Raw genomic sequence first — 51,221 nt, 5'->3', positions numbered from 1 at the left:
GAAGCCTGTTGGATTGCCCGGCGCATTGCACAAAACATGGATTTTGATTGTCAGTCTGCCTTTTGATCGCCCGGTGCATTCCGTTTTTTTGCCCCAGCGCTATGCTGATGAGCGCGGACAATTGCGGAATCAATCATAGCGTATTCGTTATCGGCATCTTCGATCATTGATCATCTCGCAGAGTGTAGCGTCTTTTCATATTTGCAACCGGTATTCCATATACTCAGGAGCCTCTTGATCAGAGGCTCCTGAGTCGATATCAATCGATACGATATTTTTATTTTCATTAAACTATAATAATTAGCCTTTAAAATAACACCCTTCGATCGACCGGTTTGCTATTCATGGGAAGAAGAGTACCTGCTTCAGTTATCAGTTATCCATCCAAAAGTTTACGTCACAACCGCAAGCGCTATCTGAAAGAGCGAGTAATAGAGCTGTTGTTGTTTCTGGCCGCTTTTCTTTCGGTTTTTATTACGTTTGCGATTATTTATCTGCTGATCTCGGAATCCCTGGTATTCTTTGAGCATGTTTCTCTGTGGGATTTCTTGACCGACACGCAATGGACACCGCTGTTTGACGATGCGCATTACGGAATCCTTCCTCTTGTTTCCGGAACAGTAGTCAGTTCGCTGGTTGCGCTTGCCATAGCACTTCCTTTTGGCACGTTCATTGCTATCTATCTTTCAGAATTTGCCCCCTTTGCCGTAAGAGAAATTGCCAAGCCATTTCTTGAATTGCTTGGCGGCATACCAACCGTCGTTTACGGATATTTCGCATTGCTGTTTGTTACTCCGCTGTTACAAACGATCTTTCCGAGTCTGCCTGGTTTCAGCCTTTTGTCCGCGGGGCTGGTGATGGGAATCATGATTATTCCCTACGTCAGTTCAATGACAGAAGATGCCATGCGTTCTGTGCCCATGCATTTACGGGAAGGTTCATACGCCATCGGTGCCACGCGCTTCCAGACGGCTGTCAAGGTGGTGATGCCTGCTTCTTTATCCGGTATCGCCGCTGCCTATATTCTTGGTATTTCCCGTGCAGTCGGCGAAACCATGGTAGTTGCGATTGCAGCAGGCATGCAGCCCAATCTGGTATGGAATCCCATGGAACCTGCTGCCACTATTACCACCTACATCGTACAGGTCAGTCTGGGTGATCTGCCACATGGCAGTACGGGGTATCAGACGATTTTTGCTGCAGGATTGACGCTGTTTTTATTGACATTGATTTTCAATATCTTGGGACATCTGCTGCGCAAACGATTCCGGGAAGTTTATTGATGTTTATGACTTCTCACGTTCTATGATTTAAGGAACTCCTGAAAAACGTTAGCGAGGCAGTCAGTTCAAGGCATAAATCGGTGAATAAGCGGAGTTTATATGCGATAAAGAGCACTTTGAGCCGATTTTTAACGCAATAAATAGCAAGCAGATCGTTTTGCAGGGGTTCCTTAATGCTGACACCGCATGCAAATTAATCTAATTCATCGATACTCATGAACAACACAGATAATATTAATGAAATTCGTACCATTATCGCCCGCCACAAACGCTGGGATCTACTGGCGCTGACAGCGGGCGTTATTGCTCTGATGATTGCTGTTCTGACATTTATTGCGCTGTTTGGGAACATGATGGTGGATGGAATGCCGCGTTTGACCTGGGAGTTTTTTACCTCTTTCCCATCCCGCAAGCCAGAATCTGCCGGAATTCTTTCTGCGTGGGTCGGCACTACACTGGTCATGCTGGTGACAGCGGCAGCGGCTGTTCCCCTTGGAGTGGCGGCCGGTATTTATCTTGAGGAATATGCCCCCAAAAACTTCATTACTGAAATCATCGAAATCAATGTCACCAATTTGGCAGGCGTACCTTCTATCATTTATGGCCTGCTGGCATTGGGGCTGTTCGTTTATCAGCTCGGGCTTGGGCAAAGTATCCTTACAGCTGGATTGACGCTTGCGCTGCTGATCCTGCCGATTGTGATTGTGGCAACTCGCGAGGCAATCCGATCTATCCCTCTTACCATACGTGAAAGCGCTTTTGCTCTGGGCGCAACCAAATGGCAAACGGTAGCGGATCATGTGCTGCCTTATTCTGCCGCGGGTATTCTGACCGGTATCATTATCGGACTGGCGCGAGCGATTGGGGAGACTGCGCCAATCATCACGATTGGCGCACTGACATTCATCGCCTTCCTACCTCCATCTCCTATTCAGGATCAATTTCCGTTCCTATCCTTTGAATGGCTGATGGAGCCTTTTACAGTCATGCCGATCCAGATGTTCAACTGGATATCGAGACCTCAGGAAGCTTTTCAGCATAACGCTGCTGCAGCCGGCCTGGTGCTTGTTATCATGACATTGCTGATGAATGGACTGGCTATCTATTTGCGCTATTATCTGCGTAAAAAAATAAAGTGGTAAACTCAAACGCATGCAAATATTTAAACCTGCCAGTACTGCCTCTCCAACTGTTCAAAAGGCAGCAGTTAATCAACTGAACTTCTATTACGGAGCATATCAGGCACTTAAAAATATCAATATGGTGGTGCATGAAAAACAGGTAACTGCCTTGATAGGACCGTCAGGTTGCGGTAAATCAACTTTCTTGCGGTGTTTTAACCGCATGCATGATCTTTATCCGCACAACCATTACGAAGGTGAGATTCTCCTTTACCCGGATAATGAAAATATTCTCTCACCCGAGATTGATCCGATTGAAGTCAGAATGCGGATCAGCATGGTGTTTCAGAAACCCAATCCCTTTCCTAAATCAATTTTTGAGAACGTGGCCTATGGCCTCAGGATAAGAGGTGTCAAACGTCGCTCGATTCTGGAAGAGAGGGTGGAAAATGCGCTACGTAATGCCGCATTGTGGGAGGAAGTCAAAGATCGGCTGGAAGATCTCGCATTCAATCTTTCAGGGGGGCAGCAACAACGGTTATGTATCGCTCGTGCACTGGCGACCGATCCGGAGATTCTTTTGTTTGATGAACCTACTTCCGCACTGGATCCAATCGCAACTGCCAGTATCGAGGAATTGATTTCGGATATCAGAAATAAAGTTACGATCCTGATTGTGACCCACAACATGCAGCAGGCAGCCAGGGTTTCAGACTACACTGCCTACATGTATATGGGAGAGTTGATCGAATTCGGAGCTACTGATAATATTTTCATCAAGCCCAAAAATAAGCAGACGGAAGATTACATAACCGGCCGGTTTGGCTAGGGAACCTCTGGAAAACGAAATAGCAATGTAGATGGTTTTTCAGAGGTTCTTAGGGTAACCCGGCTTCAGGCATTTTTCTGTAACCAGTCAGCAACTACCGGAGCAAAATATGTCAGGATCGCGTCAGCCCCGGCGCGCTTGCACGCCAGCAATGCTTCGGTAACACAGGCTTTTTCATCCAGCCATCCGTTCATGGCAGCCGCTTTCAGCATGGCATACTCACCGCTCACCTGATAAACAAAAGTGGGCACCCCCAACTCATCCTTTACTCTGCGTACGATGTCAAGATAAGGCATGCCAGGTTTGACCATGATCATGTCCGCACCTTCCTGAATATCCAGTCCTGCTTCCCAGATTGCTTCATCCGAATTGGCCGGATCCATTTGATAGGTGTATTTATTACCCGCTCCCAGCGTGGCTGCCGAACCGACTGCATCCCGGAACGGACCATAAAAACTGGAAGCATATTTGGCTGAGTAGGCCAGTATCCGTGTGTGAATGAAGCGATCACGATCCAGTATCGATCGAATGGCGGCAACCCGGCCATCCATCATGTCAGAAGGCGCTACAACATCCGCTCCGGCCTGGGCGTGCGTTAACGCCTGCCGCTCTAGCACGTTGACAGTTTCATCATTCAACACATAGCCGTTTGCGTCGATCAGGCCATCCTGACCGTGGCTGGTATAGGGATCAAGGGCCACATCGGTGATCACTCCCAGCTCGGGAAAATGTTTTTTCAGCGCCCGGATGGTACGAGGCACCAGGCCATCAGGATTGTAGGCCTCATCAGCAGTCAGGCTTTTCAGAGACACATCGATAACCGGAAAAATTGCCAGCGCAGGAATTCCCAAATGCAGGCATTTTTCTGCCTGGAACAAAAGGAGATCAATACTCTGGCGGACAATACCGGGCATGGAAGCAACCTGTTCTTCACGTTTGTTGCCATCCAGTACAAATACCGGGTAGATCAGATCATCCACCCGTAAGTGATTTTCCCGAACCAGGCGGCGGGAAAAATCATCCCGGCGGTTACGGCGCATTCTTTTTTGTGGAAACTGGCTGAAAAATGTCATGTTTATGTCTGAAAATAAAAAAATTGATGTGTTACGGAACTAAGTCCAATGAGTCCATCTCTTATGAACAGGTAATTGTAATGATTGCCTCTCGCCTTCCCTCCCTGAGGCGAGGCCTTACAAGCAAGGCGATTCTCCCCGGCTCAATCCCCTTTAGCCGGGGTTTTTTTTTGACTGTCGCTTTCGCAGTTATCCAACTGTTGTGCTTCGACATCCCCCTCATCAAACCAGTTTTGCAATAGTCGGGAGACTTCTTCTGTTCCTTCAGCGGTTGAGCTGGAAAAAATTTGTGCTGTGCAGCCGGGGTAATCGGTAGATAAAAACTGTTTGACTTCATCCAGAGTGATGAGTGCTTTGCTCCGACTTAACTTGTCAGCTTTGGTCAACAGCACATGAACCGGCTTTCCTGTTTGTGCGAACCATTCCAGCATCTGCAGATCCAGCTTTGTCAGCGGGTGGCGTATATCCATGATGAGTATCATACCGTACAGCGCCGGACGAGTTTGCAGATAGGTACTCAGCAAGTGTACCCAGTGCTGACGAATGGCCAGAGGCACTTGCGCATACCCGTATCCTGGAAGATCAACCATGAAACGCTTTTCTCCGATCTGGAAAAAATTGATGTGCTGCGTCCGGCCGGGTGTCTTACTGGTAAAAGCAAACCGTCCTCTGCCTACCAGCGTATTGATCGCGCTGGATTTTCCCGCATTTGAACGCCCGGCAAAAGCAATTTCAACACCAGTCGCCTGCGGCAAATCTTGGAGGTGGTTAACTGTTGTGTAAAATTCAGCGTGCCTGAAAAGCGGATGTACCATGGTGCATCGTCCTGATGTTTATTTTTTGTTGTAACCGGGGTGATCTGATTTGGCAATAATAACCAGCCCTTCCAGCACCAGGTTATCGATAATTTGATGAGGGGCATGAATATGCTGATCCAGCAGTGCTGCACCACCACCGGTTACGATGATTTCCACAGGGGCTTGTTTTTCCGAATAGCGCGCAAGTAGGCAGCCCATCCGCTCCAGAGCGCCGGTCAGCGCCTGGATCATTCCGCTGTACAACGCATTTTCAGTATTGGTCGGAAAATCCTGAAAACGGCCGGAAACGGAAGTCGTTAGTGCCCCGACACGGCCGGCCAGTGCTTTCTTCATGAGATCCGGACCGGGTACAATAATGCCCCCCAGAAATTCACCTGTGGAGGACAGTGCATCGACTGTCATGGCAGTGCCTGCATCCACAACCAGGCACATCCGTTGCATCCTGTGCCAGGCGGCAATCAATGCCATCCAGCGATCGCTGCCTAACTGCTCCGGTTTGGCATAACGACTGGTTATACCACATTGACTGGCACTTGCCATGATCCACTGTGGTTGTATGCGCCACGGCTTTAATAATGCTGTCAAATCGCTTGCGGCTCGTGATCCTGCCACATTGGAAATCAATACCGATGCAGGTACCGGCAATGTCTCCCAGGCTTGTTGCAGCATCATGCGTTCACCTTGTAATATGTTGCCACATGCCAGCCACTGCGTGCCGTCGTGTAGCCCCCACTTAATGGCGGTATTACCGGAATCAATTGCCAGCAGAAAAAAGGATGCATTCAATCAGAAGACCTCCGCTGTCAGAATGGGGGCAGTCCGCGCAGGGATACTTCTCCACTTCTTAATTGCACGATACCCGCCGGGGTATTGACTTGCAAGGCACCATCGGGTGCGATGCCGATTGCAATTCCGTTCTGAACGCTTCCATCCGGAAAACTGATCTGCACCGCCTGATCCTGATAAGCATGGTAGCGTTCCCATTCCGTTACGAAAGGTTCAAAGCCATGTTGTTCAAATGTATCGAGCATTTCAGCCAGCTCTTTCAGTACAACAGCCAGCAGCTGATTTCTATCCGGCACGTGCCCTGCAGCGCTGGCGATATCGGTTACATTTTGATTAATCCGGGTTTTCGTGGCGTTACAGAGTTTCAGATTCAGGCCGATACCGATAATCACGGTGCCCGGGCTCAATATATCGCCATGCAGCTCGATCAGTACACCTGCCAGCTTGTTATGGCCGGATAGCACGTCATTCGGCCACTTCAGGGCAATATCACGAATACCGAATGATGTCAGTGCACGGACAATTGCTACGCCTGTTGCCAGGCTCAAACCGGAAAGCGCATTGACAGCACATTGTGACGGCCACAGAACTGAAAAAGTCAGACTATCTCCTAATCCTGACGACCATGAACGTCCACGACGCCCACGTCCTTGTGTCTGCAATTCTGCAGCCAGAACTTGCTTGATTTTGTGAGCGGACGTTTGATCGATTGCGCGCTGTAACAGCAATGAATTGGTCGATTCGACTATGTCGGCAATCTCTATTTGCATAGAATTTGCGCTTTCAGCCAGGTGAAAGCGTATTTGCCTGCTATCCAGCCATTGCACCGGATTCAGCCACTGGTACCCACGCCCGGGGATTTTGTGGATTGTCAGGCCATAATTTTCCAGATCCTGGAGTGCGTTGGAAATACTCGCACGCGAAACATTCAGTGCCTGCCCCAATGCTGTACCGGAATGGAAATTACCATCACTCAATCTTCTCAGAATGGTAAATGTCAGTGGCTTCATGGCAGATTCTGAACTGCTTTCGCGAATATTTTCGATTGATCCCATGCGGGTAATCTTGCTGCAAGAATAACTGTCATCTGCATGCCATAACAAAAAAGCGGATTACTCCGCTCCTTGTCCAAAGGGTGTCCCTGATTCCATTTCCGAATCAAAAATGACACGAAAGTGAGCCGCAGACAGTATAAATAATACGGCAAGGCAAGCCGACAAAGTCAGTCTTGATTTAGAAATGGAATCAGAGACACCCGTGTACTTTGGTAATGTTTATTCAGTCTAATGCTCGAATGCGCGCAAATGCTCAATCGCTTCTTCTACATGCCTGGTAGCGACATCAACATGACCTTCTTCACCATGCTTGATGCCATCTTCCAGATGTTTGATTCCATGAACGATATGCTCTGTACTGCCTCCCTCGGCTGCATTGGCAGCTTGTTTGGCATGTTCCAGGCTTTCCCTGGCATGTTCAAGCAATTCCTTGACATGACCTTCCTTGCCCTGGACCACAGCTTCATCTGCGTGCTTCAGTGCTTCATCAACATGAACAGTACGTGAATCTGCATATACCTGCATGCTCATGAACAGCATCGTGGCAAAAACTGCGATTAGACTTGTCAGAGTTCTTTTCATAATGGCTTCTCCTCTTATACTGGTTTGCTCAAGATGTATGAATTTCCTGTAACAGCGTTGAGAATCAGCGGGGAATAAACCAGGCAGTGCTACAGATCGAACCCCGTCACACCCGATGCAAGATTCATACAATTATTTTTATACCACAGACCATTCATTGTTGACAGATAGCATTCCATTCTGGCAGTCAAATCCCGCGCAATAATTCATTGATCCCGGTTTTGGAGCGTGTCTTGGCATCCACCTGTTTCACAATCACAGCACAGTACAGGCTGTAGCGGCCGTTATCGGCCGGCAGGCTTCCGGAAACCACCACGGATCCCGGAGGGATTCGGCCATAAGTGATTTCTTCGGTTTCACGATTGTAAATCCTGGTGCTCTGACCAATGTATACACCCATTGAAATGACTGAATTTTCTCCAACGATGACGCCCTCGACAATTTCAGAACGAGCGCCGATAAAGCAGTTATCCTCGATAATGGTGGGGCTGGCCTGTACCGGTTCCAAGACCCCCCCGATACCAACGCCACCGGACAGGTGAACATTTTTACCAACTTGTGCGCAGGAACCCACTGTTGCCCAGGTATCTACCATGGTGCCTTCATCAACATATGCACCGATATTGACATAGGATGGCATCAGTACTACGTTGCTCGCGATAAACGCTCCCTTGCGAACAGCAGCTGGCGGAACCACGCGAAATCCGCCATCGCGAAAGTCGCGCGAGCTGTAATCAGAAAATTTGGATGGAATCTTGTCAAAATAGTTGGAAAACCCACCCTTGATAAAGTAATTATCTTCCATGCGGAAAGACAGCAGAACGGCCTTTTTTACCCATTGACGGGTTATCCATTCACCATTCACTTTTTCGGCCACCCGCAGCTTGCCGGTATCCAGCATATTGATAACCTGGGCGACCGATTCCTTGAGATTGGCCTCAACATTGCGAGGGGTGATTTCGGCGCGTCTTTCGAAAGCATGCTCGATGACAGCTTGTAATTGTTCCATGTGACTCCTAGCTAAATAAAAAATAATCAGATCAGAATTTTCCGGCAATGTCCCTGATTCGTTCCATGGCTTCCATGCATTCTGCCACCGGCGCAACCAGTGCGATCCGCACGAAATTCTCACCAGGATCAATCCCGTGCGCCTCTCGCGCCAGATAACTGCCAGGCAGCACGGTAACACTCCCTTCCTGATACAAACGTCTGGAAAATTCGATGCCGCCCACAGGCGCTCTCAGCCATAAATAAAACCCGGCATCCGGCATGCTGACGGGCAGCGTGTCTCCCAGTATACGCATGGCACCCGCAAATTTTTCACGGTACAGTTTCCGGTTTTCAACTACGTGTTGTTCGTCGTTCCACGCAGCGGTACTGGCAGCCTGCACCGCCGGATTCATGGCACTGCCATGATAGGTGCGGTAAAGCAGAAATTTTTTGAGAATGCTTGCATCTCCGGCTACGAAACCGGAACGCATGCCTGGTACGTTGGACCGCTTGGATAGACTGCTGAATATAACCAGACGGGGAAATCCATGGCGTCCAAGTTTTTCAGCTGCCTCCAGCGCACCCAGAGGAGGGTGGTTTTCATCGAAGTAAATTTCTGAATAGCATTCATCGGCTGCAATCACAAATCCATAGCGATCAGACAAATCAAACAGATGCCGCCATTCATCCAGCGTTAATACCTTGCCGGTCGGATTGTTGGGTGAGCAGAGGTAAATCAGCTGGGTACGTTTCCATACTGAATCAGGTAATTGAGTGGTATCTAACGAGAAAGCATTTTCTGCAAGCTGATTCAGGAAATGAGGCTTCGCACCAGCCAGCAATGCAGCTCCCTCGTAGATCTGATAAAAAGGATTCTGGCAAACTACCACAGGTTGAGCAGCCTGCCGCGCTTCGGTATCAATAACTGCCTGGGAAAACGCAAACAGCGCCTCCCGGCTGCCATTCACCGGAATCACTTCAGTATCCGGATGAATAGCGGTCAGGTGATAGCGCTGTATCAGCCAGTTTGCGATACTGGTTCGCAGCCGATCGGTTCCGAGCACAGTGGGATAATGTGCCAGCCCTTCAAGATTGTTTACCAGTTCCTGCCTGATAAATGCGGGTGTGCTATGCCTTGGCTCACCAATATGTAAACCAATCGGAGTCAGTGAGAGATCACATGGCACGAGATCTTCGAAGAGTCTGGCAAGTTTTTGAAACGGGTATAGCTGAAGATTTTCCAGTGAGGGGTTCATACTTTTCAGGATTGTCCACGTATGCGGTGCTTGTGGATCAGATATCAGGGAGAGGCAGTAAAATGTCAGGCCTCAATTATAAAGGGCCCCGGTAACGTTGACCAAACAAAAAATCACTGTCGGTAACCGGTTTGCAATTGGGTGGAGTGGTTTGATATCTCTGTCGTCTGCTGAAACCGGCTGGTATTCTGCTCCTGTTCTACCTGACGCCGCTGTGGATTACCTGTTTAATGAAAAACAAATGGTGTAATGTGCGATGCGTCACCATTATGGGGTTATTTATCGCATCAAGCATCACCTTTTGCCCTCCAGTTTAGCCTTGGCTTCATCGGCTTCTGTACTGATCCGCTCAATCTCTTCCCGGAATTTTGTCTGCTGATCATTCGCCGTTTTGGCGATCAGTGCATTGTCTGTATTTGCTTCGTCAACCAGGCAGGAATTGTATTGCTGGGTGCGTTTCTGCCATTCATTGATTGCTTCGGTGCTGCGGTTATAGTCTTCCACGCTGGCAACACCAACCACCGGTGCGACAGGCTGCTCACCGCATCCTGCTGGTGACCAGATACCATTGACAAGCGTACCTGCGTTACTTGAAGCATGGAACAGTATCAGCATAGTAAGGAAAAAGGTGGATTGTTTCATTGCCTGGCTCCTGTGAAATAAATTAACGATACAAAAATTCCCTGGGGGACTTCTGAAGAAAACGTGAACGAGGTAGTCAGTTCAGGGCAAAATCCGTTTGATCAATTGCAGATCATTCAAAATAATCTATTTTCAAGAAGATTTTTGCGCCCACAGTACCGAAAATGGTGTAATCCTCCGTGAGAAAGCACGAAATCCTTTGTGTCCCGGAGAAAATATTCTGCTACGAGGGGATGAATTTCTGCGATGGATAGAAGTGCCATTTATTGACGACGCACATGGCTGGCACCAGAAACAGCGTCACTGATCAGCATAGTTTGCAGTTGCTCCAAAGTTTACTGGTCTTTCTGTGGAGGAAACGCAGCATGACGCGGATTTCAGTTTGCCAAGCTACATCAAAATGGTGACATTGTACACGCCAGCATAGGTCGCCAGCATGTGCTTCAGGTGCTCACTGGCAGCATTCTGCAGCGTGGTATCCGATCTGCGTTCACTATTCATTCGATTGTCTTGGTTGTCTTGGTCGGATCATCGGTGGTCTGTACGGGAGATGCGATAGACCCCTGCATGAGGTAACAGCGATGAAAACGACATCCCGTCACACAAATACATTTCCATCATGCAGGTGCACGATTTCCGTGGTTGAACGCTGTTCATTTGGCTGGACTAATTGAACGCAGCGTCTTAAACTTCCTGTGAAGTCTGCAATTCTGTATCAACCACATTAAAAGGAAGCGGCAATGTCACTGATTAATACCGTTATCAAACCATTCAAGGCAACTGCATATCACAATGGCGATTTTATCGAAGTATCTGACAAAACATTAAAGGGCAAGTGGTCGGTTATTGTTTTCTATCCAGCTGACTTTACTTTTGTATGCCCGACCGAGCTGGAAGATCTGGCGGACAACTATACTGAATTCCAGAAAGCCGGGGTTGAAGTTTACGCTGTTTCTACGGATACGCATTTCACACACAAAGCATGGCATGACAGCTCCAGTGTCGTTCGTAAAGTTCAATACCCGATGGTGGGTGATCCAACCCGGGAGCTGGCACGTAACTTTGATGTACTTATTGAGGAAGAAGGGCTGGCTTTGCGCGGAAGTTTTGTTATTAACCCTGAAGGCCAGATCAAGGCATTTGAAGTTCAGGACAATAGTATTGGCCGTAATGCGGCTGAACTGCTGCGTAAAGCCAAGGCTGCACAATATGTATCTACGCACTCAGGTGAAGTTTGCCCTGCCAAATGGACAGAAGGTGCTTCTACATTGAAGCCATCAATAGATCTGGTTGGCAAAATCTAATCCTTCATTGTTATGTTGCTATCCGCTGGTAAAAATACCTCCTGCGGGAGGTATCCCGGCGCATCGATAATCAGCACTTTCATCGTAATTGGCAGCTGCCGATTTTGTTTTTTCTACCGTCTGCTGTGCATCGAAAACTGAATAAACCGGTAAATATTATACTGCCTCTGGTTTTGGCCTTAGGTGTTACTGCCTGCATCAACCAAAGCAAGTTTTTTGATACGCTTGATCACAAAAAGGATTGGGATACCATTCAATCCAGTTTGCCCGCTTATCCGCAACCAGAAAATTTGCTGGAATTCGATGCCGGTCCTACTGCAAGATTACGTTATTTCATCGATGCTGAATCAATCAGTGTCGATGAGAAACGTGTAATCCGCTACAGTATGGTGGCCCAATCCGAACAAGGCGCAAGCAATGTCTCGTACGAAGGGATACGCTGCAAAACACGTGAGCGAAAACGCTATGCAACCGGTAACAACGAAACCCACAGCTGGGTGCGCGCTGGTGTCTCTGAATGGCAGCCGCTTGAAAGGGTTACGCAATTACAGGCACAGCGGGAATTGGCAAAATTTTATTTCTGTCCGCGTGGGTTGGTCGTAGGTTCTCCCGCAGAAGCCGTACGTGCATTAAAAGCTGGTATACACCCCATGGTGAATCGTTAAGTTATTTATCGCTTGATTGCCTGATCTGGTTATCGCTATCAGATTTCTCCCCTGATATTGTCTGTAAAATGGACAGCAATTCCATTGGTAGCGGAAAAACAATCGTGGAGCTTTTTTCTCCTGCTATTTCTGTCAGCGTTTGCAGATAACGCAATTGCAGGGCTTGAGGCTGATGCGCCAGAATTTGTGAGGCTTCGAGCAGATGGTGCGATGCCTGCAGTTCTCCTTCTGCATGGATAATCTTGGCGCGGCGCTCACGTTCTGCTTCGGCTTGTCTGGCAATGGCCCGGATCATGGATTCGTTAAGATCGACGTGCTTGATCTCAACATTGGATACCTTGATGCCCCACGTTTCAGTCTGTTCGTCCAGAATCAATTGAATGTCTGTATTGAGCTTTTCCCGGCTGGCCAGCAGATCATCCAGTTCATGCTGGCCCAGTACGGAGCGCAACGTTGTTTGTGCCAACTGGCTGGTGGCCATGTTGTAGTCTTCAACCTGAATAATGGCTTTTTGCGGATCAACCACGCGAAAGTACAGTACTGCACTGACTTTTACTGAAACGTTGTCGCGTGAGATGACATCCTGGCTGGGGACATCCATTACAATCGTGCGCAGATCTACCCGCACCATGGTTTGTACAGCAGGAATCACAATAATCAGGCCCGGTCCCTTGACCCGCCAGAAACGTCCCAGCATGAATACAACACCGCGCTCGTATTCTTTCAATACTTTGAGTGCGCTGGCCAGAAATAAAATGGAAAATATCAGGACTGGCGTAATAACAGATACGATATCCGTATGCATATTAATTCTCCGGTGTGTTTTGGTTGTAATTCCATTTCTAAATCGAGACTGACTTTGTCGGTCTCACCTTGCCGTATTATTTATACTGTCTGCGGCTCACCTTCGTGTCATTTTTGATTTGTAAATGGAATAAGATCAGCCTGACAAGCTTCCACCTCAAGCGTCAATCCGTGTATGGCTGTTACGCGGACCTGCTGTCCGGGTTGCAGTGGGGTGCTGGATCGGGCGCGCCATAATTCACCATGAATCCGGACCCAGCCTTCCTGATTGAAGCCTTCCAGTACTTTACCCGTGCTGTGAATAAGTTCTTCGCGGCCTGTAACGATCGGCCTTTTTCTGGATTTGAGCGCCATACCGAGTACTACCATGCAGAATGCGGCCGATATCAGTGCCAACATGATAATTAATGGTATCGAAATACCGTACCCCGGTATTTCCGTATCAATCAGCATAATCGATCCGATGACAAAAGCCACCACACCGCCAATACCCAGCACTCCCACGCCTGGTATCAGTGCTTCTGCCAGCATAAAGGCGATGCCAAGCAGAATCAGCGCCAGTCCGGCGTAGTTGATCGGCAGCACCTGAAAGGCAAACAGAGCCAGCAGCAGGCTGATGGCTCCGATTACCCCCGGCACGATTGTTCCGGGATTTGCAAATTCGAGAATCAAACCATAAAAACCAACCAGCATCAGGATATAAGCGATATTGGGATCGGTAATCACTGCCAGCAGGCGGGTGCGCCAGTCCTGCTCAATATGTTCCAGTGTCAGCGATCGGGTGGACAGCTTGACTTTTTGTCCGGCCAGATCAACCACGCGCCCGTCTATCCTGATCAGCAAATCACTCAGATCGTCTGCTATCAGATCAATTACATTTTTATCCAGTGCTTCTGCAGATGTCAGACTGACTCCTTCTCGTACCGCCTGTTCTGCCCAGTCCGCATTGCGCCCGCGCATCCGGGCCAATCCACGAATATAAGCAGCCGCATCATTAATGGCTTTCGTCGTCATGGCATCTTGTGTATCAGTCTGGCTGATGCCTTCATTCCCTGGTTTATGGCCTGGTATTCTGGGTTCCTGCGACAGGACACTCATCTTTACGGGTGTGGCGGCTCCCAGGTTGGTTGCAGGTGCCATTGCTGCGATATGGCTGGCATAAAGAATATAGGTGCCGGCACTGGCGGCGCGTGCGCCACCAGGCGCTACAAAGCTGACTACCGGTACCGGGGAGGCAATGATTTCCTGAATGATTTTACGCATTGATACATCCAATCCCCCTGGGGTATCAATTTGAAGGATAACGATTCGTGCCCGGCGTTCAGCTGCCCGGGATAGTCCGCGATGAATGTAATCGTACATGGCTGGGCTGATGGCCCCATTAACATCCAGCCAGACAGCAATGTTGCCAGCCGTTCCATGCGTAGTATTGGGAGACTGTGCAGACAGCACGCCGGCCCATAGAAAAATAGCCAGCAGCAAGCCGTATTGTGCCCGGTAAAATCCTGCGGATTTACTGGCACGCGTATGCATGTTCTTATTCCGGCAGCCAGTGTTGCCGAACGAAATCGCGGTTCAGGGCAAGCCATTGCAGCGCGATGATAGCGCTGGCAGAATTGATCCGGCCGGTATTCAACAGCTTCAATGCATCATTTAGAGGCATAACATGCACTTTGATGTCCTCATCTTCCTCATCATTGCCATGAATACTGCCCATATCGATTGTTTTGATATCAACCTGGCCGCAGAATAAGGTGATTTGCTCGGTGGTGCCACCAGGACTGACCAGGTAATCATACAGCGGGATCAGGTTGTTGATCTGGCAGCCTGCTTCCTCTAGGGATTCTCTTGCAGCGACTTGTTCAGGTGTTTCATTGACTTCGATCACGCCTGCCACAATCTCCAGCAGCCAGGGGCCACGGGCTGCAGACATCGCGCCAGCGCGAAACTGTTCGATCAGCACGATTTCATCCGTTTGCGGATCATAGGGCAATACTGCCGCTGCATGACCCCGTTCAAACAATTCGCGTGTAATTGGACGCCCCCATTCTCCATTGAATTTGCGGTGGCGCAAGCGGTATCGTTCCATGCGGAAAAACCCCTGAAAACAGATGGTTTTTTCCTGTATTTCAAACTCCATTGTTTTTTGGATATTCGGCATGTTCTGAATTGTCCGCAGATGTGTGATTCGGGTCTGGCGAGTATCAGTATCGGACATGCGATATAGTTTATGTACGCATGTCCGATATCGTCATGAATGTTTCAGATCAGATGTTTGTTGAATGCCGGAGAGTAACCAGGCTGAGTCGGATGCGGCCAGATCTTTTTCAACGTGCCAGATTTCATCAAACGGTTCCGGATGTGCATCGGCGGTTTCTCGCAACTCACCTGTAAACCGGACGCTGGCAATGGCATGCTCACCCTGAGTGGTTATATCCAGCAAAGCTGCATCGATATAGGTTACATCGGTCTGCTGCGTACTATTCCCGCGTTCAGCAATTTGTTTGCTGATTTCTGCAAACAGTTCAGGCGTTGTAAATGCACGGATTTCTTCCAGATCCCCGGAATCATGGGCCAACTGCAGCGTAATGAACGAGCCTTTGGCGTGTTTGAGAAAGGAATCCACATCGAAACCGGCTGGAATGTCAGGAGCATCGGCATTCACTTGACCGCCATACCCGGGAGCAGTTCCTCCAGGAGCGGTTGCAGTCTGGCGGGGAAATGGCATGCCTCCCATATTTCGGCTGGCGCCTGCACTGGAATACTGCATGGGTTGCGCTCCTGAAGATCTGCGCATCATACGCATGACGAAGAATATGGCAGCTGCTATGCCCACCAGCACCAGAATATCCATCATATTGATTCCGTCAAAGGCTCCGCCCATAAGCAATGATGCCAGCAATCCACCGGCGGCCAATCCGGCCAGTGGTCCCAGCCATTTACTCGCTCCCGATGCGGCAGGAGCAGCAGGTGATGCATTCTGTCCCGATTGCTGAGTTTTATTGGGCGCAGTTTGTTGCTGTTGTCGGTTAAGATTGAGTGACTGACGTTGTTTCCCGAGACTGCTGCCTCCTCCCATACGCCGGGCTTCGACATCCAGCGCTGTCAGGCTAAAGGCAAACAAGGCCAGGGCCATAAGTGTTAATATCCGCATTATGCTTATCTCCATGAATCAAAAATGTAATTTGAGGGTTGAGTATAGCACCATCCCTTATCGCACTGGACTACCGGTCGGGCGGAAAAGTTCATGATTGCAAGCATGACAGGCTATGCAGCAGTTTCTGAAGAAGTTCCGCAAGGATCACTCGCTTTGGAGCTGCGTTCAGTCAATAATCGCTATCTTGATCTGCAATTCAAACTCCCTGATGAGCTTCGTGCACTGGAACCGGAAATGCGTGATTTCCTGGGAGCTGGAATAACACGTGGAAAGGTGGATTGTCGCCTGACTTTCTCAGCCTATTCAGGCAGTTTTCGCCAACAACGGCTTAATTATGACCTGTTGAATGATTTGCGGGGAATGAGTCGTGACGTCAAATCTGTTTTCCCTGACGCAGATGATCTGTCAGTTGCTGAAATCCTGCGTTGGCCTGGGATACTTGATAGCGACCGGATTTCAATCGATGAATTACATGCTCCCTGCATGGCACTGCTGCAGACTGCCTTACAGGCGCTGGTTTCTGCCCGAAAACGTGAAGGAGAAAAACTGCAGAATTTGCTGCTGGAGCGCGTGCAACGATTACGCCAGCTGGTACAGGATTTGTTACCTGATCTTCCTGCTATTCTGGCTGGTTTTCGGGAGAGATTGCTGAGTTGTTTGAAGGCGGCCGGTCTCGATGAAAAGGACGAACGCATTCGTCAGGAATTCACTCTGTTTGCCAACAGGATCGATGTGGATGAAGAGTTATCCCGTTTGCAGGGGCATTTGAATGAATTCGAGCATATCGTGCTGACAGGGGGAGTGGTTGGCAAACGACTCGATTTTCTGACCCAGGAGCTTAACCGGGAAGCAAATACGCTGGCATCCAAATCGGTCGTCAGAGAAATCACACGGATATCGGTGGAAATGAAAGTTCTGATCGAGCAGTTGCGAGAGCAGATTCAGAATGTGGAGTGATTCAAGTGAAAGCCCTGAATAAATGGTGCAGAACGGTGATCAGGGTGGAAATCAAAGGCAGTTTGTTTATCTGTCATCTACCAGTGAGCTAAATGTTCCGATCAAGGTGAGCAACCAGATCAGAAGCGCAAACCAGCACCAGTAAAAGGCCATGGATTCAAGCAGATGGTAGCCACTTATTCCCGCCAGAGAAAAGGTGCATGCGGTATACATTCCAGCCGGAAATACTCTGCCCCATGCCTCGATATCATAAGCACGATACTGTCCCTTGCACGCTAATCTTGTCCATGGAAAGATTTTTATCCAGGCAGCGGTTGAATCCAGTCCGCAGGTAAGTTTCCGTATATCCATGATCAACAGATAAGCGATCCATAAAGTACCCCATGCCCATGCGAAAAAACTTATGTCTGACGTTGCCCGTCCCAGAGCGTCATAGAGTGAGCGGGGCAGGTGAGCAAGGAGCTCTGAACCGGCAAGCGTGATAATGGCAAGTGCTCCCATACAAATCCAGTAAGAGGGTTGCCAGTTTTTCAGCGCAAAATGATTAAAGAACAGATGGCGGATGATCAAGTGAATTGTGAATAAATACAGAACGCAACCCAGTATCCATATTCCCCAAAGTACCAGAAAACGCCACGTATTCTCATCCGTTACATCGAGCAGCTGACTCCCCAGCAGAACGATTGATACGGTACTTACAGTCAAAAGAAGCGTCGTTCCACAGATGGAATTGACAGCACTGCTTCGTGGCAGGATCAAGGTATTAAAAATAATGAAGCTGATGAATATCAGCCAGGCAAAGAATGCAGCATACCAAAGTACGCTTGCCAGACTGTTTTCCTGAGTGAACAAGATCAGCTGCACCCCGACCGTGTTAGTTCCTGCCACGAAAGCCAGAAATAGCCAGCTGCGTGATAAAACACGAAGCTCCGCTATCAGATCGCGCGTAAAAAATACTATTCGTGCGGCAAACAACGAGCAAAATACCGGATAAAGCAATAAGTTCAGCACAAGCAAAGCTTTTGCTATCGCTTCAAAACCGAGTGTGTCGAAGGCAATGGATACAATGCCGGTGGCCATCACCATTACAAACCAGGATGGATGGAAAAACCTGATACTGTTGAAGAATAAAATGGAACGGGACAGCATGCGTGTCATAAACCCAGCGTATGGCGTCGGAAGTCAAGCTTAAGAAAGTATAGCCAGATACGAAATCTATAGCTTGTTTTTAATTTGCCTGGAAAACTGCAGCCGGACTGTGCCTGAGAATGTGTCTGGCATTTTGTCCCTTGAAGAAGCCGTCCTCATAAAGTACATCACAACTCCTCCAAATACGATCAGCCTCGGATTCCATCAAACCTATTGCAGGTGATAGGCAAAGTAACGCAGATTGAGCGACCTCAAACTACCGAATTCATTTGTCTGTTTTTTTTACAGGATATGTGGAGCAGCAAATATTATTTCCTGAATATTTATTTAAATCAAATGGATATTAGTTGTGGCACAGGAGTTGCTTGGTTAATGGGGGGTGAATGATTTTCCCTATTTTACTGGGATGGCAAAAAAGGCAGTCGGAACACAGAATGCTTCACTCGTATTTATCTTCGCTTATTCTATTTTTACGAAAGCTCTGATATGAAGAAAATGATAACCAGAATAGTGTATGCAGGAATATTTTTGACTGCCCCACTGATCCTGGGGCAGAAAATGTTCATGGAAGATCGGGTTATCGATGACGATCGAGTTCATACCCACTCTGGTTCTGTCAACAGCATTATTGCTGGTAGCCATATCAGGAATATGTCGGGTGTTGAAGACCGTGTAAAAATTACCGGCATCCGCGGTACCGATGATTTTTCTATCGATGACGATAGCTTCCTTTTTGTCAGTGGATATTCTGCCTACGAAGACGAAGATCAACTCGACAGGAGCAGTTATGGCTACGCTGTACACAACTCCGGAGGCGGTGAAAAGACTGCAGACAGTCATGGTCGTAACGGCAATGATTCCATTCATACTGGCCCGGTCGGTAGTGCTGTTAAGTACCCGGCAGGTTTAATTCCAGGAAATACTGGTCGATCATATGCCGGTAGAGCCGGACATGGCGCAGGTGGTGGTTGGGGTGGTAATGGCTCGGGAGGTAAGGGCGATACAGGTAAAGACTCGGCTGGCAACGCTCCTGGCACGAATGCCGGCACAACCCTGAGTCAAGAAAAAGCAGCTCCTGCCCACGAAGATAAAAACGATCCAGAGCGCGACAATAAGCAGAATGGAGAGCATCTTACTGCTGATGGTAAGGAGGCAACCAACCCTGCAGGCAATTTACCCGATAAGGAGATTTCGCCGTATTTTGATGCTCCTCCCGGCACTCCCGACAAAGAGCCTGGTGATCCCTTCCAATCGCAGATTCCTCAGATTCCTGCTGAGGAAGTCGGTAACCCGGATTACAGAGAAGCAGGAGAAGGGCCGGGAACCTCTGGAAATCCCGGAGCCAGGGTTATTCCCGAGCCTGCCAGCAGTCTGCTGATCGGGTTAGGTGGTGTGATGCTGTTGTGGCCACGGCGTCGGGACAGCCGCAGCTGAGCAGCTGACTATCAGCAACATACCGGCATCCAGATAACGGCAGATATATATCAGACATATCTGCCTCTCCTGGCCAATGGCATAAATCTGTCTGAAAGATATGTCATACTCCTTTTTTTGTTTTGCCCTGTTCCGGAGGAGTGTTTTTTCGTGGCCAGCTATGAATTCATGATCGGTTTGCGCTACACACGTGCCAAGCGCCGCAATCATTTTATTTCCTTCATTTCGTTGATTTCATTGCTGGGGATGACACTGGGCATGACAGCATTAATTACTGTCATGTCGGTGATGAACGGCTTTCATAAGGAGGTACGTGCCCGAATTCTTGGTGTTGCATCACACGCTCAGATCAGCAGTTATGAAGGGAGTCTGTATGATTGGGAAAAAATCGGGGAAATCGTTGTCCGGAATCCGCGAGTGGCGGCGGCGGCGCCTTATATTGATGCGCAGGGCATGCTTTCACACGGCAACATGGTGCACGGCGTGATGGTGCGAGGCATTTTACCGACAGATGAAAATAAAGTTGCCGATTTCGGCGACAAAATGATCATGGGAAAATTGGATCAACTGGTGCCAGGAGGGTTCGGTATCGTTATTGGCCAGGAGCTGGCGCGCAATCTGAATGTTTTTCCGGGTGACAAGATCGTACTGATTTCGCCGCAGGGACAGATTACGCCGGCCGGAATACTTCCGCGCCTGAAACAGTTCACGGTGACGGGTATTTTTGAAGTCGGACACTTTGAATACGACTCCGGACTGGCATTGATTCACCTGTCAGATGCGCAAAAACTGTATCGCATGGCACCTAATCAGGTTTCCGGCGTTCGGCTTAAACTGCACGATATGTTTGAAGCACCACAACTCATCCAGGAACTGGCTGAAGTACTCCCTGCGGATCTGTATTTCACTGACTGGACGCAACAACATTCCAACTATTTCCGCGCCATCCAGATTGAAAAGCGCATGCTCTCGCTGATTCTGGCGCTGATTATCGCGGTTGCGGCATTTAATATCGTCTCCACACTGGTGATGGCGGTGACTGATAAACAATCGGATATCGCCATTCTGCGCACGCTGGGGGCCAGCTCTGGCAGCATCATGAAAATTTTCATCATACAGGGCGCGTTGATCGGCATTCTGGGTACGCTGCTGGGATTACTGGGAGGGATGCTGCTGGCGTATAACGTGGGGGATATTGTTGCATTCATCGAACATGTATCCAATACCCAGTTTTTATCGCAGGAAGTTTATTACATCAGCAAAATTCCATCTGATCCGCAACTGCCGGATATTCTGGTTGTTGCCGTCGTTTCGCTGGTGTTGACGTTGCTGGCAACCCTGTATCCGAGCTACCGTGCCTCGAAAGTCAATCCGGCCGAGGCACTGCGCTATGAGTAAAATCATCCTCACCTGTAAGGGGCTGTATAAAAGTTTTTTTCAGGGGGATCTTGAGATTCCTGTGCTACACGATATCAATCTGCAAGTGAACGAAGGCGAAATGATCGCCATTGTCGGTGCTTCCGGCTCGGGTAAGAGTACATTGCTGCATTTGCTGGGAGGACTGGATAAACCCACGCATGGAGAAGTCGTATTACTGGGCCGGGAATTTACTGCTATCAGCGAGACAGAGCGAAGCACGCTGCGCAATCATGCACTCGGCTTTGTCTATCAGTTTCACCATTTGTTACCTGAATTCAGTGCTCAGGAAAATGTAGCGATGCCGCTGTTTATCCGTCGTATGGCTAAAAAAGCGGCAATGGAACAGGCAGCTGAAATGCTGCAGCGCGTGGGTCTGGGACATCGGCTTACCCATACTCCTGGGGAATTATCCGGTGGAGAACGTCAACGTGCGGCGATTGCCCGTGCCCTGGTTACGCGTCCAGCTTGTGTGTTGGCCGATGAACCGACCGGTAATCTTGATCGGCATACTGCCGAGGCAGTCTTTGATCTGATGCTGGAACTCAATCAGGAAGCCAGCGCGGGGTTAATTATTGTCACCCATGATACCCAACTGGCCAGCCGCGCAGACCGAATGATGCAACTGGTGGATGGTACGTTGGGAGAAAATCTGCAGTAGGTTTCATTACTGCGCTTTGCGTGTATCAATATAACGGTGTTTTCAGGGATCGATGTCAGTTTCGTTTTCTTCTGCCTGCTTGTCGAGTGAGTGTAAATAGCCAAGCTTTTCACGTATTTTAGCTTCCAGACCGTAGGTGGTAGGCTGGTAGAACTGAACAGCAGCCATGTTATCGGGAAAATAATTTTCACCGGCAGCGTAAGCATTCGGTTCATCGTGGGCGTAGCGGTATTCCCGGCCGTGACCCAGTTCCTTCAGCAGTTTGGTCGATGCATTTCTGAGGTGCATCGGTACTGTGCGGCTCTTGTCTCGTTTGATAAATGCTTTGGCCTGATTGAAGGCAACGTAACCTGCGTTACTTTTGGCGGCAACAGCCAGGTAGATGACAGCTTGACCCAGTGCCAGCTCACCTTCAGGGCTGCCAAGGCGATCATACGTCTGCGCAGCGTCATTAGCGATCTGTATGGCACGCGGGTCAGCCAGGCCGATATCCTCCCACGCCATGCGGACAATCCGTCTGGCGAGATAACGTGGATCTGCACCAGCATCCAGCATACGGGTCAGCCAGTACAGTGCGGCGTCAGGGTGAGAACCACGGACTGATTTATGCAGAGCCGAAATCTGGTCATAAAAAGCATCTCCACCCTTATCGAATCGGCGTACATTGCGCGTCAGCACTCTGTGCAGGTAGTCAACATCTATTTTTGTAATTTTTTCTGTTGCCGCTGCATTCTGCACCTGTTCCAGCAGATTCAGCAGGCGGCGGGCATCACCATCGGCATAGCTGATCAACAATTCAATCGCATCGCTATCGAGTTGCAGATCCGGCATTGCTATACGATGTGCCCGTTCAAATAGTTGCTGAAGTTCCTGATCTGTCAACGCGTGCAGTGCGTAAACCTGCGCGCGGGACAGCAGTGCACTGTTGACTTCAAACGAAGGGTTTTCGGTGGTGGCGCCAATAAAAGTGATCAACCCCTGTTCCACATGAGGTAGAAAAGCATCCTGTTGTGCCTTGTTGAAGCGATGCACCTCATCCACGAACAGCAGTGTCGGCTTGTCTGTGTGTTGTAGTGTGATCTGGGCGCGCTCGATCGCTTCCCGGATGTCTTTCACGCCTGCCAATACAGCAGAAATAGCGATAAATTCGGCATCAAATGCATGTGCCATGAGGCGTGCCAGTGTGGTTTTACCACTGCCTGGCGGTCCCCAGAGGATCATGGAATGGGGTTTTCCGGCATCAAAAACCAGCTGCAAAGGTTTTCCGGCGCCCAGCAGGTGAGATTGTCCGATGACATTATCCAGGATCCGCGGACGCAGTTTTTCTGCCAGAGGAGCTGCCGGGTTGTGAGCAGAGGCGGAATCAGTCACTGATCACGTCCACCCCTTCGGGTGGCGTAAACTGGAATAAATCCGGTGCGAGCACCGGATTTTGTTCTGTTGCGGAAAAAATCAGCCATGTCACCTGATCAAAGCTGTCGCGCAAAACCATTTCGCGCAGATTGCCCGTTTTTGAGAACCCCAGCCGGATCAGCTCGAACGCATTTTCCTGGTTTTTCGGAATTGCTTCCAGCCATTCTGTTTCTCCCTGCACATCGATTTCCTGCAGATTGAAATCACGCTCGATCGTGTTTCCGCCGGCAAGCAATGCTGCCGGAGTACTGCCCAGCGTCTGATCAAGCTGATGCACTGTAACCTGGGCAAGATCCTGGTCATAAAACCAGACTTGCTTGCCATCACCGATGATCAACTGCTGATAGGGCTGATCGTATGTCCAGCGAAATTTACCAGGACGCTCGAACATCATGCTGCCACTGGCTTTTTTAACAATCTGAAAGTTTTTGTCGAGCAGTGTTTGGGAAAAATCAGCCCGGAAAGTCAGTGCTTTATTGACGAAAGTTTTAAGACTTGCAACGGCACTTGCCTTTACCGACAGGGGTAACAGGCAGACGGATAACGCGAAAATGAACAGGAGGCGAGGCATGATGAATTATCTGTTTAAGTTGATTGATCGGAAATGGATTTGTATAAACCGGATTTTACCTATTCATTCCGTTCGGGAATCAATACTTCCCGGTTGCCGTTGCTTTGCATGCTGGAAACAAGGCCGGCATGTTCCATTTCTTCAATGAGCCGGGCTGCACGGTTATAACCAATGCGCAACTGCCGTTGCACCAGGGAGATCGATGCACGACGGGATTTGAGTACGATGCTGACTGCTTCGTCATACAGCGGATCTGATTCTCCGCCAGCAGATTTGTTATTACTGCCGCCACTTTCATCAGTATTTCCACCTTCATCGCTCGCCTGAAGAATTTCCTCAACGTAGTGCGCTTCACCCTGTTGTTTCAGATATTCCACTACCTTGTGAACCTCATGATCTGCCACAAATGCACCGTGTACGCGCTGGGGATAGCCACTGCCAGGCGGAAGATACAGCATATCACCTTGTCCAAGCAGCGCTTCCGCCCCCATTTGATCGAGAATGGTGCGGGAATCAATCTTGCTGGAAACCTGGAATGCAATACGCGTCGGAATATTTGCCTTGATCAATCCAGTAATCACATCTACCGATGGGCGTTGCGTGGCAAGCAGCAGATGAATACCAGCCGCCCGCGCTTTCTGGGCAAGCCGTGCAATCAGCTTTTCCACTTTCTTGCCCACGATCATCATCAGATCGGCCAGTTCATCGATCACTACCACAATCAGAGGCATTTCTTCCAGCAATTCGGGAGAATCAGGCACCGGGTTTAACGGATTGGTCAGCGGCTCTTCATTTTTTGTTGCTTCGCGCACTTTCTGGTTATAGCCAGCCAGATTACGCACACCGAGGGCTGACATCAGCTTGTAACGTCGTTCCATTTCAGCCACGCACCAGTTGAGTGCGCTGGCGGCATCACGCATATCGGTCACCACGGGTGTTAAGAGATGTGGAATACCGTCATAAACCGATAATTCCAGCATTTTGGGATCAATCAGAATCAGGCGGATATTATCCGGAGCGGCTTTATAGACCAGGCTCAGAATGACGGCGTTGATTGCTACCGATTTGCCGGAACCGGTCGTGCCGGCGACCAGGGCGTGTGGCATTTTGGCCAGATCAGAGACCACGGGACGTCCACTGATATCCTTACCGAGTGCAATTGTGAGAGGAGATGCATTATCCGCATAGACTTTGGATGCAAGAATTTCATGCAGACGAACCATTTGGCGTTTCGGATTGGGAATTTCCAATCCCATGACGGTTTTGCCCGGAATTGTTTCCACTACGCGAATACTGGCGACTGTCAAGGCGCGTGCCAGATCCCTGACCAGATTGACGATCTGATTGCCTTTGACTCCAACCGCCGGTTCAATTTCATAGCGTGTAATGACCGGGCCAGGGTAGGCCGCTACCACCTTGACTTCCACGCCGAACTCCATCAATTTGCGCTCAATCAGGCGGGAGGTATATTCCAGCTTGTCACTGGACAATACTTCAATGTTATCCTGCGGTTCATCCAGTAAATGCAGAGGAGGCAGAAGTGCATCCGGTGAATTTGAAAATAATGGAATCGGTTTTTCTTTATTATGGATGCGCTGAGATCTGGGAATGGCAGTTTCGGGTATTTCAATGTGCAACGGAACCGATGGAGCGAGTTGCTTGCTGATCTCGCCGGTTTGCAACATCTGTTCACCGGATGAAATTCTGTCGGATCTGAGATCCAGCCATTTCATATATGCATCCCTGATAGAGAAACAGGCTGCCTCAACTGCGCCACCGATTTTTTCGGACAGGCGCACCCACGACAATCCGGAAAACAAACTAAGTCCGATTGCAAAAATAATCATCAGAATCAGCGTTGCACCGGTAAAGCCGAGTAATAACGACAACTGCTTGCTGAGTGTTTCTCCCAACAGGCCACCAGGAACCAATGGAAGTGCTGCGCGCAGTGTATGAAAACGTAATGCTTCGATTCCGCTGCTGGCGATCAATAAAGTGACGAATCCTGTAAAGGATAGCATGAGCACACGCGGGTCATACGCGCTGGCAATATCAATGCGACGATAACCCCACCAAACAGTGGCAAAGAAAAATATGACCCACCACCATGCTGAAATGCCAAAAAAATAAAGCATCAGATCTGCTAACCATGCGCCTGCACTGCCACCTGCATTGCTGATTTGCCGGAGTGTACCGCTATGCGACCAGCCTGGATCGGTACGATCAAAGCTGATCAGAATCAGCGCTAGATAAAGGGCTATTCCGCCCAGCACCAGGGAAACCGCTTCACGCAACAAGCGGCTGGTTCTGGGTGGCAGGGGGGTACTGGCGACTTTTTTCGCCATTGGTTTGTCAGCGAAACTCATGTATACGTCATCTTTAGCTTCGAAATTCGGACCGTTTCATAAAACCGGTCGTGTTTTATGTGTAGCAGAAAAATTACGCCGCTGCGAGAACAATTGTTTGAATGTTTCAACAGCGGCGACAATATGAATGATCGTGGGTGATTTTTGTCATGCGATTTTTCTATATGCCATGGGCTCCTGAGGATTGGATTGAGATATATTCAATTCCGGGTATAAAAATCAGTTTTTTGCGGTCTTGAGCAATTCGATAATCTCAGGCAGTTTGGTAATATCCAGTACAGTTTTATCAGTGGCTGTTTTAAGCCGGGTGTCTGCGCCCTTTTCCAGTAGCAATTTGACTGTATCGACATTCTCATTCAACGCTGCCGACATCAGCGCCGTCATTCCATCCTTGTTTTGAAAATCGATATCTGCGCCCTTTTCCAGCAGCGTTTCGATCACCTGATTTTGACCATTCTGTGCTGCCAGAATGAGCGCAGTAAAGTCGTTGGATGCTTTCAGATTTGGTTGCGCACCATGATCCAGTAATTTTTGGACAATGGCCAAGTGGCCGGATAATGAAGCCAGGATCAGTGCTGAAGCCCCGTTGCTGTCCTGTAGATCAATTTTGGCACCTTTTGCCAGCAGCATGTCGACAATAGCTGCATAATTATTTTGTGCTGCCAAGTGCAAGGCTGTTACCTTGCTTTCACTCTGTAAATCAGGTTGAGCCTGATGATTCAACAGGGATTGAACGATGTCGGTGTAACCCTTCACTGCCGCGAGCATCAATGGCGTTAATCCATTTTTATCCTGCAGGTTGGGGTTGGCCCCCTTTGCCAGCAGCATGTCGACGATTGTCTGGTGACCGTTTTTGCTGGCCAGCAGCAGCGGTGTTCCGCCCTGGATATTGGCCAGATCAACTGCAGCTTTTCGTTCCAGCAGCAGTTTGACGACAGCCTCATGGCCATTCTGTGCCGCAACGGATAATGCGGTAAAACCTTCAGGAGATTGCAAGTCTGTTTTGATGCCTTCGCTCAGCATTTTTTCTACTCCCGCAGCATCCCCTGTCAAGGCCGCCTTGAGAAAATCTGCATCCTTGTCAGAATCGGCATAGGCATGCGGGATTTGCAGAAAAAGAAACAAAGCAGCAATGCCTGCCAGGCAGGATTGCTTCAACAGGATAGAAAATGACATGTTTTTCGTTGGTTTCATTTGGATAATGGCGTTTTACAAGAAAGTATGATTTTTTGATAAACAAACCGGGATTGTATTTCAGATAGTGACCCGTTCAATAGGTTCTTGCTTTGGGTGGAAAGGATTCAACGGTCAGCGGCTTTAGCCTTACGGGTTTGTAGTCCAGATGTTTGTCTTTGCTGAAAAACAGAGAGTGTTTGAGCCATTTCTGATCGTCCCGCTCAGGAAAATCATCTCGTGCATGAGCACCCCGGCTTTCAAGGCGAGCTTCCGCCGCAATCATGGTGGCTACGGCTACTTCAATCAAATTGTCCAGCTCAAGCGCTTCTACCCTGGCGGTATTGAACACCCGGCTTTTGTCGCGGATCTCAGTATGCTTAATCCGTTCGGCAATTTCCTTAATTTGTTCTACACCTTCTTTTAATACGTCAGGAAAGCGGAAGACACCGCAATGTGTTTGCATGGATTTACGTAATGCCTGATTCATTGCAGCAACATTTTCTCCATCTTTCTGTGTTTCCAGGCGCGAAAGCCGCATCAGTGTCTGCTCTGCTGCGTTGTGTGGCAAGGGTTTGTGATGACTGTTTTTGGTCAGATCTTCAATAATCTGATTGCCGGCAGCACGTCCGAACACAACAATATCCAGCAGTGAATTTGTACCCAGCCGGTTTGCGCCATGTACTGATACACAGGCGCATTCACCGACTGCGTAAAGCCCGGGTACGACTTCCTCCGGACTGGTTTTATAGGGAGCAACCACTTGGCCATGGTAATTGGTGGGGATACCCCCCATCATGTAATGTGCAGTCGGGACAACCGGAATGGGCGCCTCAACAGGATCGACATGTGCAAATCTAAGTGAAATTTCCCGGATGCCAGGAAGTTTGGATTGAATGGTTTCTGCACCGAGGTGATCCAGCTTCAACAGCAAATGATCACCGTCCGGCCCGCATCCTCTCCCTTGCATAATCTCTGTAACCAATGCACGGGATACGACATCCCGACTGGCCAAGTCCTTGGCATGAGGAGCATAGCGTTCCATAAAACGTTCGCCTGCGGCGTTCAGCAGATAACCGCCTTCTCCGCGGACCGCTTCGCTGATCAACATGCCTGCGCCGTATACACCCGTTGGGTGAAACTGCCAGAATTCCATGTCTTCCAGCGGAATACCTGCACGTGCAGCCATTCCCAGGCCATCACCCGTATTGATGAGCGCATTGGTGCTTGCTTCAAAAATGCGACAGGCTCCTCCTGTCGCCAGTAGTGTTGCACGAGCCTGCAGAATCATGAGTTCACCGGTTTCCATTTCCAATGCCGTGATTCCCAGCACTTCTCCTTCATCATCGCGAATCAGATCCAGGCCCAGCCATTCCACGAAAAACTGGGTATTGGAACTGACGTTACGCTGATACAGGGTATGCAGCATGGCATGACCGGTACGATCAGCCACTGCACAGGAGCGGCTGGCCTGTTCTTCGCCAAAATGCAGGGATTGCCCGCCAAACGGGCGCTGATAGATTTTGCCATTCTCCAGTCTGTCAAACGGCATTCCGAAATGTTCCAGCTCGTACACAACTTCAGATGCGTGGCGGCACATAAATTCAATCGCATCCTGATCGCCAAGGTAATCCGAACCTTTGACGGTATCGTACATGTGCCACCGCCAGTCATCTTCAGTTATATTGCCCAGTGCTGCAGCAATCCCCCCTTGTGCTGCTACGGTATGTGATCGGGTCGGGAATACCTTGGAAAGAACAGCCACCTTGAATCCAGCCTCGGATAATTGCAATGCTGCACGCATACCCGCCCCGCCTGCGCCGACGATGACGACATCAAATTTTCTTTGCTTAACTTTCACGTCAGCCCCACAAAATATCCAGGAACCATATCAGGTAGCCCAGTAGTGCCACGATGCACACGACTTGCAATGTCAGACGAACAGACATCGGGTGAACATAATCCATCAGGACATTACGCATACCCACCCAGGCATGCCAGCACAAACCGGCAAAGCAGAGTAGTGAAGCGATTTTTACCCATTGAATGGAAAAGAGTGATTTGAATTCTTCATGATTTTCAGGCTGGTAAATAACTACAAGTGCACTTAACAAGCCGATATAAACCACCATCATTACAGCGGTGATTCGCTGTACCAGCCAGTCCTTCAGACCGTAATGTGCGCCGGTTATAACACGGTTTGCCGGTTTTACCATAACCATATCCCCACCAATACTGTTAAAATTGCTCCGAAAATCAGTACCAGTTTGCTGCTCAGACGGGCGTGCTGTAACTGCAGGCCATAATGCAGATCCAGCCCCAGATGGCGAATACCGGCGCACAGGTGGTGCAGGAAAAACCAAGTTGCAAGTAGCAGAAACAGCTTGCTGAGCGGATGGACCAGAATTGATTGCAAGCGGCCAAAACTCTCGGGTGATTCCAGCATCATTTGCAGTCCGTAAAGCAATAGCGGAATTCCAGGAAGAAAAAGCAATACGCCGCTAATACGATGCAGAATGGAAACGATGGCGGGAAGAGGCTCCCTGATTTTAAACAGGTTTAAATATTTGGGGCGTCGTCTCGCCGGGTATTGGGTTTCCATAAATAAATAACCAGTCGACCAGATAGAATTTATCGGTGGGTGGGTAATCCCAGCAGCTGCTTCACAGTTTTCTAGTGTAATCCGTTCTATGCCAGCAGACAACTTAACCTTTGCCAGAGCCGGTGTACGCATTGTTTCAATATATCAATTACGTTAATATAGCCTCCCATGACTAAATTTGTCTTTGTGACTGGTGGCGTGGTGTCTTCCCTGGGCAAGGGGATTGCTGCCGCTTCTCTGGCGGCGTTGCTTGAAACCCGTGGTATCCGGGTGACCATACTTAAACTGGATCCCTATATCAATGTTGATCCCGGGACCATGAATCCGTTTCAGCACGGTGAGGTGTTTGTAACAGATGATGGTGCTGAAACCGATCTGGATCTGGGACATTACGAGCGTTTCATCAGCACTAAAATGACTCGGCGTAACAACTTTACCACCGGGCAAATTTATGAAAGTGTAATCCGCAAGGAGCGTCGCGGGGATTATCTTGGTGGAACTGTACAGGTAATTCCGCACATTACTGATGAAATCAAGCTGTTTATTCGCAACGGTGTCTCTGATGCACAAGTTGCAATTGTAGAAATTGGCGGTACAGTCGGCGATATTGAATCTCTGCCATTTCTGGAGGCAATCCGACAAATGTCGGTTCAGCTTCCGCATCAAGATACCTGTTTCATTCACCTGACACTTCTGCCTTATATCAGCTCGGCTGGCGAGCTTAAAACCAAACCTACTCAGCATTCGGTCAAGGAACTTCGTGAAATCGGTATTCAACCGGATGTGTTGCTTTGTCGTTCCGATCGCCCGCTTCCACTGGAAGAACGGCGAAAAATCGCATTATTTACCAATGTGCGCGAGGAATCGGTCATTTCCGCCATTGACGTTGATAATATCTACAAAATTCCGGCGCTGTTACATGAACAAATGCTGGATGAAATCGTGTGCCACAGGTTGAATATACTGGCGAAACCAGCCAATCTGACAACTTGGAAAAAACTGATTTATGCGCTGGAACATCCGGAACATGAAGTCTCCATTGCGTTAGTCGGAAAATATGTCGATCTGACCGAATCTTACAAGTCACTGTCGGAGGCATTGATCCATGCCGGGATTCATACACGTTGCAAAATAAACATTCATTACATCGATTCGGAAAATATTGAGCAACATGGAACCGGTTGTCTGGCGGATATGGACGCTATTCTGGTGCCTGGAGGATTTGGTAAACGCGGCGTGGAGGGTAAAATCATGGCAATCAGCTATGCCCGCAATCATCAGATTCCCTATTTGGGTATCTGTCTTGGGATGCAGCTCGCAGTCATTGAATTTGCTCGTAGTTGCCTGCAGCTTGAAAATGCTCACAGCACGGAATTCAACCCGGATACACCCTACCCGGTTCTGGGTTTGATCACCGAATGGCGTGATCGACATGGGCAAATCGAAAAACGTTCTGCCCAGGCGGATCTGGGAGGGACCATGCGTCTGGGAGGACAGGAATGCTTACTGAAGCCACAGACTCTTGCACACAAAATCTACGGAGTGGATAAAATTATTGAACGTCACCGGCATCGTTACGAGGTTAATGCCGAATTTATTCCTCAGCTGGAACAGGCCGGCCTGAAGATAAGTGGTCTATCTGCTGATGAAAATCTCTGTGAGATGATCGAGTTGCCACAATCCATGCACCCTTGGTTTGTTGCCTGTCAGTTTCATCCGGAATTCACTTCCACACCCAGAAATGGCCATCCTCTGTTCAATGACTATGTCCGGGCTGCCATCAGCTTTGCAGATAAATCGGGTCGCGCGAAGCTTCGTGACGTGCCATTCATGGAAGCATCGCAGTAGGATGTTCACGCTGATTTTCAAGAGATCTTGAACAAAATAGACAGTAGTAGCCCATCAACCTTATTCCTCAATCGAATGAAACAGCCTGTTTCCGGCGGTAAGCAAGGTCAGTAAAATAAGTACAGTTATTTTGCCATTTTGTAAGATTCCAAAAAATTGCGAGGTACGCATCATGGCAGCACTTTCAAAACCTGTAGCGGCAGAGTGGTTTGCGTGTCTCTAAAAATTCTCCCATCACCAATGAATAACACAAGGAAAGCAGCATGAGTGCAATCGTAGATGTAATCGCCCGTGAAATTATCGACTCTCGTGGTAACCCAACTATAGAGGCCGATGTATTGCTGGAATCGGGCGTGCTTGGGCGCGCATCAGTGCCATCCGGTGCATCTGTCGGGACACGAGAGGCTGTTGAGCTGCGTGATGGCGATGCACAGCGCTACCATGGAAAAGGTGTATTGAAGGCAGTTGAAAGTGTCAAGGGTGAAATTGCTGAAGCAATCATGGGGTTGAATGCTACGGAACAATGTTCCATTGATAGCACTTTAATTGAGCTTGACGGCAGTGAAAACAAATCCAGGCTGGGTGCCAATGCGATACTCGCCGTTTCGCTTGCGGTAGCCAAAGCAGCGGCAGAAGAATCCGGTCTTCCCCTATACCGCTATCTGGGAGGAATCAATGCCAAGTGGCTGCCCGTACCGATGATGAATCTGGTGAATGGCGGTGTGCACGCAAACAATCGCCTGGATATACAGGAATTCATGATTATACCGTTGGGTCTGCCGAGTCTGCGTGAGGCCGTGCGTTGTGGCGCAGAGATATTCAGCATACTCAGAACATTGCTCAACAAAAAAAATCTGGCCACGACAGTTGGCGATGAGGGTGGATTCGCCCCCAGCTTTGCTCGCAATGAAGAGGCGCTGGCTCTGATCGTGCAGGCCATAGACGAAGCGGGCTATCAGCCTGGCTCCGAGGTGGCGATCGGGGTGGATTGTGCCAGTTCTGAATTTTTTCAGGAGGGAAAATATCACCTTAATGTGGATGGGCTCAGTCTTACCTCGGCTCAGTTTGTGGATTATCTGGCCACCTGGGTGGAAAAATATCCAATCATCAGTATTGAAGATGGTATGAGCGAACAGGATTGGGATGGCTGGAAACTGCTGACTGAAAGACTTGGACAAACAGTCCAGCTGGTGGGTGATGACATATTTGTTACCAATACAAAAATTTTGAAAGAGGGTATTAATCGTGATATCGCCAATTCCATTCTGATCAAGATCAATCAGATTGGTACGCTCACTGAAACCCTGAATGCCATCGAAATGGCAAAATGTGCAGGTTATACTGCTATCGTTTCTCATCGTTCCGGTGAAACCGAGGATACAACGATTGCTGATATAGCAGTGGGCACCAATGCACTGCAGATCAAAACAGGTTCACTTTCGCGCTCGGATCGACTGGCCAAGTACAACCAGCTGTTACGTATCGAGGAGAATTTAGGTAATATGGCGCAATATGCTGGAAGATCTGCGTTTTATCAGTTGAAGCCGTGAAAGCTACAACCGGGTTGTTAGTTTTTGTGATTGCATTAGTGCAATACCCGTTATGGTTTGGCAAGGGGGGCTGGTTGGAAATCATGGAAATGCATGAGCAAATTGCTGCATTGCGTGAAGCCAACCAGAGTCTTCAGAATAGAAATACAGTGTTGGAAGCAGAAGTAAATAATTTAAAAAAAGGGCTCGATGCGATCGAGGAGCTTGCAAGGAGTGAGCTGGGAATGATACGCAAAAATGAGCTATTTTTTCGCATAGTGGAGTACGAAAATCAATAAGTAATTGATCTTTAATTAGCATTTATTGCAGTGAAACAGCACAAAGGTGAAGATTTATGATCTTCAAATGGGTAATTCTGATTGTTCTTGGTTTTTTTGTTTTCTGGTTGCTTAAACCTTTCAGGCAAAAACAGAAACACTCGGCGGATACAACTTCAGGAGTAGCCGAAGACATGGTGCGTTGCGCGTATTGTGACGTACACCTTCCAGAGAGTGAAAGTATCGTTGGAAATGGCCATAATTTCTGTTGCGTGGAGCATCGCCAGTTATATTTACAATCCCGATCTCGTCGCAGGTAGAAAAATATAGCTAACTTGGCTGTGAGTGTTGGCTGTGAGTGGTGAGGTATCGCGTCAAAGAGATCCGATGCCGCTGGTGTAACGTTTCTTCTATGCACGAACTTGCATAAGCACCCAAAGCTATATTCGCTGAGAATCTGATGCATGCTAACGCAAGATACAGCAACGAAAGGTGTTTTTCCTCCCAAGGAACAACCCAAAACATTATTTATATGTCATTGCTGCGTTAAAACAGATGCAAAGTGCGTTTTACATTTATTTTTTGTAACTTGTGCTTTTTCATCTGTTTTCACCTTGCACTGATAGCCTCGCTACATTTTTCAGAAGATCATTCTTGGTCAATGTAATAACCTATCCTGAAACACAAAAAACCTCATTCAGGATAGTGCACAAGGAAAAGTATTTTTCTGTTTTTTAGTATTACTTTTGTAAGTATCTTCCGTATTTCTGATTAAATTTCTCAACCCTGCCTGCTGTATCTACAATTTTCTGTTTGCCCGTATAAAATGGGTGGCAGGATGAACAAACCTCGATATGCAGGGGCTTGCTTAGAACAGATCGTGTTTTGAATTCGCTACCACAGCTGCATGTTACAGTGATTTCATGGTAGTCGGGGTGGATGCCTTCCTTCATTTAATATCCTTGTTTTATCTTGTAAGCGCTAATAAAAAGGCAGCCATTATCACTCAAGATAAGTGTAGCTGCAACCTGACCTGACGTTGTATTATCGGGTTGGACGGCTTGATCGGCAGTCACGGTTCCACCATGACATTACACACGTCGCATGGAATCAAAGAAATCAGCGTTATTTTTTGTGGCCTTGATTTTGTCTAGCAGGAATGACATTGCATCCATTTCATCCATTGGGTAAAGCAGTTTGCGCAGAATCCATATTTTTTGCAGGATTTCAGAGGATATTAGTAATTCCTCACGCCGAGTCCCTGAACGATTCACGTTGATGGCAGGATAAATACGCTTTTCTGCCATGCGGCGATCAAGATGGATTTCCATATTACCGGTTCCTTTAAATTCTTCATAGATTACATCATCCATACGTGAACCGGTATCTACCAGCGCAGTGGCAATAATGGTAAGTGACCCTCCTTCTTCAATGTTACGTGCAGCACCAAAGAAGCGTTTGGGGCGTTGCAATGCGTTTGCGTCAACTCCTCCGGTCAACACTTTGCCAGACGCGGGTACAGTCATGTTATATGCACGTGCAAGGCGAGTAATCGAATCGAGCAGAATGACGACATCTTTTTTATGTTCAACGAGTCGTTTTGCCTTTTCGATCACCATATCTGCCACTTGAACATGACGCGTCGCTGATTCATCAAAAGTTGATGATATAACTTCTCCTCTTACGGAACGTACCATTTCCGTAACTTCCTCAGGACGTTCATCAATCAGGAGCACCATCAGCACTACATCCGGATGATTGGCTGCAATAGAATGCGCAATGTGCTGAAGCATGACTGTTTTACCTGATTTTGGACTGGCCACCAGTAGCCCGCGCTGGCCTTTTCCAATGGGCGCAATTAAATCGATAATCCGGCCGGTAATATTTTCTTCGGATTTTATATCGCGCTCTAACGTCAGACGTTCGGTTGGGAAAAGTGGCGTCAGGTTTTCAAACAGGATTTTGCGTTTAGAATTCTCAGGCGGTTCATTATTGACCTTGTCTATTTTGACCAGCGCAAAATAGCGTTCTCCTTCTTTCGGGGGACGTATTTCGCCATCTACTGAATCACCCGTATGCAAATTAAAACGGCGGATCTGGCTGGGGGAGATGTAAATATCGTCGGGCCCGGCAAGATAGGATGTGTCCGGAGAGCGTAAGAATCCGAAGCCATCCTGCAGAATCTCCAAGGTGCCTTCTCCGAATATACTCTCGCCTTTACGCGCCTGATTTTTCAGGAGAGCAAAAATCAGATCCTGCTTACGCATTCGATTGGCTCCCTCGATATCGTTCGCAATGGCCATTTTTACCAATTCTGAAACATGAATGCTTTTTAAATCAGATAAACGCATGAAAGTGACTCTTGAAGATCAAAAAGGCAGATGAATGGAGGGAATATTTAAGAGCGTGCTACGGACTTGTGGAATTGCTGGCTTACTTACTCGTCGTCAGATGATAAATCGCGATTTGTAAAGCCTGTGCACGCTCTGATGGAACGAAACTAACCGAACATAAAAATTACACATACGCATTCGGCCTGTATTAGTACTTAGAATCTGGATTTTACAGGTGGCTGTCAACAAACGCGATTAACTGTGATTTTGATAAAGCGCCAACCTTTGTAGCCTCGATATTCCCGTTCTTGAACAGCATCAAGGTCGGAATTCCGCGAATGCCGTACTTTTGTGGAGTAGATTGATTTTCATCAATATTAAGCTTGGCCACTTTAAGGCGGCTATTATATTCATTTGCAATTTCATCCAGTATGGGTGCAATCATTCTGCATGGACCACACCATTCGGCCCAATAATCGACAAGCACCGGGAGGGGACATTGCAATACCTCCGTCTCAAAAGTTGCATCTGTAACATGATGAATGTGCTGGCTCATGAAATCCTCTTTTAAAGTTTGCTGGATCAAAGTGAACGCTGATAGCAGTCGCAGCTATTGTATCTGACTAATTAACTGAATCCGAATTATGGCGTCTGAAATAGTTACTGAAGACAATCTGAATTCGAGGGTGATTCTTTATTTGTATACTACAGAAAGAACGGGCAGGCTATAAATAAGCTGTGCAGTATTTTGTCTCTATTTTAAAAATAGCTTTTATCGCAACCGTGAGACAAAGTCAAAAGACCTGAATATTTTTATTATACTTACAATGACAGTCAAATCAATAAATCTGTCAACATTTCTGGATTTTTTTGTTGGTGTTCCGACAGAATAGTCCAGAGATTGCCGACACGAGCGGGTTTTGTGCCTTGTAACAAGTTGGCGAACATGCTGTAAGGCTGCAAATCGCTCCTTGATGTTATATTGCAACCCGGATTGATTATCTCTGAATGCCCGGATATCCAGTGACAGGGAGTGATAGGGTGTCTCGGGAGGATAAATCAGCACCTGATTTCAGATTGGTAATTTTCAATGAAGTACCTCTTTTTATCCGATCAAAACACATGATTTGAACCGGTCCACGATGTTCTGCAACCCTTATCAGGATTTTTCAAAAATGAACTACAATTTCCGTTCAGCTCGTCCGGCATCCCTGCACTTTTTGGCTAAAGATCCGTCCATATTGATCAATTTCAGTTATTTTTCTGGTCGATTGCTTTTATTTATACCAATAATCCTGTTGACTTATTGCTCATCCTGTTTAGCAACGCAACCTTCTTTCATTTCACGGCTGGAAGTCAGAAATTTTATAACGTATATGCTGAACCAGCATCAATATGACATGAACACATTAGAGGAGGTCTTTTCCCAGACAAGTTTGCGGCCTGACATTCTTAAGCTGATTTCTACCCCGGCTTCTGCAATCTCTTGGGACGAATACCGGAAACGGTTCGTCAACATGGAGCGCATCAAAGGGGGTGTTGGTTTCTGGGACAAGCATGCCGCTGAGCTGGGACGTGCCAGAGAGATCTACGGGGTTCCTGAAGAAATCATCGTGTCGATTATCGGTATTGAAACTTCCTATGGTGCATCAACCGGCACCTATCGCATCATGGATGCATTGACGACACTGGCTTTCGACTTCCCTAGGAGAGCAGATTATTTCCGTGAAGAGCTGGAACAGTATCTACTACTGGCGAGGGAGCAAAAATTCGGTTTGCTGGAGATCAAAGGTTCCTACGCCGGGGCGATCGGTATTCCTCAATTCATGCCTGGGAGCTACAGGCGTTATGCAGTTGACTTTAATCACGATGGAAAAATCGATTTGTCCGGGAGTGTTGCCGATGCGATTGGTAGCGTAGGCAATTATTTGAAGGCACACGGATGGGAAGCAGATCAGCCGATTGCTGTTCGTGCACGAATCAGATCAGAAAACTTTCAGGAGTTTCTGGATGCGGGTATAAAGCCGTTACATTCAGTTAAAAAACTACGGGAAGCAGGTATCGTCCCGCTTGATTCAATCACAGATGATACTCTGTCAGCCTTGTTCGAATTGAACAGTCAGGGTAACCGTCAGTTCTGGCTGGGATTCAAAAATTTTTATGTGATCACGCGGTACAACCGCAGTACCTTTTATGCCATGTCCGTTTTTGAGCTGGCCAGAGCAATTCGTATTGCCAGATCCTCATAATTTCACCAGAGACTCCTTAATCATCCTGTAGACGTACTGCAAGCACATCACATTTTGCGTGATGCAGCACGCTGTTGGCAGTGGAACCCAGCAACAATGCGAGTCCGTGTCTTCCACGCGAACCGACCATGATCAGATCAATCTTTTCCTGCTCGGCGATACGAATAATTTCCTGTCTGGGTTCTCCCCAAACCAGCCAGCGACGATCAGGATCAATTTCCAGTCCATCCCCGACCTCATTCAGTTTCTGCTTCTCTGTCTCCAACATTGCGTAAGATATCTGGGTGTCCAATGGAATAACCGTGCCGTAGGGCGTATCAGGCATGGGGATATTATCCAGCACATGAATAAGACTGAGCTTCGCTCCGGTTTGTCGTGCCAGAATCCTGGCTTTCTGTACAACCTGGCTGTCCTGTGGCGAAAAATCCACGGCAAGTAAAATGTGTTGGTAGACAGGCATGATGGATTTTTTCCTGTATCTTGGGATAGGGTTAAGAATTATCGCCTTTGTAGATAAATCGAAAGAAAATCGGCGATACGCTGTTCGTAGCTTGTGCCTGCGTAAGTATGCATATTGTAGTGGCCTGCATTTTCGACAATCCAGAGCTCTTTAGGGGGCAGCGCTGCATCGTACAGCCTTCTTGCCTCAGATTGAGTCGTATGTTTGTCACGTGTTCCGGTAATAAACAGCACGGGAGTGGCGATATTACCGATGCGTTCAACGGGATTTAAGTTATCAACCGGCAGATCAAGCAGAAAAGAAAAATAAGGAAGCAGTAAGAACTGAAGATGTGCGCTGGCATCTCCCAGATGCAATCTGAGCCGATTTGCAACAGCCTCCGCAAAAGTAGGGTGGAGTGATTCAAGTATCATGGCGTTGAGTTTCAACGGTGGATCAGCCAGTACAATGGCTGCTGCACCAAGTGTTGCACCAATAGCGCCGATGCGATCATGTGGAAAAATCTCCCGAAGATAGGTCACTGCAGCGGCAACATCAGCTGATTCGCGCGCACCAAAGGTAATCCGATCTCCGGGCGTTTCTCCATGTGCTTGCAGATCGATCATGAGTACGTGGTAGCCTAAACTGTTGAGAAATCTCGCGCGACCAAGCATTTCAAGCCGATTACTGCGCATGGAGTGCACGAGTAAAACAGCACCATGCCCGTTTGTTCCACGGGCCAGCCAGCCATGTACAGCATGATCGTTATTTACAGCGATCTGAACCGTTTCTACCGGGAAATCCGGCAACAGAGTCTCTACAGCAGTGGAAGCCGGTCCTGTCACAATCTCGCCCAGTATGATGATTACAGCCGTAATAATCACCAATATTGAGACAAGCTGAATTAATATCCAGCGAACAATCTGATTGCGCATATTAAAACTGTAATAGTGAAGAATTCGGAAACTGACGAGCAGTCTGAAATATGACAAACCGTATACAGAAAATAGTTATGCTAACCTATGCAGATTGCTATGTGTCAGAACAGTAAACACTCCTGACCGGATCATTTTGTCACTTTTGATCACAGTAATCAGGAAGCTGATCTAAGTCGGAAATGTTTTTTGTTTTTCCGCTAAAGTTTAACTTCAGACAGCCGCTTCAGGTGAGTGATTTATAATGTTTATGTGACACGGCAACTTACTAAGAGATCAAGCAAAGATGTCGATGTTTTGTCACTCCCCAGACAAACAACTCCTAATCATATTAATTCTAATATCCACGGGAATGGGATTGGGAGGGTGCACATCTTCTTGGCAGAAGAAATCTCTTATATTCGGACAGCCTGTCAATCTTCAATCAGCAGATTTAGAAAAAATAGAAATTGTTCCAATTCCGGAAAAGCTGCCGTGTTATCGACTGTATCGGGATGAAATTGTTGTTCTGAAACAGATGATTGCGGAAAGAGATGAGCTGATCCGGAGCTTAAACGCTCGCGAACTGGATCAGGCGCATGCGTTACGGGAAACAGCCAGTGAAATCAGTCGGGCCCAAAACAAGTTGTATAGGTTGGCAACACAACCGGAGGCTGCTTCAAGGATAGCTGAAGCGGAGGTGGCTGCGCTCGCACTCAAGCAGACCGAGCTCAGTGAGTCGGATGCAGCTTTACAGTTTTTAGCACGGCGCTTGTTAGACGCGGCAATGGTAGCCTACGAACATAAAAATTACAGCAGTGCAATGAGCTACGCGGCCCAATCTGGTGAATTTATTGATGCCATAATCAACCCGGCAAGAAAGAATCCGGGGGCACAAGATGCTGTTATATTATCTTTTCGCACTCCTGTTCTCTTGTTTGTTACTCAAGTCGGCAGCCTGCGAACAGATCCAGACAGCCATTCCAGGGTGGTTGGTTTACTGAAAAAAAATACATCCTTAACCGCTACTGCTTACCATGGCGGCTGGCTCCATGTACAAACCGAGGATAATCTATCCGGCTGGATTCAGAATTTACTGGTGGATATACAGATCAGCAATAGGAATTCTGAGAAATAGATATTCTCGGGATACCAATTATTGCTTGAATAGCACTTCTACCGGCAGTGATTGATGCGAGCCTTGCGGCCGGCGATTTTGTTTATTAATTTCAAACCTGAGCAACCAGGCTGAGAGCAAAATGATTGTAATTATTTTTTCAGCAACTTCTGTTACAGTACAGTCGGTTTTCTTTCAAAAAGAGGTGAATTTATGTATAAAATAATAGTAATAACGGCATCATTGGTTGGATTTGTTGTTTCTGGATGTGCTGATATGACCGCAACTCAGAAAGGAACCGGTACGGGTGCATTGATTGGCGCAGGTACAGGTGCTGCAATCGGCGCACTGGCCGGGGGCGGAAAAGGTGCAGCGATTGGTGCGGGTGCTGGTGGAGCATTAGGGGCTGGTGCCGGTTACCTGTGGTCTAAAAGAATGGAAGAACAAAAAATTCAGATGGAAAACGCGACTGCTGGCACAGGTGTGATGGTGTCGCAAACAGCGGATAATCAACTGATGTTGAATATCCCCAGTGATATTTCGTTTGATACGGGAAGTGCTCAGATCAAGCCGGGTTTTCGTCCGATTCTGGATAGTTTTGCAACCAGTTTATTGAATAACCCCGGTACTCACGTAACGATTATCGGCCATACTGACAGTACCGGCAGCGATGCTGTTAACAATCCGCTATCCATAAATCGTGCAGCCAGTGCACGTGAATATCTGGCGGGTCGAGGTGTCCCTTTTCAGCGAATCCAGATTGATGGCCGCGGCTCGCGTCAACCGGTCGCTTCGAATGATACGACTTCGGGCCGGGCAAAAAATCGCAGGGTAGAGATCTATGTTTCAGAAGTGCAGGGTGGATCAGTTCAATAAATCTACCAGAGTGAGTGACTAATATTTATGGCTGGTACAGAAAATACCAACAAGGAACAATGGGAGAGAGAAACACTGCGGGATTTGGTGCTCTCCTCCCTGAGAGAACAAAAGAAAGCACGCAACTGGGGTATTTTTTTCCGTTTGCTGACCTTTTCTTATTTGTTTACATTACTTTTCTGGGGATTGGGTTGGCTGGATACTGAAACAACTGGCGGTTTTGGCAAGCACGCCGCACGGGTTGATTTGCGTGGGGAAATTACTTCGGATGGTTTAAACAGTGCAGAAAATATCAATACCGGACTGAGAAAAGCATTTGAAGATAAAAATACAGCCGGGGTGATATTGCGGATTAACAGCCCGGGTGGTAGCCCAGTTCAGGCCGGCGTCATTAACGATGAAATTCACCGGTTGCGTACACAATATCCTGATATTCCCTTATATGCTGTGGTTGAGGATATTTGCGCTTCAGGTGGTTATTATGTTGCCGTTGCAGCAGATAAGATTTTCGTAGACAAGGCCAGTATCATGGGATCGATTGGCGTGCTCATGGATGGATTCGGGTTTACCGGGACACTTGAAAAACTGGGAATAGAACGTCGCCTGTTGACAGCCGGAGAAAACAAGGGATTCCTTGATCCCTTTTCGCCCTCCGATCCAGGACAGAGAGAGCATGCAAAGAAAATGCTGGCTGAAATTCATCAGCAGTTTATTCAGGTGGTTCGGGATGGTAGGGGTGATCGTTTGCAAGATAGCCCCGAAATTTTTAGTGGCATGGTGTGGACAGGTGCTAAGAGTGTGGAGCTCGGGCTGGCAGATGCACTGGGTAGCGCAGATTACGTTGCACGTGAAATTATCCAGGCTGAACGTATCGTCGACTTCACCGTTCAAGAAGGAATTACAGAACGTTTTGCCAAGCGGTTTGGCCGAGTCGCGACAGATTTGCTGACTGATACCAGATTGGCATGGATTATCCGGTAAGCTCTGGTTGATTGCGAGTAAATTTCATTTCATGCGGTGCAAGTTGTTCCGGTTTGCCAGTACGAAATCCGGCGCTACCGGTGGTAATTGAGATCGTTGACATATATCAGTGAGCTGAAGATTGATCGGTTTGCTCTGAATGCCATGTTACAACCAGTCCGGTACTTTCCTTTGGTGTCTGGAAATGACAGTCAATGCCGATTTCTGCTACCCAGACAAGTTGATCTCCACAAAAAAGGAGTGGCAGTATGTTGCGTTTCCATGGAGGGAGTGAAGCTTCCTGCAGAATTTTCTTCAGACTGCGACGAGGGCGTTTGCAATCCGGCTGAAATCGCTCGCCTCCCGATCTCGAACGGATTGTAATAATCTGCTGATCCAGTTTGGCCAGATGAATACCCACATTGTTTTGTCGAGTAAACTCAAGTACTCCTTTTGATGATCCGATTGCAAGGCGCTGCTCACCTTGCCAGACAACGGGTAATATTGATTTCGGCAGAGCGTCAGCAGGCAGGAATTCGATTAATCCACGGTGACAACGAATTTCCAGAGTATCCACCACGAAATGGAATCGGTTGTCGGCTTGTATGTTGTATAGCTGACATAGAATCTCTTCCAGCTTTACCGCACTTGGCAGCTGAGTCATTCGTTGCGCCAATAGATGACGCAGCAAATTCCCGGCGCGGGCATGATCAAGCTCGCGCAACCCTCGCAGGCTCAATTTATCTACAATCATGGTATTTTGAGCGTCGATTTTTGCCAGTTCATCCAGTAAATGAGCCGCTTCGCCGAGATGCCGGGTAGATCGAAACAGTGTTTTGCGGTAAGCCGGGTATCGTTGCTCCAGTAAAGGCAAAATCTGATGCCGTAAAAAATTACGATCGTAGGAAGTATCCAGATTGCTTTCGTCGGTTACCCATGACAATTTCTGAAATTTTGCGTATTTCTGGATTTTTGAGCGTGGAATATTGAGCAGTGGTCTGAGTAATCTGATGGTCTTGCCTGGTGCAAATAATCTGACTGTCGGCATGGCACTGAGCCCTTTGATACCTGCGCCGCGCAATAATTGCAACATCAGCGTCTCGACCTGATCATCCTGATGCTGTGCCAGCACAACATAATCTGCCTGAATTTGCCGGAATATTTGATAGCGAGCTTCTCTGGCAAGCGCCTCCAGACTTTTCTGCGGTTGCTTGCAGATCTTTAACCGGTGAGTGGATAGAGGAATGGCAAGGCTGTCGCAAAGTGTTTGGCAGAAAGTGCTCCACTGGCTCGAGTGTGCACTGATGCCATGTTCAACATGGACTGCTGATACATCCAGTTGCATAGATTTAGAAAGTGTTGCAAGCAGATGCAGCAATACGACAGAGTCCATCCCACCACTCAGAGCAACTACCAGATGATCACCGGGCTGGACTTGTGCACTCAGGTTATGAAAAAAGCAGTTGGTTATATCATCAATCGGGTTGATTGATTTTGAATCTGCCATATCCTAGCAGTCGATCAAGGCGTTTTTGTAGCAATGTTTCCAAGGGAATATCCTGCAGCTTTCGTAGTGATTCTTGTATTGCCTGCCGGACGGATTGCATTACAGCCGGATAATCACGGTGTGCGCCACCCACAGGCTCGGGAATGATGGTATCAATTAGGGCCATTTCCTTGAGTCGGTCGGCAGTGATGCCAAGTATCTCAGCCGCGTCGGATGCTTTGTCTGCACTTTTCCATAGAATGGATGCGCATCCTTCCGGTGAAATAACTGAATAGATGGAGTATTGCAGCATCAGGCTGGTATCGCCTACAGCGATGGCCAGCGCTCCACCTGACCCACCTTCTCCGATAATGACGCAAATAATAGGTATTCTCAGCCCTGCCATGACATACAGGTTTTTGCCGATGGCCTCAGATTGCCCGCGTTCTTCCGCGTCTATGCCTGGATAGGCGCCTGGTGTATCGATAAAGGTAATCAATGGGATCGAAAACTTTTCTGCGAGACGCATGAGCCGAAGTGCTTTGCGATATCCCTCTGGCTTGGGCATGCCAAAATTATGGTAGATCTTTTCCTTAGTATCATGTCCTTTCTGGTGCCCGATCAGCATAACAGTCTGACCATTAAAGTGCGCCAATCCACCAATGATCGCCCGGTCATCTGCAAAATTCCTGTCACCATGCAGTTCTTCAAAATCGGTAAACAGATGTTTTATGTAATCAAGTGTGGAAGGACGTAAAGGATGGCGCGCTACTTGTGAAATCTGCCAGGGTGTAAGTTTTGCATAAACACTTTTGGTCAGCCCTCGACTTTTTGCTTGCAATCGAGTGATTTCAGCTGAGATATCCAGCGCGGAGTTATCTTGAGCAAAGCGTAATTGCTCTATTTTTGCCTCAAATTCCTCGATGCCCTTTTCAAAGTCCAGAAAGACGTTTTTCATACAGATTAATAGGATTAAAAAAGCGAAGAAGCGCGATGATACAGGACTTAACCTGCGTCGTTTATTCTTTCGGATGTCTAGAAAACAAGGAGGCGTGAAATACCAAAGTCTATAAATCTTATTGTTACCGCAGTGATTACTGCCTGATCACCTCAAATCCAGCATCTTCTATTGCCCGGCTAAAAATCATGTCTTCGTGAGAGCCATCGTGTTGAACGACTGCCTGTCCATCATCAAGAGACACCTCAGCGTTGCTTACTCCTGGGATTTTTGTTAATACAGTTTTGACGCTACTGACGCATCCCCCGCAGGTCATTCCCTTGATATGAATAATAGTTATTGGCATAAAAATTCCTTTTGCTAGAAGATAAAATGAGTAAAAGACTAGTTTGCCGGAATTTTAACAGTACTGAATCAACGATTGCTGTGCCCTGAATGCTTTGTAGATCGTCAGGGCACATACAGTAAGTCTCATCCTTTCAACGGAAATTTTCCAATAGCGTAGTTGATGAAGGTGATTTGTTATTTCCCGTCAAGCGATTGGCTTCAGTCTCTTTCGCCCAGTAAAGCAAGCAACAACTGTATTAGGCTTATAAATATATTGTATAAACTAAGATAAATCCCCAATGTTGCCATAACGTAATTGGTTTCACCGCCATTTATAATTCGGCTTACATCAAACAGGATAAATCCCGAGAAAACCAGCACCGCCGCAGCTGAAATAACCAGTGAAACAGCTGGTATTGCCAAAAATAAATTAACCAGAGAAGCCAAAATAACCAGTATCAGTCCCGCCAGCAGAAAATTACGCAGGAATCCGAAATCTTTACGGGTTACCGTCACCACGCTTGCCAGTGTAAAAAAAATGATGCCTGTTCCTGCAGCAGCAAGTCCGATCAGCTGAGCGCCATTTTTAAATTGTAGCGCATGCTGCAGCAGGGGACCCAACCACCACCCGGCAACAAAGGTAAACAAGAAAAGAAGAATGACGCCCCAAATACTGTTGCGTGCAGCACTGACAGCAAACATCAAGCCGATCATTGCAGCCAGCATTGCAAGCGAGCCCATAATCGGAGATTGAGCCAGGAACAGAAAATCTGTATTAATACCAACAGCTGAACCAAGCATTGTTGGAATCATGGTCAATGCAAGCATTAAATAAGTATTTCTCAGTACCTGGTTATGTATATGTGAGCCTAATGCTTCTGATGTAGGAATTGCATATTTGGAATCAGATTGCATAGTTTTATTTTTCCTCAAAATTAAATAAAAATAAGTAACTTAGGCTACCTTGAGGAGGAAAAAGTTGCAATTCAATTTTCGGGTCATTAGATTTAACCACTTTTCTATAGTGGTCTTGGGGGTTGTTTGCCTGATTTCTTGTCTGTGCAGGCAGATGAGCGCCATGCGTCATGTCAAAATGATAGATATATCGAGACAACAAAAGGAATTTAGGTGTCGGAAGATAAAAAAACCGATATCCATAGTGACAACATGGTAATTTTCCTCATAAAAATCATGCATCTTCCTTCTTGTGCTAGCAGCGTCCGAATGCTAAGATTGCCCCAAAATTGTTACCCGGTTTCGGCTTCTATTGGTTAGTCAGGCTGAACAGCCAGGCAAACGTTCTTATGAGCAGCTGATTGTGAGGTGTGGGGCAAGCTTACAAGATCACAGGTGAGCTGCTGAAATTGATTTGGTAATTAATGTGGGGGGGTAATATATGAAGGGTAGTAAGTTGATGGCGTTGCTATCAAGTTTTGTGATTCTTGGCTCTTATTCGGGATTGGCGATATCTAGCAAATATAATCTGCCTGAGCCACAAACTCCGATTGCACAGGAAATATACGATCAGCACATGATGGCACTGTGGATCTGTTTGGCAATATTTGTTGGTGTGTTTGGTGTGATGGGCTATTCCATCGTCAAGCATCGTAAATCGGTTGGGTATAAGGCAGCAAATTTTCATCACAGTACAACGATTGAATTAATTTGGACGGCAATTCCTGTGTTGATCTTGATTGCGATCTCATGGCCAGCAACCAAAACAGTTATCGCGATGAAGGATACCAGCGAAGCGGATATCACTATCAAAGCTACCGGATACCAGTGGATGTGGGGGTATGATTATATTCAAGGAGAAGGTGAGGGAATAAGCTTTTATAGTCAGTTATCCACTCCGCAGGATCAGATTCGTAACCAAGCGCCTAAGGGAGAAGATTATTTGCTGGAAGTGGATAATCGCGTAGTAGTGCCTACCGGAAAAAAAATCAGAGTGCTCATGACAGCTAATGATGTTATCCATGCATGGTGGGTACCTGCACTTGGCGTAAAACAAGACGCCATACCCGGATTTATTCGTGATGCATGGTTTAAAGTAGAAAAACCGGGAATCTATCGTGGCCAGTGCGCTGAGCTTTGTGGTAAGGAACACGGATTTATGCCGGTAATAGTAGAAGTAATGGAGCAGGAAAAATACAGTCAGTGGGTTGCAGATAAACAAAAAACTGCATCGGCTGCGGTAGTGAATACAGCTCTCGTTGAAAATGAGGCGAGTAAAAACTGATATATCCGGAATATAGAGTCGGGGTATAGATCAATTAGATTGAAAAAAGGAGAAGATAATGGCAGTAATACAAGACGTACATGGCCATACGCACGATCATCCGACCGGCATAATGCGTTGGTTAACTACGACCAACCATAAAGATATCGGAACGCTTTATTTGTGTTTCAGTCTGGCTATGTTGTTTGTTGGTGGTTTTCTGGCCATGGGTATCAGAGCAGAGCTTTTTATGCCTGGTATTCAGATACTGGAGCCAGAGGTATTTAACTCGTTTACTACACTACATGGTCTGATCATGGTGTTTGGTGCTGTAATGCCGGCTTGGGTGGGGTTCGCTAACTGGCAGATACCATTAATGATCGGGGCGCCAGACATGGCTTTTGCTCGTCTGAATAACTGGAGCTTCTGGTTGCTGCCGATTGCAGCGCTGTTATTGATAACTTCATTTTTTGTACCAGGCGGAGCTGCTGCTGGTGGATGGACGTTTTATCCTCCGTTGTCCACGCAAGGTGGTATAGGAACGGACATGATGTTGTTTGCAATCCATATTTTCGGGATGTCCTCTATTATGGGTTCTATAAACATCATTACGACTATTCTGAACATGCGTGCTCCAGGTATGACATTGATGAAGATGCCAATGTTCGTGTGGAGCTGGTTGATTACCGCATACTTGCTTGTATTGGTTATGCCGGTGCTGGCGGGTGCTGTAACAATGGTAATTACAGACCGTAATTTTGGTACGAGTTTTTTCAATGCTGCGGGTGGTGGTGATCCGGTTATGTTCCAGCATATCTTCTGGTTCTTCGGACACCCGGAGGTATATATTATGATTTTGCCGGCGTTCGGTGTGATTTCTGAAGTTATTGCAACATTCTCACGTAAACCGTTGTTCGGTTATACATCGATGGTGTATGCAATTGCTGCAATTGCACTGTTGTCTTGTTTTGTGTGGGCGCACCATATGTTCACTGTTGGTATGCCGGTGACTGGACAGTTGTTTTTTATGTATGCAACGATGTTAATTGCTGTGCCAACGGGTGTTAAGGTCTTCAACTGGACGGCGACCATGTGGCGAGGTTCCATGACCTTTGAAACGCCAATGTTGTTTGCAATAGGGTTTATCGTTCTGTTTGTTATTGGCGGATTTAGCGGCGTTGTTTGCGCAATAGTTCCAGTCGATGTGCAAGTGCAGGATACATACTATGTTATTGCGCATTTTCATTATGTATTGGTTTCTGGAGCCTTGTTTGCATTATTTGCAGGCGCATATTACTGGCTGCCGAAATGGACTGGTCATATGTACAGTGAAACATTAGGCAAGTGGCACTTCTGGCTGTCAATGATATTCTTTAATGTGGCATTCTTTGTTCAGCACTTCCTTGGATTGGCTGGTATGCCGCGCAGAATCCCTGATTATGCGCTCCAGTTTGCTGATTTCAACATGATTTCAAGTATTGGTGCGTTTGGATTCGGATTGACACAGCTGTTGTTTGTATACATTGTTATTAAATGTGTACGTGGCGGAGAAAAGGCAGCGGATAAAACTTGGGAAGGAGCAACTACTTTGGAGTGGACGCACCTGCCTTCGCCAGCGCCTTACCACAGCTTTGAAACCCCACCTGTTGTTAAATAAACAGGTATAAACAATGGCTGAGAATAGAGACGCAGAATTAAAGCGCAAAAAGTTACATACTGCGTTAATTCTGGTCATCTTGGTGGTAATGGTTTTTATAGCAACGGTTATATTTAGACAGGAATGAAGTGGCGTGACCAAGACCAATAACATCGATATATTAAAAAAACTACTTATTTTTAGTGTGGTTATGTTTGGTTTTGGTTACGCGCTTGTGCCTATATACAAAAAATTCTGTGAAGTAACTGGTATATATGAGCTAGAACGTCCGGATGCAGTATCTAAAAATATCGAAGTAGATAATACAAGGTTAATCAATTTACAGTTAGATGCGAATGTACGCAGCCTTCCATGGAAATTTAGGCCGCTGCAATCCTATATTCGTTTACATCCTGGCAAACTTACAGAAGTTATGTATGAAATCAGCAACGAATCAGAAGAGCCACAGGTTGGGCAGGCTATTCCGAGCTATAGTCCTAAAAACCTTGAAAGATATCTGAAAAAAGTTGAATGTTTTTGTTTCTCGCAGCAGGAGCTGAATGGTAAGGAAGTCAAGCAACTGCCAGTCAGATTCCTGATTGATCCGGAAATGCCTGATGATATACATACTGCAACGATTTCATATACTTTTTTCAAAGTTAAAGCCAATTAAGTGGAGAATGAATACCTGATAACAGTGATGTCGAAAATACATTTTTCTGTTTCGGACTGTAGAAATGCCTTTGTTTTTATTTATATCAGATCAGCGATTATCGATGATTTTTAGGATGGTGGCGTTTTGTTTTGAATCCAGTCAGGCTTGTAGCAGGTTAAGTTAAATAACAAGGAGGAAGATATATGAGTCAGGGAACGGGTTATTATGTGCCGTCTCCATCCAAATGGCCGATCATAGGATCAACGGCTTTGCTTTTCATGGCTTTTGGCGTAGTAGGTACTGTAAATAAAATCCCGTTGGGATATGGCGTCTTGATTACAGGGTTAGTCATATTAGCTTACTTGCTTTATGGCTGGTTCCGGGAAGTGGCTCTTGAAAGTGAAGCAGGTAAATATAAGGCACAAGAAGATAAATCGTTTAGATGGAGTATGGGATGGTTTATTTTCTCCGAGGTGATGTTCTTTGCATCATTCTTTGGTGCATTGTTTTATATGCGTGTTCTTTCCGTACCTGAGCTGGCTGACGCCGAGCATGAATTGCTTTGGCCGGATTTTGCCGGAGGGTGGCCTACAGCCGGACCGGGATTTGATGAGAAATTTACACCTATGGGAGCATGGGGAATCCCCGCCATCAATACGGCACTGCTGTTGACTTCTGGTGTAACCCTTACACTTGCACATTGGGCATTGAAAAAGAATGACCGTGGTGCTTTAAAACTATGGTTACTTGCGACCATAGCGTTAGGTATCACGTTCCTTGGTTTCCAGATATACGAATATGGACACGCATATGCTGATCTGAATCTTAAGATGACCAGTGGTGCATATGGATCGACTTTCTTCATGTTAACGGGTTTTCACGGATTTCACGTGACAGTCGGTACAATTATGTTGATTGCGACCTTCTTCAGATGTTTAAACGGTCACTTTACGCCGGAGCGGCATTTCGGATTTGAAGGAGTTGCGTGGTACTGGCACTTTGTTGACGTTGTCTGGTTGGGATTGTTTATTTTTGTCTATTTGTTGTAATAAAAATAAATAAACGTCGGAGAGAAAAAAGTTCGACTCTTTTACGCGAGAGTCGAACTTCAAAAATTCATATGGTTGTGTACAAGGCTGTTTGATGCCTGGTTTTCTACAACAATTCAGACCATCGCTATGGTCAACAATAGTTACTATATTTGCGATTGTGCTTTTTTTGAAGCTGGGTTTCTGGCAGCTGTCTCGGGCAGAAGAAAAGGATGATCGTTTTTTGCTTTTAGAACGCTATG

Annotated in this window: 51 protein-coding genes and 1 pseudogene (1 of these 52 cut by a window edge); 22 read left to right on the top strand and 30 right to left on the bottom strand. The window is 47.3% G+C overall.

Going from position 1 to position 51,221, the window contains the following annotated elements; translation table 11 throughout:
- Positions 1–170: pseudogene (locus tag ABO04_RS11985) on the bottom strand (IS5/IS1182 family transposase); the annotation flags it as partial.
- 174 nt (positions 171–344) lie between these two features.
- Here ABO04_RS11985 and pstC point away from each other — a divergent pair.
- From pstC to pstB, 3 genes are all read left to right on the top strand, one after another.
- Positions 345–1,283, top strand: coding sequence for a phosphate ABC transporter permease subunit PstC (gene pstC / locus ABO04_RS02900; protein ID WP_160809114.1), 939 nt, complete (start codon positions 345–347; stop codon positions 1,281–1,283).
- A gap of 215 nt (positions 1,284–1,498) precedes the next feature.
- A complete protein-coding gene (gene pstA, locus ABO04_RS02895; RefSeq protein WP_160809113.1) occupies positions 1,499–2,425 on the top strand; it encodes a phosphate ABC transporter permease PstA in 927 nt (308 codons plus the stop codon).
- A 10-nt stretch (positions 2,426–2,435) separates the two neighbouring features.
- Entirely contained in the window at positions 2,436–3,233 is a 798-nt protein-coding gene (gene pstB, locus ABO04_RS02890) for a phosphate ABC transporter ATP-binding protein PstB (protein WP_160809112.1), read from the top strand.
- Positions 3,234–3,298: 65 nt separating this feature from the next.
- Here the strand turns inward: pstB and hemB are convergent, their stop codons facing one another.
- The 8 genes from hemB to ABO04_RS02850 form a co-directional block, all read right to left on the bottom strand.
- Positions 3,299–4,306: a porphobilinogen synthase gene (gene hemB, locus ABO04_RS02885; RefSeq protein ID WP_160809111.1), complete on the bottom strand. Its 1,008-nt coding sequence runs from the start codon at positions 4,304–4,306 to the stop codon at positions 3,299–3,301.
- 143 nt (positions 4,307–4,449) lie between these two features.
- Positions 4,450–5,121 carry a ribosome biogenesis GTP-binding protein YihA/YsxC gene (gene yihA, locus ABO04_RS02880; protein WP_160809110.1) on the bottom strand — a complete coding sequence of 224 codons (672 nt, stop codon included), beginning with the start codon at positions 5,119–5,121 and terminating at the stop codon, positions 4,450–4,452.
- An 18-nt stretch (positions 5,122–5,139) separates the two neighbouring features.
- Positions 5,140–5,910 (bottom strand): type III pantothenate kinase, encoded by a 771-nt coding sequence (locus ABO04_RS02875; RefSeq protein WP_160809109.1) that lies wholly within the window; start codon positions 5,908–5,910, stop codon positions 5,140–5,142.
- Between the two features lie 17 nt (positions 5,911–5,927).
- Entirely contained in the window at positions 5,928–6,965 is a 1,038-nt protein-coding gene (locus ABO04_RS02870) for a biotin--[acetyl-CoA-carboxylase] ligase (protein WP_240141387.1), read from the bottom strand.
- Positions 6,966–7,193: 228 nt separating this feature from the next.
- Positions 7,194–7,547, bottom strand: a complete 354-nt coding sequence (smbP, locus tag ABO04_RS02865) for a small metal-binding protein SmbP (RefSeq protein WP_160809108.1) — start codon at positions 7,545–7,547, stop codon at positions 7,194–7,196.
- A 187-nt stretch (positions 7,548–7,734) separates the two neighbouring features.
- Entirely contained in the window at positions 7,735–8,556 is an 822-nt protein-coding gene (dapD, locus tag ABO04_RS02860) for a 2,3,4,5-tetrahydropyridine-2,6-dicarboxylate N-succinyltransferase (RefSeq protein ID WP_160809107.1), read from the bottom strand.
- Between the two features lie 31 nt (positions 8,557–8,587).
- Positions 8,588–9,793, bottom strand: coding sequence for a succinyldiaminopimelate transaminase (gene dapC / locus ABO04_RS02855; protein ID WP_160809106.1), 1,206 nt, complete (start codon positions 9,791–9,793; stop codon positions 8,588–8,590).
- 294 nt (positions 9,794–10,087) lie between these two features.
- A complete protein-coding gene (locus ABO04_RS02850; RefSeq protein ID WP_160809105.1) occupies positions 10,088–10,435 on the bottom strand; it encodes a hypothetical protein in 348 nt (115 codons plus the stop codon).
- A 740-nt stretch (positions 10,436–11,175) separates the two neighbouring features.
- Between ABO04_RS02850 and ahpC the strand changes: the two genes are divergently transcribed.
- Positions 11,176–11,739, top strand: coding sequence for an alkyl hydroperoxide reductase subunit C (ahpC, locus tag ABO04_RS02845; protein ID WP_160809104.1), 564 nt, complete (start codon positions 11,176–11,178; stop codon positions 11,737–11,739).
- 104 nt (positions 11,740–11,843) lie between these two features.
- Positions 11,844–12,404, top strand: a complete 561-nt coding sequence (locus ABO04_RS02840; protein WP_240141386.1) for a CNP1-like family protein — start codon at positions 11,844–11,846, stop codon at positions 12,402–12,404.
- 1 nt (position 12,405) lies between these two features.
- Here ABO04_RS02840 and ABO04_RS02835 read toward each other — a convergent pair whose 3' ends face one another.
- The 4 genes from ABO04_RS02835 to ABO04_RS02820 form a co-directional block, all read right to left on the bottom strand.
- Positions 12,406–13,209 (bottom strand): slipin family protein, encoded by an 804-nt coding sequence (locus ABO04_RS02835; protein ID WP_160809103.1) that lies wholly within the window; start codon positions 13,207–13,209, stop codon positions 12,406–12,408.
- A gap of 107 nt (positions 13,210–13,316) precedes the next feature.
- Entirely contained in the window at positions 13,317–14,741 is a 1,425-nt protein-coding gene (locus ABO04_RS02830; protein WP_160809102.1) for a nodulation protein NfeD, read from the bottom strand.
- 4 nt (positions 14,742–14,745) lie between these two features.
- Complete coding sequence (locus ABO04_RS02825) at positions 14,746–15,426, bottom strand: NUDIX domain-containing protein (RefSeq protein ID WP_240141385.1); 681 nt, start codon at positions 15,424–15,426, stop codon at positions 14,746–14,748.
- A gap of 33 nt (positions 15,427–15,459) precedes the next feature.
- Positions 15,460–16,362, bottom strand: coding sequence for a TIM44-like domain-containing protein (locus ABO04_RS02820; protein ID WP_160809101.1), 903 nt, complete (start codon positions 16,360–16,362; stop codon positions 15,460–15,462).
- Between the two features lie 93 nt (positions 16,363–16,455).
- Between ABO04_RS02820 and ABO04_RS02815 the strand changes: the two genes are divergently transcribed.
- Positions 16,456–17,322, top strand: a complete 867-nt coding sequence (locus ABO04_RS02815) for a YicC/YloC family endoribonuclease (protein ID WP_160809100.1) — start codon at positions 16,456–16,458, stop codon at positions 17,320–17,322.
- Positions 17,323–17,388: 66 nt separating this feature from the next.
- Here ABO04_RS02815 and ABO04_RS02810 read toward each other — a convergent pair whose 3' ends face one another.
- The gene (locus ABO04_RS02810; RefSeq protein WP_160809099.1) at positions 17,389–18,480 is read right to left on the bottom strand and encodes a tellurite resistance/C4-dicarboxylate transporter family protein; all 1,092 of its coding nucleotides are present in this window, start codon (positions 18,478–18,480) and stop codon (positions 17,389–17,391) included.
- A gap of 519 nt (positions 18,481–18,999) precedes the next feature.
- On the opposite strand from ABO04_RS02810, the gene ABO04_RS02805 reads away from it, so the two are divergent.
- The 3 genes from ABO04_RS02805 to lolD all read left to right on the top strand — a co-directional run bounded on the left by ABO04_RS02805 (position 19,000) and on the right by lolD (position 21,982).
- Positions 19,000–19,905: a PEP-CTERM sorting domain-containing protein gene (locus ABO04_RS02805; protein WP_160809098.1), complete on the top strand. Its 906-nt coding sequence runs from the start codon at positions 19,000–19,002 to the stop codon at positions 19,903–19,905.
- A gap of 150 nt (positions 19,906–20,055) precedes the next feature.
- Positions 20,056–21,303 (top strand): lipoprotein-releasing ABC transporter permease subunit, encoded by a 1,248-nt coding sequence (locus ABO04_RS02800; protein ID WP_160809097.1) that lies wholly within the window; start codon positions 20,056–20,058, stop codon positions 21,301–21,303.
- Complete coding sequence (lolD, locus tag ABO04_RS02795; RefSeq protein ID WP_160809096.1) at positions 21,296–21,982, top strand: lipoprotein-releasing ABC transporter ATP-binding protein LolD; 687 nt, start codon at positions 21,296–21,298, stop codon at positions 21,980–21,982. Before ABO04_RS02800 ends, lolD begins: the two co-directional genes overlap by 8 nt.
- Before the next feature lie 42 nt (positions 21,983–22,024).
- On the opposite strand, the gene ABO04_RS02790 is transcribed toward lolD, so the two are convergent.
- The 7 genes from ABO04_RS02790 to sdhC all read right to left on the bottom strand — a co-directional run bounded on the left by ABO04_RS02790 (position 22,025) and on the right by sdhC (position 30,107).
- Positions 22,025–23,353 carry a replication-associated recombination protein A gene (locus ABO04_RS02790; RefSeq protein ID WP_160809095.1) on the bottom strand — a complete coding sequence of 443 codons (1,329 nt, stop codon included), beginning with the start codon at positions 23,351–23,353 and terminating at the stop codon, positions 22,025–22,027.
- Positions 23,346–23,966, bottom strand: coding sequence for an outer membrane lipoprotein chaperone LolA (gene lolA / locus ABO04_RS02785; protein WP_160809094.1), 621 nt, complete (start codon positions 23,964–23,966; stop codon positions 23,346–23,348). The genes ABO04_RS02790 and lolA overlap by 8 nt, the downstream gene beginning before the upstream one ends.
- A 59-nt stretch (positions 23,967–24,025) precedes the next feature.
- Positions 24,026–26,332, bottom strand: coding sequence for a DNA translocase FtsK (locus ABO04_RS02780; protein ID WP_160809093.1), 2,307 nt, complete (start codon positions 26,330–26,332; stop codon positions 24,026–24,028).
- A 219-nt stretch (positions 26,333–26,551) separates the two neighbouring features.
- A complete protein-coding gene (locus ABO04_RS02775; protein ID WP_240141384.1) occupies positions 26,552–27,508 on the bottom strand; it encodes an ankyrin repeat domain-containing protein in 957 nt (318 codons plus the stop codon).
- Between the two features lie 94 nt (positions 27,509–27,602).
- A complete protein-coding gene (sdhA, locus tag ABO04_RS02770; protein WP_160809091.1) occupies positions 27,603–29,366 on the bottom strand; it encodes a succinate dehydrogenase flavoprotein subunit in 1,764 nt (587 codons plus the stop codon).
- A 1-nt stretch (position 29,367) separates the two neighbouring features.
- A complete protein-coding gene (gene sdhD / locus ABO04_RS02765; RefSeq protein ID WP_160809090.1) occupies positions 29,368–29,721 on the bottom strand; it encodes a succinate dehydrogenase, hydrophobic membrane anchor protein in 354 nt (117 codons plus the stop codon).
- The gene (gene sdhC, locus ABO04_RS02760; RefSeq protein ID WP_160809138.1) at positions 29,715–30,107 is read right to left on the bottom strand and encodes a succinate dehydrogenase, cytochrome b556 subunit; all 393 of its coding nucleotides are present in this window, start codon (positions 30,105–30,107) and stop codon (positions 29,715–29,717) included. Before sdhC ends, sdhD begins: the two co-directional genes overlap by 7 nt.
- Before the next feature lie 168 nt (positions 30,108–30,275).
- On the opposite strand from sdhC, the gene ABO04_RS02755 reads away from it, so the two are divergent.
- The 4 genes from ABO04_RS02755 (at position 30,276) to ABO04_RS12230 (ending at position 34,082) form a co-directional block, all read left to right on the top strand.
- Positions 30,276–31,955: a CTP synthase gene (locus tag ABO04_RS02755; RefSeq protein ID WP_160809089.1), complete on the top strand. Its 1,680-nt coding sequence runs from the start codon at positions 30,276–30,278 to the stop codon at positions 31,953–31,955.
- Between the two features lie 263 nt (positions 31,956–32,218).
- Positions 32,219–33,505, top strand: coding sequence for a phosphopyruvate hydratase (gene eno, locus ABO04_RS02750; protein ID WP_160809088.1), 1,287 nt, complete (start codon positions 32,219–32,221; stop codon positions 33,503–33,505).
- Positions 33,502–33,783: a cell division protein FtsB gene (ftsB, locus tag ABO04_RS02745; protein WP_160809087.1), complete on the top strand. Its 282-nt coding sequence runs from the start codon at positions 33,502–33,504 to the stop codon at positions 33,781–33,783. The genes eno and ftsB overlap by 4 nt, the downstream gene beginning before the upstream one ends.
- Before the next feature lie 56 nt (positions 33,784–33,839).
- Complete coding sequence (locus ABO04_RS12230; protein ID WP_275689200.1) at positions 33,840–34,082, top strand: PP0621 family protein; 243 nt, start codon at positions 33,840–33,842, stop codon at positions 34,080–34,082.
- Between the two features lie 420 nt (positions 34,083–34,502).
- Here ABO04_RS12230 and rpmE read toward each other — a convergent pair whose 3' ends face one another.
- From rpmE to trxA, 3 genes are all read right to left on the bottom strand, one after another.
- On the bottom strand, positions 34,503–34,715 hold the full coding sequence (gene rpmE, locus ABO04_RS02740; RefSeq protein ID WP_160809086.1) for a 50S ribosomal protein L31: 213 nt from the start codon (positions 34,713–34,715) through the stop codon (positions 34,503–34,505).
- A gap of 138 nt (positions 34,716–34,853) precedes the next feature.
- On the bottom strand, positions 34,854–36,113 hold the full coding sequence (gene rho, locus ABO04_RS02735; RefSeq protein WP_160809085.1) for a transcription termination factor Rho: 1,260 nt from the start codon (positions 36,111–36,113) through the stop codon (positions 34,854–34,856).
- 211 nt (positions 36,114–36,324) lie between these two features.
- Positions 36,325–36,651, bottom strand: coding sequence for a thioredoxin TrxA (gene trxA / locus ABO04_RS02730; RefSeq protein ID WP_160809084.1), 327 nt, complete (start codon positions 36,649–36,651; stop codon positions 36,325–36,327).
- Positions 36,652–37,237: 586 nt separating this feature from the next.
- On the opposite strand from trxA, the gene mltB reads away from it, so the two are divergent.
- On the top strand, positions 37,238–38,344 hold the full coding sequence (mltB, locus tag ABO04_RS02725; RefSeq protein ID WP_345852764.1) for a lytic murein transglycosylase B: 1,107 nt from the start codon (positions 37,238–37,240) through the stop codon (positions 38,342–38,344).
- A gap of 16 nt (positions 38,345–38,360) precedes the next feature.
- On the opposite strand, the gene ABO04_RS02720 is transcribed toward mltB, so the two are convergent.
- Together ABO04_RS02720 and ABO04_RS02715 are read right to left on the bottom strand one after the other, a co-directional pair.
- A complete protein-coding gene (locus ABO04_RS02720) occupies positions 38,361–38,804 on the bottom strand; it encodes a universal stress protein (protein ID WP_160809082.1) in 444 nt (147 codons plus the stop codon).
- A gap of 38 nt (positions 38,805–38,842) precedes the next feature.
- Entirely contained in the window at positions 38,843–39,718 is an 876-nt protein-coding gene (locus ABO04_RS02715) for an alpha/beta hydrolase (protein WP_160809081.1), read from the bottom strand.
- 517 nt (positions 39,719–40,235) lie between these two features.
- Here ABO04_RS02715 and ABO04_RS02710 point away from each other — a divergent pair.
- The 3 genes from ABO04_RS02710 to ABO04_RS02700 all read left to right on the top strand — a co-directional run bounded on the left by ABO04_RS02710 (position 40,236) and on the right by ABO04_RS02700 (position 42,671).
- On the top strand, positions 40,236–40,835 hold the full coding sequence (locus ABO04_RS02710) for an SH3 domain-containing protein (protein ID WP_240141382.1): 600 nt from the start codon (positions 40,236–40,238) through the stop codon (positions 40,833–40,835).
- Positions 40,836–41,027: 192 nt separating this feature from the next.
- Positions 41,028–41,690 (top strand): OmpA family protein, encoded by a 663-nt coding sequence (locus ABO04_RS02705; RefSeq protein WP_160809080.1) that lies wholly within the window; start codon positions 41,028–41,030, stop codon positions 41,688–41,690.
- 27 nt (positions 41,691–41,717) lie between these two features.
- Positions 41,718–42,671, top strand: coding sequence for a S49 family peptidase (locus tag ABO04_RS02700; protein ID WP_160809079.1), 954 nt, complete (start codon positions 41,718–41,720; stop codon positions 42,669–42,671).
- A 106-nt stretch (positions 42,672–42,777) separates the two neighbouring features.
- Here ABO04_RS02700 and tilS read toward each other — a convergent pair whose 3' ends face one another.
- From tilS to ABO04_RS02680, 4 genes are all read right to left on the bottom strand, one after another.
- A complete protein-coding gene (tilS, locus tag ABO04_RS02695; RefSeq protein WP_160809078.1) occupies positions 42,778–44,157 on the bottom strand; it encodes a tRNA lysidine(34) synthetase TilS in 1,380 nt (459 codons plus the stop codon).
- Positions 44,126–45,094: an acetyl-CoA carboxylase carboxyltransferase subunit alpha gene (locus ABO04_RS02690; RefSeq protein ID WP_160809077.1), complete on the bottom strand. Its 969-nt coding sequence runs from the start codon at positions 45,092–45,094 to the stop codon at positions 44,126–44,128. The genes tilS and ABO04_RS02690 overlap by 32 nt, the downstream gene beginning before the upstream one ends.
- 136 nt (positions 45,095–45,230) lie before the next feature.
- Complete coding sequence (locus ABO04_RS02685) at positions 45,231–45,440, bottom strand: heavy metal-associated domain-containing protein (RefSeq protein ID WP_160809076.1); 210 nt, start codon at positions 45,438–45,440, stop codon at positions 45,231–45,233.
- A gap of 200 nt (positions 45,441–45,640) precedes the next feature.
- A complete protein-coding gene (locus ABO04_RS02680) occupies positions 45,641–46,336 on the bottom strand; it encodes a Bax inhibitor-1/YccA family protein (protein ID WP_160809135.1) in 696 nt (231 codons plus the stop codon).
- A gap of 481 nt (positions 46,337–46,817) precedes the next feature.
- On the opposite strand from ABO04_RS02680, the gene coxB reads away from it, so the two are divergent.
- The 5 genes from coxB to ABO04_RS02655 all read left to right on the top strand — a co-directional run.
- On the top strand, positions 46,818–47,660 hold the full coding sequence (gene coxB / locus ABO04_RS02675) for a cytochrome c oxidase subunit II (RefSeq protein WP_160809075.1): 843 nt from the start codon (positions 46,818–46,820) through the stop codon (positions 47,658–47,660).
- Between the two features lie 58 nt (positions 47,661–47,718).
- Positions 47,719–49,296 carry a cytochrome c oxidase subunit I gene (ctaD, locus tag ABO04_RS02670; protein WP_160809074.1) on the top strand — a complete coding sequence of 526 codons (1,578 nt, stop codon included), beginning with the start codon at positions 47,719–47,721 and terminating at the stop codon, positions 49,294–49,296.
- Between the two features lie 133 nt (positions 49,297–49,429).
- Positions 49,430–49,948, top strand: a complete 519-nt coding sequence (locus ABO04_RS02665) for a cytochrome c oxidase assembly protein (RefSeq protein ID WP_160809073.1) — start codon at positions 49,430–49,432, stop codon at positions 49,946–49,948.
- A 185-nt stretch (positions 49,949–50,133) separates the two neighbouring features.
- Positions 50,134–50,979 (top strand): cytochrome c oxidase subunit 3, encoded by an 846-nt coding sequence (locus ABO04_RS02660; RefSeq protein ID WP_160809072.1) that lies wholly within the window; start codon positions 50,134–50,136, stop codon positions 50,977–50,979.
- 94 nt (positions 50,980–51,073) lie between these two features.
- On the top strand, positions 51,074–51,221 hold the beginning of the coding sequence (locus ABO04_RS02655) for an SURF1 family protein (protein ID WP_160809071.1). 572 nt of this gene lie beyond the right edge of the window; the window shows 148 of its 720 coding nt (coding positions 1–148); the start codon lies at positions 51,074–51,076; its stop codon lies beyond the right edge, outside the window.

The organism is Nitrosomonas sp. HPC101 (assembly GCF_009833125.1).
Classification (GTDB): Bacteria; Pseudomonadota; Gammaproteobacteria; order Burkholderiales; family Nitrosomonadaceae; genus Nitrosomonas.
This window is presented reverse-complemented; position numbering and strand designations above follow the sequence as displayed.

Excerpts from the sequence above, each read along its gene's own strand:
- pstC (WP_160809114.1), top strand. The coding sequence starts at position 345 with ATGGGAAGAAGAGTACCTGCTTCAGTTATCAGTTATCCATCCAAAAGT.
- pstA (WP_160809113.1), top strand. The coding sequence starts at position 1,499 with ATGAACAACACAGATAATATTAATGAAATTCGTACCATTATCGCCCGC.
- pstB (WP_160809112.1), top strand. The coding sequence starts at position 2,436 with ATGCAAATATTTAAACCTGCCAGTACTGCCTCTCCAACTGTTCAAAAG.
- hemB (WP_160809111.1), bottom strand. The coding sequence starts at position 4,306 with ATGACATTTTTCAGCCAGTTTCCACAAAAAAGAATGCGCCGTAACCGC.
- yihA (WP_160809110.1), bottom strand. The coding sequence starts at position 5,121 with ATGGTACATCCGCTTTTCAGGCACGCTGAATTTTACACAACAGTTAAC.
- ABO04_RS02870 (WP_240141387.1), bottom strand. The coding sequence starts at position 6,965 with ATGGGATCAATCGAAAATATTCGCGAAAGCAGTTCAGAATCTGCCATG.
- smbP (WP_160809108.1), bottom strand. The coding sequence starts at position 7,547 with ATGAAAAGAACTCTGACAAGTCTAATCGCAGTTTTTGCCACGATGCTG.
- dapD (WP_160809107.1), bottom strand. The coding sequence starts at position 8,556 with ATGGAACAATTACAAGCTGTCATCGAGCATGCTTTCGAAAGACGCGCC.
- dapC (WP_160809106.1), bottom strand. The coding sequence starts at position 9,793 with ATGAACCCCTCACTGGAAAATCTTCAGCTATACCCGTTTCAAAAACTT.
- ABO04_RS02850 (WP_160809105.1), bottom strand. The coding sequence starts at position 10,435 with ATGAAACAATCCACCTTTTTCCTTACTATGCTGATACTGTTCCATGCT.
- ahpC (WP_160809104.1), top strand. The coding sequence starts at position 11,176 with ATGTCACTGATTAATACCGTTATCAAACCATTCAAGGCAACTGCATAT.
- ABO04_RS02835 (WP_160809103.1), bottom strand. The coding sequence starts at position 13,209 with ATGCATACGGATATCGTATCTGTTATTACGCCAGTCCTGATATTTTCC.
- ABO04_RS02830 (WP_160809102.1), bottom strand. The coding sequence starts at position 14,741 with ATGCATACGCGTGCCAGTAAATCCGCAGGATTTTACCGGGCACAATAC.
- ABO04_RS02825 (WP_240141385.1), bottom strand. The coding sequence starts at position 15,426 with ATGTCCGATACTGATACTCGCCAGACCCGAATCACACATCTGCGGACA.
- ABO04_RS02820 (WP_160809101.1), bottom strand. The coding sequence starts at position 16,362 with ATGCGGATATTAACACTTATGGCCCTGGCCTTGTTTGCCTTTAGCCTG.
- ABO04_RS02815 (WP_160809100.1), top strand. The coding sequence starts at position 16,456 with ATGATTGCAAGCATGACAGGCTATGCAGCAGTTTCTGAAGAAGTTCCG.
- ABO04_RS02810 (WP_160809099.1), bottom strand. The coding sequence starts at position 18,480 with ATGACACGCATGCTGTCCCGTTCCATTTTATTCTTCAACAGTATCAGG.
- lolD (WP_160809096.1), top strand. The coding sequence starts at position 21,296 with ATGAGTAAAATCATCCTCACCTGTAAGGGGCTGTATAAAAGTTTTTTT.
- lolA (WP_160809094.1), bottom strand. The coding sequence starts at position 23,966 with ATGCCTCGCCTCCTGTTCATTTTCGCGTTATCCGTCTGCCTGTTACCC.
- ABO04_RS02780 (WP_160809093.1), bottom strand. The coding sequence starts at position 26,332 with ATGAGTTTCGCTGACAAACCAATGGCGAAAAAAGTCGCCAGTACCCCC.
- ABO04_RS02775 (WP_240141384.1), bottom strand. The coding sequence starts at position 27,508 with ATGTCATTTTCTATCCTGTTGAAGCAATCCTGCCTGGCAGGCATTGCT.
- sdhD (WP_160809090.1), bottom strand. The coding sequence starts at position 29,721 with ATGGTAAAACCGGCAAACCGTGTTATAACCGGCGCACATTACGGTCTG.
- sdhC (WP_160809138.1), bottom strand. The coding sequence starts at position 30,107 with ATGGAAACCCAATACCCGGCGAGACGACGCCCCAAATATTTAAACCTG.
- ABO04_RS02755 (WP_160809089.1), top strand. The coding sequence starts at position 30,276 with ATGACTAAATTTGTCTTTGTGACTGGTGGCGTGGTGTCTTCCCTGGGC.
- eno (WP_160809088.1), top strand. The coding sequence starts at position 32,219 with ATGAGTGCAATCGTAGATGTAATCGCCCGTGAAATTATCGACTCTCGT.
- ABO04_RS12230 (WP_275689200.1), top strand. The coding sequence starts at position 33,840 with ATGATCTTCAAATGGGTAATTCTGATTGTTCTTGGTTTTTTTGTTTTC.
- rpmE (WP_160809086.1), bottom strand. The coding sequence starts at position 34,715 with ATGAAGGAAGGCATCCACCCCGACTACCATGAAATCACTGTAACATGC.
- rho (WP_160809085.1), bottom strand. The coding sequence starts at position 36,113 with ATGCGTTTATCTGATTTAAAAAGCATTCATGTTTCAGAATTGGTAAAA.
- trxA (WP_160809084.1), bottom strand. The coding sequence starts at position 36,651 with ATGAGCCAGCACATTCATCATGTTACAGATGCAACTTTTGAGACGGAG.
- mltB (WP_345852764.1), top strand. The coding sequence starts at position 37,238 with ATGTTCTGCAACCCTTATCAGGATTTTTCAAAAATGAACTACAATTTC.
- ABO04_RS02720 (WP_160809082.1), bottom strand. The coding sequence starts at position 38,804 with ATGCCTGTCTACCAACACATTTTACTTGCCGTGGATTTTTCGCCACAG.
- ABO04_RS02715 (WP_160809081.1), bottom strand. The coding sequence starts at position 39,718 with ATGCGCAATCAGATTGTTCGCTGGATATTAATTCAGCTTGTCTCAATA.
- ABO04_RS02710 (WP_240141382.1), top strand. The coding sequence starts at position 40,236 with ATGATTGCGGAAAGAGATGAGCTGATCCGGAGCTTAAACGCTCGCGAA.
- ABO04_RS02705 (WP_160809080.1), top strand. The coding sequence starts at position 41,028 with ATGTATAAAATAATAGTAATAACGGCATCATTGGTTGGATTTGTTGTT.
- ABO04_RS02700 (WP_160809079.1), top strand. The coding sequence starts at position 41,718 with ATGGCTGGTACAGAAAATACCAACAAGGAACAATGGGAGAGAGAAACA.
- tilS (WP_160809078.1), bottom strand. The coding sequence starts at position 44,157 with ATGGCAGATTCAAAATCAATCAACCCGATTGATGATATAACCAACTGC.
- ABO04_RS02690 (WP_160809077.1), bottom strand. The coding sequence starts at position 45,094 with ATGAAAAACGTCTTTCTGGACTTTGAAAAGGGCATCGAGGAATTTGAG.
- ABO04_RS02685 (WP_160809076.1), bottom strand. The coding sequence starts at position 45,440 with ATGCCAATAACTATTATTCATATCAAGGGAATGACCTGCGGGGGATGC.
- ABO04_RS02680 (WP_160809135.1), bottom strand. The coding sequence starts at position 46,336 with ATGCAATCTGATTCCAAATATGCAATTCCTACATCAGAAGCATTAGGC.
- coxB (WP_160809075.1), top strand. The coding sequence starts at position 46,818 with ATGAAGGGTAGTAAGTTGATGGCGTTGCTATCAAGTTTTGTGATTCTT.
- ctaD (WP_160809074.1), top strand. The coding sequence starts at position 47,719 with ATGGCAGTAATACAAGACGTACATGGCCATACGCACGATCATCCGACC.
- ABO04_RS02660 (WP_160809072.1), top strand. The coding sequence starts at position 50,134 with ATGAGTCAGGGAACGGGTTATTATGTGCCGTCTCCATCCAAATGGCCG.